General features: G+C 64.0%; 56 protein-coding genes (1 of these 56 only partly in view). 25 read left to right on the forward strand and 31 right to left on the reverse strand.

Annotation, left to right across the window (positions count from 1 at the left end):
• Positions 1–190: 190 nt before the first annotated feature.
• The 8 genes from AC6R19_RS14725 to AC6R19_RS14760 form a co-directional block, all read right to left on the reverse strand.
• Entirely contained in the window at positions 191–553 is a 363-nt protein-coding gene (locus AC6R19_RS14725; RefSeq protein ID WP_500580596.1) for a VOC family protein, read from the reverse strand.
• Positions 554–672: 119 nt separating this feature from the next.
• On the reverse strand, positions 673–1,674 hold the full coding sequence (locus AC6R19_RS14730) for a S41 family peptidase (protein WP_500580597.1): 1,002 nt from the start codon (positions 1,672–1,674) through the stop codon (positions 673–675).
• A gap of 107 nt (positions 1,675–1,781) precedes the next feature.
• Positions 1,782–2,573: a CPBP family intramembrane glutamic endopeptidase gene (locus tag AC6R19_RS14735; protein ID WP_500580598.1), complete on the reverse strand. Its 792-nt coding sequence runs from the start codon at positions 2,571–2,573 to the stop codon at positions 1,782–1,784.
• 23 nt (positions 2,574–2,596) lie between these two features.
• On the reverse strand, positions 2,597–3,259 hold the full coding sequence (locus tag AC6R19_RS14740) for an SCO family protein (RefSeq protein WP_500580599.1): 663 nt from the start codon (positions 3,257–3,259) through the stop codon (positions 2,597–2,599).
• 3 nt (positions 3,260–3,262) lie between these two features.
• Positions 3,263–4,156, reverse strand: a complete 894-nt coding sequence (gene cyoE / locus AC6R19_RS14745) for a heme o synthase (protein ID WP_500580600.1) — start codon at positions 4,154–4,156, stop codon at positions 3,263–3,265.
• 64 nt (positions 4,157–4,220) lie between these two features.
• Positions 4,221–5,330 carry a COX15/CtaA family protein gene (locus AC6R19_RS14750; protein ID WP_500580601.1) on the reverse strand — a complete coding sequence of 370 codons (1,110 nt, stop codon included), beginning with the start codon at positions 5,328–5,330 and terminating at the stop codon, positions 4,221–4,223.
• Between the two features lie 11 nt (positions 5,331–5,341).
• Entirely contained in the window at positions 5,342–5,980 is a 639-nt protein-coding gene (locus tag AC6R19_RS14755; RefSeq protein WP_500580602.1) for a redox-active disulfide-containing membrane protein, read from the reverse strand.
• Between the two features lie 6 nt (positions 5,981–5,986).
• Entirely contained in the window at positions 5,987–6,655 is a 669-nt protein-coding gene (locus AC6R19_RS14760; RefSeq protein ID WP_500580603.1) for an SURF1 family protein, read from the reverse strand.
• A 139-nt stretch (positions 6,656–6,794) separates the two neighbouring features.
• Between AC6R19_RS14760 and AC6R19_RS14765 the strand changes: the two genes are divergently transcribed.
• On the forward strand, positions 6,795–7,019 hold the full coding sequence (locus AC6R19_RS14765; protein WP_500580604.1) for a DUF2909 domain-containing protein: 225 nt from the start codon (positions 6,795–6,797) through the stop codon (positions 7,017–7,019).
• Positions 7,020–7,065: 46 nt separating this feature from the next.
• Here the strand turns inward: AC6R19_RS14765 and AC6R19_RS14770 are convergent, their stop codons facing one another.
• The 5 genes from AC6R19_RS14770 to AC6R19_RS14790 form a co-directional block, all read right to left on the reverse strand.
• Complete coding sequence (locus AC6R19_RS14770; protein ID WP_500580605.1) at positions 7,066–7,956, reverse strand: cytochrome c oxidase subunit 3; 891 nt, start codon at positions 7,954–7,956, stop codon at positions 7,066–7,068.
• A gap of 42 nt (positions 7,957–7,998) precedes the next feature.
• Positions 7,999–8,538 carry a cytochrome c oxidase assembly protein gene (locus AC6R19_RS14775; RefSeq protein ID WP_500580606.1) on the reverse strand — a complete coding sequence of 180 codons (540 nt, stop codon included), beginning with the start codon at positions 8,536–8,538 and terminating at the stop codon, positions 7,999–8,001.
• A gap of 12 nt (positions 8,539–8,550) precedes the next feature.
• Positions 8,551–10,101, reverse strand: coding sequence for a cytochrome c oxidase subunit I (ctaD, locus tag AC6R19_RS14780; RefSeq protein WP_500580607.1), 1,551 nt, complete (start codon positions 10,099–10,101; stop codon positions 8,551–8,553).
• 11 nt (positions 10,102–10,112) lie between these two features.
• The gene (gene coxB, locus AC6R19_RS14785; RefSeq protein WP_500580608.1) at positions 10,113–11,258 is read right to left on the reverse strand and encodes a cytochrome c oxidase subunit II; all 1,146 of its coding nucleotides are present in this window, start codon (positions 11,256–11,258) and stop codon (positions 10,113–10,115) included.
• A gap of 387 nt (positions 11,259–11,645) precedes the next feature.
• On the reverse strand, positions 11,646–12,551 hold the full coding sequence (locus tag AC6R19_RS14790) for an alcohol dehydrogenase catalytic domain-containing protein (RefSeq protein WP_500580609.1): 906 nt from the start codon (positions 12,549–12,551) through the stop codon (positions 11,646–11,648).
• 206 nt (positions 12,552–12,757) lie between these two features.
• On the opposite strand from AC6R19_RS14790, the gene AC6R19_RS14795 reads away from it, so the two are divergent.
• From AC6R19_RS14795 to AC6R19_RS14810, 4 genes are all read left to right on the forward strand, one after another.
• Positions 12,758–13,114, forward strand: a complete 357-nt coding sequence (locus AC6R19_RS14795; RefSeq protein ID WP_500580610.1) for a winged helix-turn-helix transcriptional regulator — start codon at positions 12,758–12,760, stop codon at positions 13,112–13,114.
• Positions 13,115–13,264: 150 nt separating this feature from the next.
• Positions 13,265–14,671 (forward strand): NAD(P)/FAD-dependent oxidoreductase, encoded by a 1,407-nt coding sequence (locus tag AC6R19_RS14800; RefSeq protein WP_500580611.1) that lies wholly within the window; start codon positions 13,265–13,267, stop codon positions 14,669–14,671.
• Between the two features lie 151 nt (positions 14,672–14,822).
• Positions 14,823–16,169 (forward strand): MATE family efflux transporter, encoded by a 1,347-nt coding sequence (locus AC6R19_RS14805; RefSeq protein WP_500580612.1) that lies wholly within the window; start codon positions 14,823–14,825, stop codon positions 16,167–16,169.
• Positions 16,170–16,277: 108 nt separating this feature from the next.
• Positions 16,278–16,937 (forward strand): hypothetical protein, encoded by a 660-nt coding sequence (locus AC6R19_RS14810; protein WP_500580613.1) that lies wholly within the window; start codon positions 16,278–16,280, stop codon positions 16,935–16,937.
• A gap of 98 nt (positions 16,938–17,035) precedes the next feature.
• On the opposite strand, the gene AC6R19_RS14815 is transcribed toward AC6R19_RS14810, so the two are convergent.
• From AC6R19_RS14815 to AC6R19_RS14840, 6 genes are all read right to left on the reverse strand, one after another.
• The gene (locus AC6R19_RS14815; protein ID WP_500580614.1) at positions 17,036–17,863 is read right to left on the reverse strand and encodes a hypothetical protein; all 828 of its coding nucleotides are present in this window, start codon (positions 17,861–17,863) and stop codon (positions 17,036–17,038) included.
• Between the two features lie 5 nt (positions 17,864–17,868).
• A complete protein-coding gene (locus AC6R19_RS14820; protein WP_500580615.1) occupies positions 17,869–18,126 on the reverse strand; it encodes a YheV family putative zinc ribbon protein in 258 nt (85 codons plus the stop codon).
• Positions 18,127–18,201: 75 nt separating this feature from the next.
• A complete protein-coding gene (gene ku, locus AC6R19_RS14825) occupies positions 18,202–19,284 on the reverse strand; it encodes a non-homologous end joining protein Ku (protein ID WP_500580616.1) in 1,083 nt (360 codons plus the stop codon).
• Positions 19,277–20,053: a non-homologous end joining protein Ku gene (gene ku / locus AC6R19_RS14830; protein ID WP_500580617.1), complete on the reverse strand. Its 777-nt coding sequence runs from the start codon at positions 20,051–20,053 to the stop codon at positions 19,277–19,279. Before ku (AC6R19_RS14830) ends, ku (AC6R19_RS14825) begins: the two co-directional genes overlap by 8 nt.
• On the reverse strand, positions 20,050–22,614 hold the full coding sequence (gene ligD / locus AC6R19_RS14835) for a DNA ligase D (protein WP_500580618.1): 2,565 nt from the start codon (positions 22,612–22,614) through the stop codon (positions 20,050–20,052). The genes ku (AC6R19_RS14830) and ligD overlap by 4 nt, the downstream gene beginning before the upstream one ends.
• Before the next feature lie 111 nt (positions 22,615–22,725).
• Positions 22,726–24,789: a M3 family metallopeptidase gene (locus AC6R19_RS14840; protein ID WP_500580619.1), complete on the reverse strand. Its 2,064-nt coding sequence runs from the start codon at positions 24,787–24,789 to the stop codon at positions 22,726–22,728.
• Positions 24,790–24,854: 65 nt separating this feature from the next.
• Here AC6R19_RS14840 and AC6R19_RS14845 point away from each other — a divergent pair, with 65 nt between their 5' ends.
• On the forward strand, positions 24,855–25,412 hold the full coding sequence (locus tag AC6R19_RS14845) for a gamma carbonic anhydrase family protein (protein ID WP_500580620.1): 558 nt from the start codon (positions 24,855–24,857) through the stop codon (positions 25,410–25,412).
• Positions 25,413–25,606: 194 nt separating this feature from the next.
• On the opposite strand, the gene AC6R19_RS14850 is transcribed toward AC6R19_RS14845, so the two are convergent.
• Positions 25,607–25,819 carry a ChaB family protein gene (locus tag AC6R19_RS14850; RefSeq protein WP_500580621.1) on the reverse strand — a complete coding sequence of 71 codons (213 nt, stop codon included), beginning with the start codon at positions 25,817–25,819 and terminating at the stop codon, positions 25,607–25,609.
• Between the two features lie 251 nt (positions 25,820–26,070).
• Here AC6R19_RS14850 and AC6R19_RS14855 point away from each other — a divergent pair, with 251 nt between their 5' ends.
• The 3 genes from AC6R19_RS14855 (at position 26,071) to AC6R19_RS14865 (ending at position 28,086) form a co-directional block, all read left to right on the forward strand.
• Positions 26,071–26,985, forward strand: coding sequence for a LysR family transcriptional regulator (locus tag AC6R19_RS14855; RefSeq protein WP_500580622.1), 915 nt, complete (start codon positions 26,071–26,073; stop codon positions 26,983–26,985).
• A 62-nt stretch (positions 26,986–27,047) separates the two neighbouring features.
• Positions 27,048–27,545 (forward strand): DUF2938 domain-containing protein, encoded by a 498-nt coding sequence (locus AC6R19_RS14860; protein WP_500580623.1) that lies wholly within the window; start codon positions 27,048–27,050, stop codon positions 27,543–27,545.
• A 22-nt stretch (positions 27,546–27,567) separates the two neighbouring features.
• Positions 27,568–28,086, forward strand: coding sequence for a hypothetical protein (locus AC6R19_RS14865; protein ID WP_500580624.1), 519 nt, complete (start codon positions 27,568–27,570; stop codon positions 28,084–28,086).
• Positions 28,087–28,103: 17 nt separating this feature from the next.
• Here the strand turns inward: AC6R19_RS14865 and AC6R19_RS14870 are convergent, their stop codons facing one another.
• Positions 28,104–28,991, reverse strand: coding sequence for a LysR family transcriptional regulator ArgP (locus tag AC6R19_RS14870; RefSeq protein WP_500580625.1), 888 nt, complete (start codon positions 28,989–28,991; stop codon positions 28,104–28,106).
• Between the two features lie 100 nt (positions 28,992–29,091).
• On the opposite strand from AC6R19_RS14870, the gene AC6R19_RS14875 reads away from it, so the two are divergent.
• Positions 29,092–29,694 (forward strand): LysE/ArgO family amino acid transporter, encoded by a 603-nt coding sequence (locus AC6R19_RS14875; protein ID WP_500580626.1) that lies wholly within the window; start codon positions 29,092–29,094, stop codon positions 29,692–29,694.
• A 143-nt stretch (positions 29,695–29,837) separates the two neighbouring features.
• Entirely contained in the window at positions 29,838–31,274 is a 1,437-nt protein-coding gene (locus AC6R19_RS14880) for an MATE family efflux transporter (protein ID WP_500580627.1), read from the forward strand.
• Between the two features lie 201 nt (positions 31,275–31,475).
• Here the strand turns inward: AC6R19_RS14880 and AC6R19_RS14885 are convergent, their stop codons facing one another.
• The 9 genes from AC6R19_RS14885 to AC6R19_RS14925 all read right to left on the reverse strand — a co-directional run bounded on the left by AC6R19_RS14885 (position 31,476) and on the right by AC6R19_RS14925 (position 39,533).
• Positions 31,476–31,877 carry a hypothetical protein gene (locus tag AC6R19_RS14885; RefSeq protein ID WP_500580628.1) on the reverse strand — a complete coding sequence of 134 codons (402 nt, stop codon included), beginning with the start codon at positions 31,875–31,877 and terminating at the stop codon, positions 31,476–31,478.
• 257 nt (positions 31,878–32,134) lie between these two features.
• Entirely contained in the window at positions 32,135–33,247 is a 1,113-nt protein-coding gene (locus AC6R19_RS14890) for a 5-(carboxyamino)imidazole ribonucleotide synthase (protein WP_500580629.1), read from the reverse strand.
• A 46-nt stretch (positions 33,248–33,293) separates the two neighbouring features.
• Entirely contained in the window at positions 33,294–33,785 is a 492-nt protein-coding gene (gene purE / locus AC6R19_RS14895) for a 5-(carboxyamino)imidazole ribonucleotide mutase (RefSeq protein WP_500580630.1), read from the reverse strand.
• A gap of 261 nt (positions 33,786–34,046) precedes the next feature.
• A complete protein-coding gene (aroE, locus tag AC6R19_RS14900; protein ID WP_500580631.1) occupies positions 34,047–34,889 on the reverse strand; it encodes a shikimate dehydrogenase in 843 nt (280 codons plus the stop codon).
• Entirely contained in the window at positions 34,886–35,383 is a 498-nt protein-coding gene (locus AC6R19_RS14905; protein ID WP_500580632.1) for a DUF6841 family protein, read from the reverse strand. The genes aroE and AC6R19_RS14905 overlap by 4 nt, the downstream gene beginning before the upstream one ends.
• A 14-nt stretch (positions 35,384–35,397) precedes the next feature.
• Positions 35,398–36,318, reverse strand: a complete 921-nt coding sequence (gene hemF / locus AC6R19_RS14910) for an oxygen-dependent coproporphyrinogen oxidase (RefSeq protein ID WP_500580633.1) — start codon at positions 36,316–36,318, stop codon at positions 35,398–35,400.
• A gap of 57 nt (positions 36,319–36,375) precedes the next feature.
• Positions 36,376–36,963, reverse strand: coding sequence for an L-threonylcarbamoyladenylate synthase (locus AC6R19_RS14915; protein WP_500580634.1), 588 nt, complete (start codon positions 36,961–36,963; stop codon positions 36,376–36,378).
• A 212-nt stretch (positions 36,964–37,175) separates the two neighbouring features.
• Positions 37,176–38,309 (reverse strand): DNA-processing protein DprA, encoded by a 1,134-nt coding sequence (gene dprA, locus AC6R19_RS14920; protein ID WP_500580635.1) that lies wholly within the window; start codon positions 38,307–38,309, stop codon positions 37,176–37,178.
• Positions 38,310–38,468: 159 nt separating this feature from the next.
• Positions 38,469–39,533 carry a LysM peptidoglycan-binding domain-containing protein gene (locus tag AC6R19_RS14925; RefSeq protein ID WP_500580636.1) on the reverse strand — a complete coding sequence of 355 codons (1,065 nt, stop codon included), beginning with the start codon at positions 39,531–39,533 and terminating at the stop codon, positions 38,469–38,471.
• Between the two features lie 149 nt (positions 39,534–39,682).
• Between AC6R19_RS14925 and def the strand changes: the two genes are divergently transcribed.
• From def to AC6R19_RS14980, 11 genes are all read left to right on the forward strand, one after another.
• Positions 39,683–40,189, forward strand: coding sequence for a peptide deformylase (def, locus tag AC6R19_RS14930; RefSeq protein ID WP_500580637.1), 507 nt, complete (start codon positions 39,683–39,685; stop codon positions 40,187–40,189).
• A gap of 63 nt (positions 40,190–40,252) precedes the next feature.
• Positions 40,253–41,215 carry a methionyl-tRNA formyltransferase gene (gene fmt / locus AC6R19_RS14935; protein WP_500580638.1) on the forward strand — a complete coding sequence of 321 codons (963 nt, stop codon included), beginning with the start codon at positions 40,253–40,255 and terminating at the stop codon, positions 41,213–41,215.
• Positions 41,216–42,523, forward strand: a complete 1,308-nt coding sequence (rsmB, locus tag AC6R19_RS14940; protein WP_500580639.1) for a 16S rRNA (cytosine(967)-C(5))-methyltransferase RsmB — start codon at positions 41,216–41,218, stop codon at positions 42,521–42,523.
• A gap of 31 nt (positions 42,524–42,554) precedes the next feature.
• Entirely contained in the window at positions 42,555–43,940 is a 1,386-nt protein-coding gene (trkA, locus tag AC6R19_RS14945; RefSeq protein WP_500580640.1) for a Trk system potassium transporter TrkA, read from the forward strand.
• 128 nt (positions 43,941–44,068) lie between these two features.
• A complete protein-coding gene (locus AC6R19_RS14950; RefSeq protein ID WP_500580641.1) occupies positions 44,069–45,520 on the forward strand; it encodes a TrkH family potassium uptake protein in 1,452 nt (483 codons plus the stop codon).
• Positions 45,521–45,621: 101 nt separating this feature from the next.
• Entirely contained in the window at positions 45,622–46,650 is a 1,029-nt protein-coding gene (locus tag AC6R19_RS14955; RefSeq protein ID WP_500580642.1) for an efflux RND transporter periplasmic adaptor subunit, read from the forward strand.
• 56 nt (positions 46,651–46,706) lie between these two features.
• Positions 46,707–47,402 (forward strand): ABC transporter ATP-binding protein, encoded by a 696-nt coding sequence (locus tag AC6R19_RS14960; protein WP_500580643.1) that lies wholly within the window; start codon positions 46,707–46,709, stop codon positions 47,400–47,402.
• The gene (locus tag AC6R19_RS14965; RefSeq protein ID WP_500580644.1) at positions 47,399–48,559 is read left to right on the forward strand and encodes an ABC transporter permease; all 1,161 of its coding nucleotides are present in this window, start codon (positions 47,399–47,401) and stop codon (positions 48,557–48,559) included. The genes AC6R19_RS14960 and AC6R19_RS14965 overlap by 4 nt, the downstream gene beginning before the upstream one ends.
• A 58-nt stretch (positions 48,560–48,617) precedes the next feature.
• Positions 48,618–49,766 carry an ABC transporter permease gene (locus tag AC6R19_RS14970; RefSeq protein WP_500580645.1) on the forward strand — a complete coding sequence of 383 codons (1,149 nt, stop codon included), beginning with the start codon at positions 48,618–48,620 and terminating at the stop codon, positions 49,764–49,766.
• 31 nt (positions 49,767–49,797) lie between these two features.
• Positions 49,798–50,529 carry a hypothetical protein gene (locus tag AC6R19_RS14975; protein ID WP_500580646.1) on the forward strand — a complete coding sequence of 244 codons (732 nt, stop codon included), beginning with the start codon at positions 49,798–49,800 and terminating at the stop codon, positions 50,527–50,529.
• A 58-nt stretch (positions 50,530–50,587) separates the two neighbouring features.
• Positions 50,588–51,217, forward strand: a complete 630-nt coding sequence (locus AC6R19_RS14980; protein WP_500580647.1) for a glutathione S-transferase family protein — start codon at positions 50,588–50,590, stop codon at positions 51,215–51,217.
• Here AC6R19_RS14980 and AC6R19_RS14985 read toward each other — a convergent pair whose 3' ends face one another.
• Positions 51,218–52,108 carry a lysophospholipid acyltransferase family protein gene (locus AC6R19_RS14985; RefSeq protein ID WP_500580648.1) on the reverse strand — a complete coding sequence of 297 codons (891 nt, stop codon included), beginning with the start codon at positions 52,106–52,108 and terminating at the stop codon, positions 51,218–51,220. It lies immediately after the preceding gene.
• Positions 52,109–52,275: 167 nt separating this feature from the next.
• On the opposite strand from AC6R19_RS14985, the gene glyQ reads away from it, so the two are divergent.
• The 3 genes from glyQ to gmhB all read left to right on the forward strand — a co-directional run.
• Positions 52,276–53,256, forward strand: coding sequence for a glycine--tRNA ligase subunit alpha (gene glyQ, locus AC6R19_RS14990; RefSeq protein ID WP_500580649.1), 981 nt, complete (start codon positions 52,276–52,278; stop codon positions 53,254–53,256).
• Positions 53,256–55,337, forward strand: a complete 2,082-nt coding sequence (gene glyS, locus AC6R19_RS14995; protein WP_500580650.1) for a glycine--tRNA ligase subunit beta — start codon at positions 53,256–53,258, stop codon at positions 55,335–55,337. Before glyQ ends, glyS begins: the two co-directional genes overlap by 1 nt.
• A 70-nt stretch (positions 55,338–55,407) precedes the next feature.
• Positions 55,408–55,866 carry the 5' portion of a D-glycero-beta-D-manno-heptose 1,7-bisphosphate 7-phosphatase gene (gmhB, locus tag AC6R19_RS15000; RefSeq protein WP_500580651.1) on the forward strand. It continues 96 nt past the right edge of the window, so only the first 459 of its 555 coding nucleotides appear in the window; the start codon lies at positions 55,408–55,410; its stop codon lies off the right edge, out of view.

Raw genomic sequence — 55,866 nt, forward strand, 5'->3', positions numbered from 1 at the left:
CCGCAACTGGAAGCCAGCGCTAAACCGTTTTATGATCGAATTTGGTGATCGCTTGGTCGATCACCAGTAACCAGCGGCATGGGCGGTTACACAGAATTATTTACAGCCTCCGGGCCGATAAATATCACTCCTTTCATGCTCGCTCCAATTTAGCGAAAGACAGAACCCCGATTTCCTACTATTGTTCCAGCTAATCCGCTTCTTTATCAGACCAGACTGCAAACTCATTGCCGCACGGCTCGGTAAAATGAAAGCGCCTGCCGCCGGGAAAGGGGAATATCGGCTTAATAACCGTCCCGCAGGCTTTTGTCACTTTTTCCTGCGTGCCTTCCAGGTCATCGCTATAGAAAACCAGCAGGGCGGCGCCATTTTCCGTCGATGAATTCAAGTCCGCCTGGAAGAAGCCGCCATCGAGCCCCTGATCCGAGAAAGCCGTGTACTCCGGACCGTAGTCCACGAATGACCAGCCAAAAGCCTTTTCAAAAAAGGCCTTGGTTTCCGGGAGGTTCCTCGATGGAAATTCCACGTAATTGAGTTTTTCGTTTTCGTTCATCAATCACTCTATGGTTGGTGTGTAACTACGGCGCAGACCCTCTACCTAAAAATGGCCCTGATACCGCCTATCCCCGTATTTTGCGGCCACTTATTCCGGCTGCCAGGTTCCGTCCACGCCTAATTTAACGTCTTTATCTTTTCTTTTATTTCTGCTTTTTGCTCTCGGCTTATCGCCCTTCCCAGCAACCCTTCGAGAGACATCTTGTAGGCCACATTTAGCGCCTCACCCTCAGTAACAACTACATCCGGTTGAACGCCAATCCCCTCCCAATTCTTCTTTGTAATGGGATTGATCGCCTTTGCAATCGGGATCGCCACCTGGAATCCATATTCCAGTTCAAAAAACTGCCACGGATTCGCTCCTCCCCTTGTCACCTCTCCTAGAATCGTGGCCCGCTTAAGAGCTTGGAGGTTATATGCAAACTCTTCGGCGGCCGAAAAGGTGCCTGGTCCGGTCAAAATATAGACAGGAGCGTCAGGCCGTTTCTTTCCCTTTACTTCATCAAGAGTCCAAAATTCAGAGGTAGTGTTGGAAGACTTCCAGTAGATACTGTTTAGATGGACACGCTCGTCAAACAAATAACTGCTTAACAGGCGAACCATATCCACACTACCTCCACCGTTCTTCCTGAGATCGAAGATGATAGCGTCGGTATCCGCAATCAACGCCATTGCGGCTTCCGCCCGCTTCCGGGATCTCTCATTGACATTATCGAAACCCCAAAGTTCGATATAACCGACATTACCCTCCAGAACTTCCACTCGTTTAAAGCCAGAGTTTTTACGATCCAGCTTTGAAAACCAACCTTCTTGCGCCTGGATGGGCTTAGTAGTCTTGGGGTCTTTCCATCTAACACCAAAGTGTTGATCGTGGTCGCGCAGAACGGATGTAAGTATTTCTGCAACAGTGATACGGGTACCGGCCGCCTTCAGATTTTCAGAGTTAATGGCTTTATTTAATGAATTGAGAATATCTGGCAGTTCGTCTTCCATTACATAGCGATCGGAAATTTCATTGATCAAAGAATTGACCAATTGGCTTTTCTGCTGGGCAGTAAATTCTTGAGAGAATGCTGTTGACGAAATTGCTACTAAAAAGATGGCTATAAATTTATTCATTTCTTCCTCAACAGCATGGATGCACTAATTGTATATTTTTCATGTGGTACGCAATCTTCCCGAGCGAGCACTAGAGGGCGCCGGAACATTGATCCTTTAGCAACTTCTTACGCCGGCACAGGATAAGGCAACAATAAAAGATGCAAGAGATTCACGCCCCAATGCGCCAGCACGCAGGCCCAGAAGTTGCGGCGCAGGTACCAGAGCAGCGAGTAGCAGAAGCCGGCGACGGTAACCAGGCCCAGGGCTGTTGGCGAAGCCGCCCAGCCGGTATGCAACAGGGTGAAGATCGCCGCGGCCAGCAGCACTGCTATCCAACGCCAGCGCCCCAGCAGCTCCTCCGTGCCCCGCTGCAGTATCCAGCGGAAGAAACCCTCCTCGCTGATACACACCACCAGCAGATTGACGACTGCGGCAACCGCGATGGCGGTGCCGAACTTGGGCGACAGGCCGGTCAGCGCCAGCCCGCACAGAAAAGGCAGGGCAGCTGTGGCGGCGATATAAGGAAGGTCGCCGCGCTTTAGCCAGCAGCCTTGTCGCACCATAAATGCAACTACCGCAATGGCAATCACCGCTTTGCCCGGATTGAAAGCGGCATAGATTGAGTTTCCAGCAGTATCGCTATAGGGCGGCAGCAGTTCGATGCGCTCACTGCCGGGAAGGATACCCAGTGCAGTTACCAGCATCAGCAGGGCGGTAGCCGGGTAGGCAACGGCACGCGTCCAGCCGCTTTGGCTTTCGATGGCGCAGAGGGAGAGCCAGATTACTGGTGCGGCGACACCGGTGAGGCCGAAGGGAATGGCACAGAGAGACAGTATTGCCGCCGGCAGCAGATAGCTGTGGCCGAGATACTTCAGGTCGAGCTCCCCTACCTGCTCGGTCCCCTGGTTGGTGCGCATTGCGTCCTGCCTTTCGGTTGGAATCAGCCGTTAAAGGTAGCGCGCATGGACCTGTATGTCAGCTTCATTTTCGCCGGATCCAGCGGAGCCTTGAAAAACGCGTGGTAGTGGCCACGCGGGTTGATCAGCACCACCTGGGAGCCGTGATCGACAGTGTAGTTGCCCTCTTCCAGCGGCACCTTGTTGAAGGGCACATTGAGTTGGTTGGCGAAGCGCTTCAGGCTGAGGAATTCGCCGGTGACGCCGCGGAAGTCCGGATTGAAGTAGCGCACGTAGTCGCGCAGTTGCTCGGGTTTGTCCCGCTTGGGGTCCACCGACACCAACAGGATATCGGTGTCTGCACGGGTCTCAGCGTCCAGGGTCTGGTAGAAGCTGTTCAGCGTAGCCAGGGTGGTCGGGCAGATATCCGGGCAGTGGGTGAAGCCGAAGAAGACCAGGGTCCAGCGGCCGGCGAGACTTTCCGTGTGGAAGGCTTCACCGCTGTCGGCCAGCAGCTCGAAGCTGTCCAGTATGCGCGGTCGCTCCAGTTTTACCGCGCCGTTCAGTCGCAGTTCGGAATCGGTGATCACCCGCGGCTGGCTCAGCTTGTACAGGAAGCCCGCGAGTACCGCCGCCATAAACAGCACCAGTACCGCGACGGTGAGCCATATTCCGCGCTTCTGTTTTGCTGTAAGTTCGTTAGCCATGATTTACACCGCAATCAGGTAGTGGTCCAGCAACATGATGCAGAAGAGCGCCATCAGGTAGATGATGGAGTATTTGAAGGTCTCCATGCCCGCGTCGGGATTTTTATCCCGCAGCATTTCCACCGCCCAGTAGACGAAGCCGAGGCCCAGCACCACCGCACCGAGCAGGTAGAGCCAGCCGAGCATGGCAGTGGCAAAGGGTAGCAGGCTGACTGCAAACAGGATAAAGGTGTACAGCAGTATATGCAGCTTGGTGTAGGCGACGCCGTGGGTCACCGGCAGCATGGGGATATCGGCTTTCGCGTAGTCCTCGCGCCTGTGCACCGCCAGGGCCCAGAAGTGCGGCGGCGTCCAGGCGAAGATGATCAGCACCAGCAGCAGGCCGTGACCGTGCATCTCGCCGGTAACCGCCGTCCAGCCCAGCAGCGGCGGCGCGGCGCCGGCGATGCCGCCGATCACGATATTCTGCGGCGTGGCGCGCTTTAGGAACATCGTGTAGACGACGGCGTAACCGAGCAGGGAAACCAGGGTCAGCCAGGCGGTGAGCGCATTGACGAACACCAGCAGGAGGGACATGCCGGTGCAGCCGAGCAGCAGCGCGAAGGCCAGCGCCTTGTGCGGCTCGACCCGGCCGCGCGCCACCGGGCGATTGGCGGTGCGCGCCATCTTGATATCGATCTGGCGGTCCACCAGGTGATTGACCGCGGCGGCGCTGCCGGCACAGAGGGCGATGCCCAGGTTGCCCAATACCAGGATATCCAGCGGCACCATGCCCGGCACGGCCAGTAGCATGCCGATCACCGAGGTAAGGATCATCAGCATCACCACCCGCGGTTTGGTGAGCTCGTAGTAGTCACGCCAGCTGGCGCGGCTCTGGGTAGCGGTTTGTGTGGCCATGAGTTCACCTCGTTATTATCTTTATCGTCTTCGCTGCGATTCGCCCGGCTACTGTTTGGTTTTCCTATAGCTCTCCGGCCAAAACCGAATCGTCAGTATCCACCTTGTCCCGTGAGTTCTCCCTTCCTGCCGCCGGCTGCGCCGTCTGTATCCGGTAGCAGAAGGTCAGCAGGCCGAGCAGCAGCAGCGCCGCGCCGGCGTTGTGGGCCACGGCGATCGGCAGCGGCAGGAACATCACCACGTTGGCGATGCCCAGGCAGACCTGCAGGCCGAGTGCGCCGGCCAGGCCGACCGCCCAGCGGCGCGAGCCGGCGCGCCAGGCGAGTAGCGACAGGGCGAGTACCAGCAGGCTGACCACCAGGGCGCCGATCCTGTGAGTCAGGTGTATTGCAGTACGCGCGTCGCTCTCCAGGGCGCCGCCCAGGTAGTTGGGGCCTATCTGCTGGGCGATATTGAAACCCTGGCTGAAATCCGCCTCCGGCCACCACTGGCCGTGGCAGGTGGGGAAGTCCGCACAGGCCAGCGCGGCGTAGTTGGAGCTGGTCCAGCCGCCCAGGGCTATCTGCAGCACCACCGCGGCGACAGCGGCGAAAGCCAGCGGACGGATTTTCTGCAGTGCGCGGAATTCGTGCGCGGGAATAAAACGCCCTTCGTTCGGGGGAGAGTTGCGCAGTCGCTCGACGATCAGCCACAGCATCGACAGGGTCGCCATGCCGCCGAGCAGGTGGGCCGTGACCACCTGCGGCCAGAGTTTCAGGGTCACCGTCCACATGCCGAAGGCGGCCTGCAGCACAATCAGGGCCAATAGAATATGCGTCTGCTTGAAGGCGCGCTGGCCGCGGCGGCGCCAAGCCAGTACCGTCAGGCCACCCACCAGTAACAACAATGCGCCGGCGAAGTAGCGGTGCACCATCTCCGGCCAGGTCTTGTCGGCTTCCACCGGCGCGTGGGGGAATGCGGCGTTGGCATTTTCGATTTCGTGGTGTTCGTCGGGCCAGGTCAGGTGGCCGTAGCAACCGGGCCAGTCCGGACAGCCGAGACCGGCATCCACCAGGCGGGTGAAGGCGCCGAGCACGACGACCACTACCGCCAGGATACAGCCGGCCAGGGCCAGGCGCAGGCGCCAGTCGGTGTGCGGTCTGCCGTCGGTGGGATCTATTTCGTAATTATCCATGTCTCTCCCGCTTACTGCTCATAGGAGTACTTCAGTAGACGCTTGATATCTTTCAGCAGCTGGTTGCCGCTGTGGTGGTTGTCATAGGCCATCATCGCATAGCCCTGTTGGTCCACCAGCAGGGCCCTGGGGTCGGCGATAGCCTTGTGGGCCGTCTGCTGCTGCAGCTGTTGCAGCGTGCCCGCTCCCAGCTGCAGCAGACGCAGGCGCGGGTGTTCCTGTTGCAGTTTCTGCCGCTGTTCCTCCGTCAGTGGTGAGGCAGTCACCAGCAGCCGCTCCACCCGATCCGCCTTCTCGCCGAGGCGGATATGCACCTGGCGGCTGGTGTAGAGGAGTTTTTCGCAGTCGGCGGTGCAGTCTCCCTCGGGTACTATCAGGTAGCGCCACTTCGCCTTTTCCGCACCCAGCTGCAGCGGTACCCCGCCCCGCTCGGTGAACGGCAGCTGGTTGATATTCACCGGCGGCTGCAGCAGCTCGCCCTCGTTGACTGTGCCATCGGGCATGCCCAGCCCGGTGTAGAAGACGACATAGGCAGCCGCGATCGGTAGCAGGACCGAGGCGATCACGGAAATGCCCTGGAAACGGCCAAGGCCGGATGGCTTTGTGCCGGCGGCTTCTGTGTTGGTAGTGGTCTGGGTACTTTGATTCACGGCGTGTTACCTCGCAGTACTTCTCGTTATTTTCTTCACAACAGCTGCGGCGCTGGTTGCGGCGAGCAACCACAGGATCACCAGCGCAGCGGCCATCGCAAACCACTGGGCGGCATAGGCGCGGTGGCGCTCGGGCGGGCTGTTGATCAGCTGCCAGTCGGTTACCAGCGCCGTGTCCGAGTCGGCGCTCAGGCGGATGGACCACTGGGGCCGGGCCAAGTCCAGACTACCAGCAAATGCGCTGTCTAGCTGCTGAATTCTTTGGCCGCTCGCGACTCGTGGTTCTTCGCCGGTTTCCTCCACCGGGTAGAGAAAGCCGGTGACCACCTTCGCCGCCCGGGGCCAGGCGATTTCCGGCAGCCGATCCCGTTCGGGAGGCGCTTCGACCCAGCCGCGATTGACCAGCCAGCGCTGCTCGGCGGAGACGAACACCTGCAGCACCTCGTAGCCCACGCGACCGCCCCGCGTGCGGTTGTCCAGCAGGTGGTATTCGTCGGTGTAGCGGCCGAGCAGACGCACCGGCATGTAGGGCTGCAGCTTTTCCGCTTCGGCGGCGCTGTCGGTCAGGGGGCGCGGCTGCGATGACAGGCGGGCGTCTATGGCGGCGTTGAGTGCGGCCTTCTCATCGGCGCGGTTCAGCTGCCAGACACCGAGGGACAGCAGCAACGGGAGCAACAGGCCGCTCAGGACGGTAAGGGGCCAGTTGCAAATCAGTGCTACACTGGGCTCCCTCTCTGGGGCTGAGGGCTCTTTCGCTGGCACTGATGAACTTTGTACTGTCATGCCCTGCTACAACAAAAATGGCGAATAAAATATGTGGCTGAAGATCGTTATTGTATTTCTGTTTCTCGCGGTGCTGGCCAGCCTGTCCAGCGCGCTGTTTTTCCTGCTGCGCGATATGGGCGCGCCGGAATCGAAGCGCACCCTCTATGCCCTCGGCATCCGCATTTCCCTGGCGGCGCTGTTGCTGATTGCCATCTGGTATGGCTTTGACAGTGGGGTGCTGTCCAATACGGCGCCCTGGGCGGACAAGTACTGATTACCTCTTTTTGTTGGGGTTGGCGGAGCTCGCCCCAACGGATTCGTCAGGAACCGAGTACGTAGACGAAGATAAACAGCCCCACCCAAACCACGTCCACGAAGTGCCAGTACCAGCTGGCCGCCTCGAAACCGAAGTGATCGTCCGGTTTGAAGTGGTGCGCGATCACCGAGCGCAGCAGCATGATCAGCAGCATAATGGTGCCGAGGGTCACGTGGGCGCCGTGGAAGCCGGTCAGCATAAAGAAGGTGGTGCCGTATATTCCGGATTCCAGGGTCAGGCCCAGGTGCTGGTAGGCCTCGTAGTATTCCTCCACCTGGAAGAACAGGAAGAGCGCGCCCAGGGCCACGGTCACCCCCAGCCAGATATTAAAGGCTTGGCGCTGGCCCTTCTTCAGGAACACGTGGGCGAAATGCACGGTGACGCTGGAGGCGAGAAGGATGATGGTGTTCCACAGCGGCAGGTGCCAGGGATCGATGATTTCCCTGGGACCGACGAATTTGGCCGCATCCCCGTTCACCGCTGCGTCCGGCGTCACCATCAGCGGCCAGGTGTTCTCGAAGCCCTGCCACAGCATATTGGACGTGCCGCGGTCCCCCTCGCCACCGAGCCAGGGCAGCGCAAAGGTGCGGATATAATAAAGGGCGCCGAAGAAGGCGGCGAAGAACATCACCTCGGAAAAAATAAACCAGCCCATGCCCCAGACGTAGGAGCGCTTCAACTGATCGCTGTTGAGGCCGGCCATATTTTCCCGGATCACGGCGGCAAACCAGAACCAGAGTACCGTCGCCATGGCCAAGGCGCCGGCGAAGAAAATGTACGAGCTGCCGCCGTTGATCCAGCTGGCGGCGCCGAAGGCGGTCAGGAACAGACCGACCGTGGCAAAAATAGGCAGCCGGGACTGCTCGGGCACGTAGTAGCTGCTTTCAGTGGCCATAGTATTTATCCCTCCCGGAAAATCGCCGGCGATTTCCGTAATTTAACTTTTGGTTTTTATTCTGTCCGTTACATCAAACAGCGTATAGGAAAGGGTGATGGTGTTGACGCCGGGGGGCAGCTCCGGGTCGATGATAAAACGCAGCGGCAGCTCCGCGCTCTCCCCCGCCTTCAGGCTCTGCTGGTTGAAGCAGAAGCACTCCGTCTTGTGAAAATATTCCGCCGCCTTGAAGGGCACCAGGCTGGGGATGGCCTGGCCGACCATGTCGCGGTCGGTCGGGTTGGCGGCCAGGAAAACCGTGTCCATCGCCTCGCCCGGATGCACCTTCAGCGAAACCACACCGGGCTTGAAACGCCAGGGCATGTTCTCGTTGTTGCTGGCGACGAACTGCACCGTGACCAGCCTGTCAGTGTCCACCGCCGCCGGCACCGCCTCGTACCTGCCGCCGGTCTTGCCGTTCAGGCCGGTGATTTCACAGAAGGCGTCGTAGAGCGGCGGCATCACGAAAATCGCGAACACCAGCATGCCGGCGGCGAGCGCCAGCAGCTTGGTGGTCAATATTGCATTTTCGCTCAACCGCATTTCCGGACCTGCTTACTGCACCGCGGGCGGCGTGCTGAAGGTGTGGTAGGGAGCCGGCGAGGGCACCGTCCACTCCAGCCCCTCCGGGTTGTCCCACACTTTGTCGGTGGCCTTCCTGCCGCCCTGCACGGTGCGGATCACATTGAACAGGAAGACGATCTGCGCGGCGCCGAACAGGAAGGCGCCCATGCTGGCGATCTGGTTGAAGTCGGCAAACTGCAGCGCATAGTCGGGAATGCGGCGCGGCATGCCCGCCAGGCCGACGAAGTGCATCGGGAAGAAGGTCACGTTGAGGCCGATGAACGCCAGCCAGAAGTGCACCTTGCCCATGGTCTCGTTGTACATGTTGCCGGTCCACTTGGGCAGCCAGTAGTAGACGCCGGCGGTGATCGAGAAGATGGCCCCCGGCACCAGCACATAGTGGAAGTGGGCCACCACGAAGTAGGTGTCATGGTACTGGAAGTCCGCCGGGGCTATGGCCAGCATCAGACCGGAGAAGCCGCCGATGGTGAACAGGATCACGAAGGCCACCGCGAACAGCATCGGCGTCTCGAAGGTCATGGAGCCGCGGAACATGGTGCTGACCCAGTTGAACACCTTCACCCCGGTGGGCACCGCGATCAGCATGGTGGCGTACATGAAGAAGAGCTCGCCGGCGATGGGCATGCCCACGGTGAACATATGGTGCGCCCAGACGATAAAGCTCAGGAAGGCGATGGAGGCCGTCGCGTACACCATGGAGCTGTAGCCGAACAGCGGCTTGCGCGCGAAGGTGGGGATGATCGCCGACACTATGCCGAAGGCCGGCAGGATCATGATGTACACCTCCGGGTGGCCGAAGAACCAGAACACGTGCTGGAAGAGCACCGGGTCCCCGCCGCCGGCGGCGCTGAAGAAGCTGGTGCCGAAGTGGATATCCATCAGCATCATGGTCACCACGCCCGCCAGTACCGGCATCACCGCGATCAGCAGGTAGGCGGTGATCAGCCAGGTCCACACGAACAGCGGCATCTTCATCAGGGTCATGCCCGGCGCGCGCATGTTGAGGATGGTGGCGATGATATTGATCGCCCCCATGATCGAGCTGGCGCCCATGATATGGATGGAGAAGATGAAGAAGGTCACGCTCGGCGGCGCGTACTCGGTGGACAGGGGAGCGTAGAAGGTCCAGCCGAAGTTGGGCGCACCGCCCTCCATGAACAGGGTGGAGGCCAGCATCGCGAAGGCGAAGGGCAGTATCCAGAAGCTCCAGTTGTTCATGCGCGGCAGCGCCATGTCCGGGGCGCCTATCATCATCGGGATCATCCAGTTGGCGAGGCCGACGAAGGCCGGCATCACCGCGCCGAAGACCATGATCAGGCCGTGCATGGTGGTCATCTGGTTGAAGAATTCCGGCTGCACGATTTGCAGGCCGGGCTCGAACAGCTCGGCGCGGATCACCAGCGCCATGCAGCCGCCGAGCAGGAACATCGCGAAGCTGAACCACAGGTACATGCTGCCGATGTCTTTGTGGTTGGTGGTGTAGAGCCACCGCTTGAATCCGGGTTGCGGACCGTGTGCCATGACCAGTTCCTCTACTGCTTATTCTTGAAATTGAGAATGTCGATGGGCTGCACGGTGTCGCCCATGTCGTTGCCGAAGGCATTGCGCTGGTAGGTGATCACCGCGGCCAGGTCCACCTCGGGCAGCTGAGGGCCGAAGGCCTGCATGGCCGGGTTGGTCTGCGAGCCGTTGATCACCATGCCCAGGTGCCCCTCCAGCGGTCCGGTGGCCACCGCGGAACCGGCGATGGCCGGGAAGACACCGGGAACCCCCTGGCCGTTCGGCTGGTGGCAGGCGGCGCAGGTGCGGTTGTAGACCTTCTCGCCCTGGGCGAAGAGTTCGTCGAAGGTGAAGGTCTTCTCGGTGAGTTCGCGCATCCTGGCCGCGGCCGCGGCGCGCTCGCCCAGCCAGGCGTCGTACTCGGCTTCCGGCACCGCCTTGACCACGATCGGCATGAAGCCGTGGTCCTTGCCACACAGCTCGGCGCACTGGCCGCGGTAGAGGCCCGGTTCGTCGATGCGGGTCCAGGATTCGTTGATAAAGCCGGGGATGGCATCCTTCTTCACCGCCAGTTCCGGCACCCACCAGGCGTGGATGACGTCGTTGGCGGTGATCAGGAAGCGGATCTTCTTGCCCACCGGCACCACCAGAGGCTCGTCCACTTCCAGCAGGTAGTTTTCCGTCTTGGGCTGCTGGTTGTCGATCTGTGCGCGGGGGGTGGAGAGGTTGGAGAAGAAGGAGACATCGGCACCCAGGTAGTCGTATTTCCACTTCCACTGGTAGCCGGTGATCATGATGTCGAGATCGGCTTCCTCTGTGTCGTAGATATCGTAGAGGGTCTTGGTGGCGGGGACCGCCATGGCGATCAGGATCAGGGTGGGGATAATGGTCCACACCAGTTCCACCGCGGTGCTCTCGTGGAACTGTGCCGCCTTGTACCCCTTGCTCTTGCGGTGGCGCCACATGCTGTAGAACATCACCCCGAACACCAGCACGCCGATGACCACGCAGATCCAGAAGATCAGCATGTGCAGGTCGTAGGTGGTCCGGGCAACCTCCGTCACCCCCTGGGTCATATTGACCCCCCAGCGCTCGACTCCCTGTTCTTCCGCCAGCGCGGAATGGGCAAGCACCGAAGTGGCCGACAAGGCGAACAGCCGATTGAAGCCTCTCAACATCGCCTACAGATCTCCGTGTCTTGCGAGTTCCCCTGCGGAAACCCGTAATTATTATTTTCGGCCGCCGGCCGCCACGGATAACTGGAGTCCCCCGCCGCCGGAAACCGGCCGCAGGCAATCCCACACAAAAATTGTGGACATGCTGTAGTAACACAAGACTACATACACTGGGCGGAGAGAAACCTCCGCGATACTGCCGTCAGTGCAACTTGTTATTCTTAGTAAAAGATTTTTACTTCAGATGTCGTCGTCCGGAAGGTACAACCAACAACCTGTGTCTTTTTGTCGCATCTACTGCACGGTTAAAAGGAACATATCGCCGGCGAAAAGTCAATTAGCCCGCCAGCCCAAAATCCGCTCCACCCTCCCGGAAACACGAACAGCAACTTACATCACCACGACCGCCCGGAAGCGGACCTTGCCCTCCAGCAGACGCTCGCGGGCACGATCCACTTCCGCGAGCCTGTAGGGTTCCACAATCGCCTTTACCCGGCCGCGCGCGGCGAGATCCAGAGCCTGGTAGAGATATTCGCGGTCGTTGTGCTGGCTGCCGATGATCTGCGCACATTTGGCCACCAGGGCGCCGGTGGAAACCTCCAGGGGTTTTGATCCCAGCCCCATCACCACCAGTCGGCCCATGGGGCGCAACCCCTGTATCGCGTCGGCCTGGGCAGCCGAGGAACTGCCGGTCGCCAGTACTATGTCCGCACCGCCGGCGGAGGCCAGTTCCGCACCGGAACGCACGATTTCATCGGCGCCCAGCTTCCGGATCAAGGGGTCCTTATCGGGTGAGCGACTGAGGGCGATGGTGTGCAAACCCGCTTCCCGGGCATACTGCACCGCCATATGCCCCAGGCCACCGATTCCCACCACCGCCACCCGATCCCCCGGCTTGGGTGCTGCCGCCCGCAACCCGGCGTAGGCAGTGTAGCCGGCGCAGAATACCGGCGCCGCCTGCTCGAATGAGAGTCCATTGGGAATCAGTACTGCTGACTGCGCATAGGCGAGCATAAATTCCGCGTGACAGCCGGGCAGTTGCATACTGGTACCCAGCTTGTCGGCGCAAAACAACGGCCGCCCCCGCTGGCACCATTCACAGCGCCCACAGGCGCCCTGCCACAACAACACCCCCACCCGGTCCCCAATTTTCCGCTCGCGTACTCCCGGCCCCACAGCGACAATCTCACCAGCGGCCTCGTGCCCCGGGGTCCCGCACTGCTGGTGCAAGTCGTTGTAGCAGAGGCCGCTGGCGCGAATGCGGATCAAAACCTGGTTGGCCGCGGGAGCCGGCATTGGCAGATTTCGGATATTCCAGGATCTATCCCGGGGAGAAATAACGACGGACTGCATTGCTAATACCTCGTTTCAAATTGAGAATAGAGCCGACCCGCGAACCGTACAGTTGCACAGCGGAAACGACGCCCTTGCCGCGAGCGCCAAGATTGACAAAAACCCTGTAAATATCAATTACTTACAAGTTTGTAAGTACCAATGGAAAAGTGGGTAATCTGCAGGTGGAACAGGAACGGAGTGGCTGTGGCCTCGGCGCCGCCTTGAAGGTTATCCACGGCAAGTGGAAGCCCACCATTATCTGGGAGCTGCACGTCCGGCCATTGCGCTTCGGCGAATTGCGACGCCGGGTGTCGGGGATCAGCGAGAAGGTGCTGTTCGAACAGCTGCGCGACCTGGAGCACAGCGGCGTTGTCCACCGCCAGGTCTTCGACGAGAAGCCAGCCAGGGTCGAATACTCCCTGACTGCCGCGGGGAGCGAGCTCAACCGTGCAGTGCACGCCCTGGCCGAATGGGGTAGAGCCTATGCGCGCGGAGGCGAGCCCGTAGCGCCCTTCATGCAGTGAGCTTCGCCGCAACCGGCGGTATACCCAGCTCGCCCCCATAGTGCGATGGATGAACGCTCGCGAGATCGCCCCAAAGGGCGATCAGCCCCCGCTGTATTTGCCCACCCTTTCTGCTAGTGTCCGCAGCCCGCCCGCTGCAACAGAGTTTTAATGAACCGCGATTACAGGAATATCAGTTTTTGGTTTGCCGGCCAGGAGCTGCAGGCGCGACCTCAACTGACCCGGGATCTGCAGGTGGATGTCGCCATCGCCGGGGCCGGCTTCACCGGCCTGTGGACGGCCTACTACCTGAAGCAACTGGCCCCGGAGCTCTCCATCGCGATTGTCGAGGCCGAGACCGCCGGCTTCGGTGCCTCGGGGCGCAACGGCGGCTGGCTGATGGGGTCCGTGGAGGGAATGGGACGGCTGCTGGAAGGACTGTCCCCGGCGCGGGCCGGATCGCTGCGCGAGGCGGTCCGGGGCATTGTCCCGGAAGTACACCGGGTACTCGAAACCGAACAGATAGGCTGCGACTTCAACTGGGGCGGCGGCCTCTTCGCCGCGGCCCGCTTCGAAGAACAGCTGCCCCGGGCGCGGGCGCAGCTCGCCGGCCTGCGCGAACAGGGATTCGGTGAGGACGACTACCGCTGGCTGGACGCCGCCGAGGCCGCGGCGCTGGTGAATGTGCGCAACTGCCGGGGCGGTGTCTTTACGCCCCACCTGGCCACCGTCCACCCGCTCAAGCTGGTGCGCGGCCTGGCCCGCCGCCTCGAGGAGCGCGGGGTCACAATTTTCGAGCAGAGCCCGGTAACCGCCGTGGAATCGCGGCGCCTGCAGACGGCGACGGCCAGCGTCGGCGCCCACATAGTGGTCAGCGCGCTGGAGGCCTGGTCGGCGACACCCCGCTCGCCCTTCCCCAGACACACGATACCCGTCGCCAGCAAGATACTGGTCACCGAGCCGCTGCCACCGGTTCTGTGGCAAGAGATCGGCTTCGACCGGCGCCCGGCCTTCAGCGACCAGAGCCGGCTGATCTCCTACGCCCAGCGCACCGCCGACGACCGGCTGCTGTTCGGCGCCCGCGGCAGCTACCAATTGGGCGCGAAGATTCGCCGCAGCGCCGCCCTCAGCAGCGAGGAAATACAGTGGCAGCGGCGCTACATGCTGGATTTCTTCCCCGCGCTGGAGAAGGTGGACATCACCCACGCCTGGGCCGCCTCCCTGGGTATGGCCCGCGGCTTCCGCCCCCACGCACTGCTGGATCGCGAGCGGGGGCTGGCGCTCGGCGGCGGTTACACCGGCGAGGGCGTGGGCGCGTCCAACCTGATCGCGCGCACACTCGCCGACCTGATCCTCGGGCGGGACTCGGCGCTGGCACAGATGCCCTGGGCGCATATCGGTCCGATCGAGCGCGCCCTCCCCTCCTGGGAGCCGGAGCCCCTGCGCTGGCTGGGTTACAGGACCGTGCAGTCGATCTTTGCCTGGGAGGAGCGACTGTGCCTGGATGCCGGCGCGGCGCGCTGGAAAAAGAACCTGGCCGGCCATCTCGCCGACCGGGCGGAAAAATTGATGCACTGAAATATCGAGGGCACAGAAAGCAGCCGTTTAACCCGATACGAGGCCCTGCCGCTGGTGGCCGTCTGGCAAATGTTTACCGATGAGGTTTTTTGCCGGACGGCCACCAGCGGCAGGGCCGGTCGAAGCCTCTTGGGACAAGCCCCCGAAAAGTATGCAGCAACCACAACCCACAACCCACGCCCGCGTCTGGAGCCTGGCCTGGCCGCTGATCCTGAGCAATATCTCGGTACCATTGCTCGGCGCCGTGGACACGGCGATTCTCGGCCACCTGCCCTCGCCGGAATACCTGTCCGGCGTCGCCATAGGCGCGAGCGTCGTATCGATGCTGCTCTGGGCCTTCGGCTTCCTGCGCATGGGCACCACCGGCCTGGTGGCGCGGAGCCCTGGCGATAGCGGTGAAACTGACAGCGGCGAGGCCTGGCTGCTGCGCGCGCTGCTGCTGGCGCTGATTCTGGGGCTCGCGCTCCTGCTGCTGGTGTCGCCGCTGCTCGGCGCTGTCGTGCAGTGGATGAACGCCAGCCCGCAGGCCGCGCCCCACGCCCAGGCCTACCTGCAGATCCGCCTGCTGAGCGCGCCCCTGGCGCTGGCCAACTTCGCCCTGCTGGGCTTCTTTATCGGCCGCCAGAACAGCCGCGCGCCGCTGCTGATACTGCTCACCGCCAACCTGCTGAATATCGCCCTCGACTTTGTGCTTATCGTCGGCCTGAACCTGGGAGCCAGGGGCGCGGCCATGGCCACCGTCTGCGCCGATATCTGCGCTTTTGTGCTCGGCCTGCGCCTGCTGGGGCGACTGGACACGGATATCCGGAAAAATATTTCCCGGCAACTGCGCCGCGCGGACTTCTTTCCCTGGCGCGCCGCGGCGCCCTGGCTGGAGCTGCTGCGCATCAACGGCGACCTGTTCGTGCGCACCTGCCTGCTGCTGCTCACTTTCACCTTCTTTACCGCCCAGGGCGCGGCCCAGGGCGACGCGGTGCTCGCGGCCAACGCGATACTGCTGCAGCTGCTGATGATGACCTCCTACGCACTGGACGGCTTCGCCCACGCGACCGAGGCACTGGTGGGCGAGTCGGTGGCAAAGAGATCACTGCGGCTTTTCCACGCCACCGTGCGCACCGCCGGAACCTGGGCGCTGGCCAGCGCGACCGCGATCACCCTGCTGCTGGTTTCCGGCCGCCCGCTGATACTGCCGCTGTTTACCGATATCGATGCCGTGATCGAGCAGGCGGGCCGGGTTTACTGGTGGCTCTGCGCCCTCCCGCTGATCGCGGTGTGGAGTTACCAGCTGGACGGTGTCTTTATCGGTGCGGGGAAAAGCCGGCAGATGCGCGATACCATGTTCGTGGCAACCGTGCTGATTTTCTTCCCCGCCTGGTGGCTGACACGGGGCTGGGGCAACCATGGCGTCTGGCTCAGCCTGTTTTTGTGGTTTAGTGCGCGCTCCCTGGGATTGCTGATCTATTATCGCTACTACACTTTAGGCAAATCGTGGATCTAACTGGAGCGACGGTACCAACCCATCTTCTTTTATCGTTAAGCAGTATTGCCACTTCGCAAATCAACGGAAAAGGGGATACCGCCGTTGACACAATAAAAAGTGGTAGCGATGTACGACGACTATCAAATAATTCAGCAGTGCATTGACCGCGCGGTTACCCTCGAGCGCCACAAGGGGCGTTTCCATCGAGCGATGCGGCGCTCCCTCCCCAGGCTGCACCGCAGCATCCAGCTGCCGCAGCAGGATATTCCCCGGCACATCACCTGTTTTGTAATCCGCTATATCCAGGCGGTCCCCGAGTGGCTGCGGCAACTGGAGACACTCTGCGAGGCCGCAGGAATCCGATTCGCCCCGGTGCGCGAAGTGATAGGGCGCAGTTTCGCCGAACCTCCGGAAAGGCATCCCGATCAGGTGGGCCTGGCGGCCCTGCTCGACGACGCCTACCTGGCCCACCGCACCCTGGAGGAGATCAACGAACAACTGCAGCCGGCCTGCGGCATGCCGCTATTGCCGATGGACCCCATGGTGGCGAACCTGGTGGTGCGGGAACTGCTCGGCGAGCAGTATGCGGGCGAGCTGGACGAGGTCTGCATTGCACTGGGGCACAGCTTCCGCGGCCAACGGCTGGCTCCTGACAGCCTGGTGGCGATGATTCTGTGCAGGCAGCGCTTTATCGCAACCCCGGGGACCTGGCCGGATTTCGCGGCGGAGCTGGATATTGCACTGCGGCCACCCGTGGCCGAGTACGAAAGTCACACGCTGCACTGAGCGGAGAAGGACCGGAACAATAATAAAATCAGGATGGGTAGGATTGGGCGGACACTGTTATCGCTTGCCTGGTAATAACATCGTACGCCCATTATTTTTTATTCCCCTGCCGTCAGTTGCTGCCTCTGTACTATCTGTTTCCAGTTGCCGAAGAATTCGCTCTCTCCCTGCAGAATCGCGCTGTTCAGGTTGTCGACCTCGCGGCGCAGATTGCCGTCGTGGAAATACAGGCTTCCGGCGCGCAGGCTGTATCCGCGGGGACTGTCCGCCAGCAGCCGGTAGAAGCGCTCCACCCGCTGCAGATGTGCATCCACCTGGCGCCTGGAGAAATTTCCCTTGCGGTAGAAATCCAGTACCTGCGCGTCGATCTCCTGCAGGGCGCGATCGCGGCTCTGCGGCGACAGGTCGCTGCCCGCCAGCTGGCTGTGGATATCCGTGCGCAGATCCTGCAGATAGCGGTCCGCCGCCTGGGCGGAAACCTTCAGCCGGTCGATGGTGCGCTGGCGCCTCCTGAGCGAGTCGCGGTTCTTCAGGGTGCGGCTGTCGGACATTTCCCGCGCGGCGAAATCCCCCAGGGGGCGGAAGATGGTCTCGTGCTGCAGCTTGCTGTGACGGGTCAGCTTTTCGCAGATGGCGATGGCCTCCTGCCACTCGGCATAGGGCTGGCCATCGAGCTGCTGCTGCGGCAGCTGTGCCACCGCCTCGTCCAGTTTCCGCCCCTGCTCCCGGTAGAAGTCCGGCTGCGCGCGCCAGTCATTGGCCTGCAGGCGGAACAGCGACAGCAGCCCCTGGTTGATGCAGCTGGCCAGCAGGTGCGCCGTCTGTTCCCGCTGCTGCGCGCGCAGTTTGCGGTAGTAATCCAGGCCGTAGAGGCCGGCTATGGCGACCACCAGCAGGAATGCCAACAGTGGGTAGAGTTTCTTCATTATTTTTATTTTTTCGGTGGCTGGATGATTTTTACCGGCGCCTCGATTTCTTTGCCTTCATCGCGCTTGTTCACCCGCGTCACCAGCTCCTGCGGTGACGACTGCAGGCGTATCTCATCCTTGAATCCGCAGGCGACGCACTCGCGATAATTCCTGCCGCCCTGGCGGTAGTTGACGATCCTGTCCATCTCGCTGCAGCGCGGGCAGACTGCACCGGCGATAAATCTTTTTTTCAGCGGCTTGTCGCCGTCGTCTTTCGTCATAGGGGTACTGCTCAATCTACTGATACCGTTGTCTTGAAGCTCCGACCTGCCCTGCCGCCAGTGGACACCGCACCGTCAGCGCTGGGCGGCGATCGCCTCAACCAGTTCGGCTTTGTTCATACGGCTGCGACCCGGGATATCGAGTTCCTGGGCACGCTCGTAGAGTTGGTCCCGCGAGAGCGCTTTCAGCTCGGTGCGCCGGCTTTTCCCCCGGCGGGCCGTCTTGCCGTTACCGCCTCCCTTCGGGGGCCGGACGCTCGCGCGCGCCGGCTGCTGCGGGGGACGACCCTCGGCGAGGCTCTGCTTGAGCACCTGCATCAGGTCGATCACCTCGCCGCTCTTTGCCGGCGCGACCGCGGGTTCCTCCCCGGCCAGCTCGACCACATCCTCGCCCCGCGCCAGCTTCTCCTCGGCGCGTTCGACGATACGCTGGCTCTGCGGGTCCTGCAGTGTCTCGCGCTCGAACGTCTCGTGGCTGAGCGCAGCAATGGCTTTTTCCATGGCTTTCACGCGCCGCTTGTCGGGAGCCTCCTTCTCCGGCAGTTCCATCTCCTCCGGCGAGCGTATTTCCTCGGCGAAACGCAGGGTCTCGGCACGCAGGATACCCTTTTCGGCGATGATCGCCACCAGGTACTCCTTGTCGCGCATGACGAAAGTGGCGATGCCGGCGCGCCCCGACGCCTCCATGCTCTCGGCCAGCAGGCGGTAGGCCTTGGTGATGCCCTGGTCGGGGGTCATCAGGTAGGCCCGCTGGAAGTACATCGGATCTATCTCGTCGACGTCGACGAACCGCTTGAGATCGATCTCCTGAGATTTCTCCGGCGCCAGCGACGCGAGTTCGCGGTCCTCGATCACCACGAATTCGTTCTTCGCCACCTCGTAGCCACGCACCAGCTCGTCGTTGTCGAGCGCGCGCTCGTCCTTCTCGCAGAAGTAACGCCGTGTCAGCGGCGTGCCATCGCGGTCGACCATGCGCAGCGACACCGGCCTGGAACGGTTGGCCGGGTAGAGGTTCACCGGCAGGCTGACCAGGCCGAAGCTGATGGTACCCGACCACAGGGGGCGGGGGCCGCTGGGGTGGAAGCGCTTCTTCTCCTTTTTTTCTTCACGCTTCTTTTCCCTTGGCTCCGCGGTCTTGCGCTTTCGTTGGCTAGGCACGCTTTCTCTCCTTCTTCAGGCTGGCCTCGAGCGCCCTGGACAGGTCCTCGGAGGGCTCGCGGCGGCGCAGGGGGACTACCTTGACGCTCTTGCCCTGCCGCTTGGCTTCGATCAGCTCCAGCACTCGGGCGCGATATTCGTCGTGGTACTGGTCGGGGTCGAACTCGGCCTCGAGCATGCCGATCAGCTGGCGGGCCATGTCCAGCTCCCTGGCATCGAGCGGTTTGCCCTTGGGCGGCTCCAGGGAGTCGATCGGGATCACCTCCTCCTCGTGACGCAGCGACACCAGTATCGGCACGCCGCGATGCAGGCGCAGGGCGCCGACGTAGGATTTCTTGCGCATGACCCAGCGCGCCAGGCCCTCCCGGCCGCTGTGCTCGAGCGCCTCGGCGAGGGCGAAATAGGTCGATTCACTGCCGTCGGGACCCAGGTAGTAGGGGCGGTCGTACCAGCGGTGGTCGATCGCTTCTGGCGGCATGAAACGGAGGATCTCGATATCGCGCCCCGCCTCCGGCTCCAGCGCGTCCAGTTCCTCCTGGCCGAACATCACCAGGGTGCCCTCGCCAATGGGGTAGGCGCGATGGATCTCGTCGTAGGGAACTATCTCGTCGGTCTCGGGGTTGACCATGGCCTGCTTCACCGGCAGGCGGTCCCTGGCGTGCAACAGCCTGAAATGAACGCTGCGGTCCTCTACCGCCGAGTAGAGCTTGACCGGAACCTTCACTTCACCGAAGCGGATCACCCCCTTCCATATCGCCTGTGCGCTCATCGTGGTATCTCCCGATCCAGTGACTTTACCCCCACCGATTCGAGCAGCTCGGCATCCAGTGGGCGCGCCGCGTCGGAGAAGCCGGCCCAGGGATCGCCGCGCAGGGCCGCGAGCCGGCGGCGCAGGTTGCCAACGTTGTAGCGGTCGGGGCGCAGCGCCGCGCCGAGTTCGTCCCAGCGGACCGGCACCGCCGCCGGGGCCCTCTCGCGGGCGCGCACCGTGTAGGAGGCCACCGCCGTGGCGCCGCGGCCGTTGCGCAGGTAGTCGATGAAGATGCGCCCCTCGCGCCTGGCCTTCGATGGATTGATCGTCAGCCGCTTGGGGTCCTCCCTGGCGTGCTGGCCGGCGACGGCGCGGGCGAAGGCCTTGGCCCGGTCCCAATCGGCCTCGGGTACCAGGGGCACCACCAGGTGCAAGCCCTTGCCACCGGTGGTGCGCGGGAAGGGCGTTAGCCCGAGGGCTTCGATGCGCTCGCGCAGGGTGCCGGCGACGCGCAGCACCTCCTTCCAGGCCACGCCCTCCCCCGGGTCCAGGTCGAAGACCAGGATATCCGGCTGCTCGAGGTGATCGATGCGGCTGCCCCAGGGGTGGATCTCCAGCGCACCGGCCTGTACCAGGCCGACCAGATCCGCGGCGGACTCGACGTAGAGGTATTCCTCACTGCCCTCCTTCTCCGGCACCTCGACCCGCGGCACACGCTCGGGAATGGCGCTGCGCGGATGCTTCTGGAAGAAGCATTCCCCGTTGCGGCCCTCGGGACAGCGCAGCAGCGCCAGCGGCCGCCGCACCAGCTGCGGCAGCACCCAGTCCTGGATTCGCTCGTAGAAACGCGCCAGGTCGAGCTTGGTCAGCCCCAGTTCGGGAAACAGCACCCGCTCGGGGTGCGTCAGGCGCACGCCGAGCAGCGATGTCTCGCCCTTGCGACGGCCGACGCCGGCCCTGCGCCGGGGGGCGGAGTGGTCGGCAGTCTCTTCCCTGGCGGGCGTCATGCGGATTTCCCCGGGGTCGCGGTCCTCGCGCAATCCGCGAAATACCGGATGGCGGGGACGGCCGTCCCGGGTGCGCTCGCTGAACTCCACCTCGACCACCAGTTCGGGGCGTACCCAGTGCGCCGAGCGGCTGTCCGGCACGGCGGCGTGGAAGGGCGAGTGGTCGATCTCCAGGGACGTCAGGGTCTCGCCCAGGTCCTCCAACTGGCGCTGGCTGAAGCCGGTACCGACGCGCCCGGCGTAGACCAGCCCCTCACCGCCATAGGCACCGATCAGCAGCGCGCCGAAGCCGGTGCGCGCACCGCCGGGCTCGGTATAGCCGCCGACCACAAACTCCTCCTGGGTGACGCACTTGACCTTGAGCCAGTCGCGGCTGCGCCTCTGCCGGTAGTGGCTATCGGCGCGCTTGCAGAGGATGCCCTCGAGCCCCATCTGGCAGGCGCGCTCGTAGAAGGCCTCTCCTTTCCCCTCGAGATGGTCGGAGTAGCGGACGGTGCCGCCCTCGATGCCGGCGGCGTCGAGCAGTGCCCGGAGGCTACGCTTGCGTTCCAGCAGTGCCACGCCGGTAAGGTCGTAGCCGTCCAGGTAGGGCAGGTCGAAGACCTGGTAGATCAGATCGGTCGTGCGGCCGCTGGCGAGCGCCTCCTGCAGCAGGCCGAAACGGCTGATGCCGTCTTTGCCCATGGCCACCACCTCGCCGTCGAGCAGCGCCGATTCCGCCGGCAGCGCCTGCAGGGTCTCGGCCAGTTCGGGGAAGCGTTCGGTCCAATCCTTGCCGTTGCGGGTGATCAGTCGAACCCCGCCGCGCTCCACCCGGGCCAGCAGGCGGTAGCCGTCGAGTTTGATCTCGTAGATCCAGTCGCCCCGGGACGGGACCTCGGCGGCCGCGGTGGCCAGTTGCGGCTTCATTCCCCGCGGCGGCTTCGCGCGCCGGACGCCGTCGAGCTGCGACGGGTCGGGCGGCGTCCGGGGGGAGGGAATAATGCGGTGGTTCGAAGACCAGACGGCGTCGCGATCCCCGGCGATCTGCGCCATGCTGCGCCCGCTGGCGATGCTGCTGTCCTCGTCGACACTGAGGGAGGCGGCCATGCGCGGCTCGTCGTCGTGGCGCTTGATCATCAGCCAGTTGCGCCCGCGCTTGTCCTGGCTTTTGCCGCTCATGCGGGTCAGGGTCCAGCGCCCCTTGAGCCGCTCGCCGTCGAGCTCGATATCGATATGGTCCTTTTTTGGGCGTCCCCTGACCCGCCAGGTGCCGCGATCCCAGAGCATCACGGTGCCGCCGCCGTAGGCCTTGGCGGGTATTACGCCCTCGAAATCGCCGTAGTCGAGCGGGTGGTCCTCGACCTCCACGGCCAGGCGCTTCTCACCGGGTTCCAGGCTCGGCCCCTTGGGCAGTGCCCAGCTCTTGAGCACGCCGTCCCGCTCCAGGCGCAGGTCAAAGTGGTCGTGGCTCGCCGCGTGCTTGTGCATGACGTAGAGGTCCCCCGAACCCGAGGCGCCGGGCGCCTCGCCGGCGGGTTCCGGGGTGCGTGTGAAGTCGCGCTTGCGGCGATACTCCTCGAGTCTCTGCATCCACTCCGTCCGCCGAACTGCTCTTTACGGGCCTCCTTTCAGACTAGTTCCGCGGGGTTGGAGCGCCAAGCTGCCGCGCGCAGGCGCAGCGGGTCCCGGGCGGGTCTCCTGTCACTCGTGGGCGGTCTCGTCGCATTCCACGATGCCGCTGTGGCGCAGCAGGGCATCTATGTTGGGCTCGCGGCCGCGAAATTCCGTGAACAGCTCCAGCGCGTCGCGGCTGCCGCCCTGCTCGAGGATGCAGTGCAGGAAGCTGTCGCCGGTGGCGCGGTCGAAGATGCCGTTTTCCTCGAACAGGGAGAAGGCGTCGGAAGACAGCACCTCGGCCCACTTGTAGCTGTAGTAGCCCGCCGCATAGCCGCCGGCGAAGATATGGCTGAAGCCGTGCTGGAAGCGGTTCTCCTCCGCCACCGGCACCACCGCCACCTGCGCGCGCACCCGATCCAGCAGTTGCTGCATTTCGGCGGCGCTGGCGCCCCGCTCCAGGCAGTGCAGCTTGAAATCGAACAGGGCGAATTCCAGCTGGCGCACGGTGAACATGGCCGACTGGAAATTCTTCGCCGCCAGCATCTTGTCCAGCAGCGCCTGCGGCAGCGGCTCGCCGGTCTCGAAATGGCCGGAGATCATCGCGATCGCTTGTGGCTGCCAGCACCAGTTCTCCAGGAACTGGCTCGGCAGTTCCACCGCATCCCATGCCACGCCATTGATGCCGGACACGGCCGCCACATCCACCCTGGTCAGCATATGGTGCAGGCCGTGACCGAACTCGTGGAACAGGGTGGTGACCTCGTAGTGGGTCAGCAGCGACGGCTTGCCTGCAGCGGGCGGAGAGAAGTTGCACACCAGGTAGGCCACCGGCAGCTGCAGGCCGTCGGGCGTCTGCCGGCGCACGCAGACGCTGTCCATCCAGGCGCCGCCGCGCTTCTTCTCCCTGGCGAAGGGATCCAGGTAGAAGCCGGCAAAGCGCTCGCCTTCTTGATTTCCTTTACCAGGCCGCTTGAGCCAGAAGAACTGCACATCCCCGTGCCAGCAGGGCACGCCCGGGTCCTCCTCCACGGTAACGCCGAACAACTTTTCCACCACCGCGAAGAGGCCGGTGAGCACTTTCGGGTAGGGAAAATAGGGGCGCAGCTCCTCCTGGCTGATCGCGTAGCGCTCCTGCTTCAGCTTCTCCGCCGCCCAGGCCATATCCCAGGGCTGCAGCTGTTCCACGTTGAGCTTTTCCGCGGCGAATTCCCGCAGTTCAGCAACCTCCTGCAGGGCCGCGGGCCTGGCCCGCGCGGCCAGGTCGCCGAGGAATTCCAGCACCCTGTCGGGGTCCGGCGCCATCTTGCTGGCCAGGGACAGTTCGGCGTAGTTGGCCATGCCGAGCAGCCCGGCCTGCTCGGCGCGCAGCGCCAGTATCTCCTCCATTACCGCCGAGTTGTCGAACTCGCCGCCGTTGGGGCCGGTTTCCGAGGCGCGGCTGACAAAGGCCTTGTGCACCTTCTCGCGCAGTGCGCGGTTGTCGGCGTGGGTCATCACCGCCAGGTAACTGGGGCCCTCGAGGGTGATCAGCCAGCCGCCGAGGTCCCTGGCCTCCGCGGCCGCCTTTGCCGCGGCCAGGGCCGTCTGCGGCAGGCCGGACAGCTCGGCCTCATTTTCCGTGTGGTGGGTCCAGGCGTTGGTGGCGTCCAGCACATTGTTGGCGAAGCGGCTCGACAGTTCCGCCAGGCGGCGGCTGTTGGCGGCAAATTTCTCCCGCGCCTCGCCCTCGAGGCCGACGCCGCTCAAGACGAAATCCCGAAGTCCCAGCTCGACGGCCTTCTTGCGCGGCTGCGGCCAGGCGGCGAAGTCGGGCGAATCCGCCAGCTGCTGGTAGACGCCGTAGAGATCGCGGTTCTGGCCCAGCTCGGTCCAGTAGGCGGTCACCTGCGCCAGCGCAGCCTCGTAGGGTTCGCGCCAGGGACCGCTCAGCACGCTGTTCAGGTGGCTGACCGGGGAGAAGGCGCGGTTGAGCCTGTCCTGGGCCTCCTCCAGCGGGGCCAGGGTGCTGTCCCAGCCGGGGTTTTCCAGTCCTTCCTCGAGCTGTGCCCGGCAGTAGTCGATCAACTCGGCGATCGCCGGCTCCACCTGGTCCGGTTGCAAGCGGTCGAAGGGAGGTAGCAGCGGCAAATTCAATAACGGATTGGACATACAACACCCTGTGCACGGAAAACGATAGAGCTATCATAGAAGACCGATTGTACAGGAGGTTGAACATGTCCCCGCTGCGCACCCACGGCAATGGCGAAACTGAAAAATCCCCCCAGCTCGGCAACGGTGTCTACGTAGACCCGCAGTCCGCCGTGATCGGCGACGTGACCCTGGGCGACGACAGCTCCGTGTGGCCCATGGCGGTGGTGCGCGGCGATATGCACCGTATTCAGATAGGCGCGCGCACCAGCGTGCAGGACGGCGCCGTGCTGCATATCACCCACGCCGGTCCCTTCAATCCGGACGGCTGGCCGCTGATCATCGGCGACGACGTGACCATAGGCCACAAGGCCTGCCTCCACGGCTGCACCGTCGGCAGCCGGGTGCTGATCGGCATAGGCGCCATAGTGCTGGACGGCGCGGTGATCGAGGACGAGGTGGTGCTGGCCGCCGGCGCCCTGGTGCCGCCGGGGAAAAAACTGGAGAGCGGCCACCTGTACGTGGGTGCCCCCTGCAAGCAGGCGCGGCCGCTGTCGGACAAGGAAAAGCAGTTCTTCCGCTACTCTGCCGAAAACTATGTGAAACTGAAGAACCAGTACCTGACCGAACACGAGCAGCCCTGAGGCACTGACCCAGCCAGGGAATCCTTTCTACTTCCAGAGGGCGAACCCGGGGTTCGCCCCTACCCGACGGCACTCCCGCTCCCAACCACCCAGGGTTACTTGGCGTCGATTTTTAAGCCTGTCTTCCGATATTTCCGTCGTCAAAAAAATATGGAAGCACTGCGAATCACGATTCTTCGACTCAGTGAGCGACTTCAATCTTTCCTGTGCCACTTGTCATCGTCGCCTTTTTCATATTTTTCCTTGACGGCGCTCCAGGCGATCTTCGCCGCGCGCTCGTCCCGGTCGTCTTTGTCCTTATGCTGCCCGTAGGCGCTGTTGTAGGCCTCCTTGTAGATTTCCTGGGCGTGCTTGGGCAGGGGATTTGTGACATTCTTGGGAAGATCATCAATGGATTTGTACGGCATAAATACCTCGGTGGAAGAGAGTGTTACCGGATGGAAGCTGCGACGGGGAGTAGCGCGCAGTGCCTACACTATAGTGTGCCGCCCGGCGGCTGCGGTGGATGCAACCGCCGGAGACCGGGCGGGATTCCGCCTTTCGCGTCTGAAGGCCATTCCTTGACTTCGCACCTCCCGGGGGCGGTAATACAGATCCCGACGGAAGGTCCTGTCCCCATTCCCCGGACAGGGGCGAGTTCAAAATCAAACCCCGACATATGATCAACCTGAATCTGGACCAGCTGCGCACCTTTGTCGCCGCCTGCGAGAAGGGCTCCTTCTCCGCGGTGGCGCGGGAGATGGGCCGCGCCCAGTCGGCGGTCAGCGCACAGATCCAGAACCTGGAGCTGGACCTGGGGCTGGACCTGTTCGACCGCAGCGGCAAATACCCGCTGCCGACGCCGGCGGCCCAGGCGCTGCTGCCGCTGGCGCGCCAGGCCATAGGCCAGCTGGTGCGCTTCCAGCAGGCGGCGGATTCCTACCAGCGCGGCGAGGAGCCGCAGCTGCATATCGTGTTCGAGGAGCTGGTGATGCCGGACAAGCTGAACGATATGCTGGCCGCCTTCAGCGAACGCTTTCCCCACACCCAGATCCACTCCAGCACCGCCACCGACGAATCCGCCATAGGCCTGATCGCCGGGGGCGACGCCGACTTCGCCTTCGTCACCGCCCGCGACCAGTACCCGGATGCGCTGGATTTCAACAACCTGGGGCAGCAGCGCATACTGACCCTCGCCAGCCCCGAGCACCCGCTGGCATTGAGCCCCGGCGCTTCCCTGAACGACGCCGCCCGGTACCGGCAGATAGTCACCGCCTCGCCAGCCAGCAGTCGCCGCTGGCAGCTGTCGCCACAGTCCTGGCGCAGCGATTCGCTGCTGCAGGCCCTGGACCTGGCCTGCAAGGGCGTCGGCTGGGTCAATGCCCCCTACGAGTTGGCGCGCCCCTTCCTGAAGAGCGGCAAGCTGGTGGAGCTGAACCTGACCAGTGCACTCAGCGCCTGGAGCCTCGGCGTCGACCTGCTGTGGTCCGCGAAGACGCCCCAGGGCACGGCGGCGCGCTGGTTTGCGCGGGAGGCGCGGCGCCTCTACGGCAACTATTACAGCCCACCTATCGAAACTGCCGATAGAAACTAACTTTCATCCATCTCCACCGTCGCCGAAACTGGTACTTCCATCGGCTTGGGGAGGTATTGCAGATGAGCGACCGGCTGGAGTTTGTTCTCTTTTCCATGGTGATCGGCGCCGGCGCCACCGCCGTCATGGACCTCTGGGCCCTGCTGCGGCAGCGCCTCTCCGGTGCACCATCGCTGGACTGGGCCATGGTCGGGCGCTGGCTCGGCAATATTCCCCGCGGGCACTTGGTCCACGACCGCATCGCCGCCGCCCCGCCGGTCCTGGGCGAGCGCATGATCGGCTGGTGTGCCCACTACGGGATCGGCATAGCGTTTGCGGCGATGCTGCTGGCGATATGCGGCGTCAGTTGGGCCCGCCAACCGACGCCGCTGCCGGCCCTGCTTTTCGGCCTGGCCACCGTGGCCGCACCCTTTCTCATCATGCAACCGGCACTCGGCGCCGGCATAGCCGCCAGCAGGGCGCCGAATCCAAACCGGGCCCGCGTCAACAGCCTGCTCACCCACGGCGTATTCGGGCTGGGCCTCTACCTGTCGGCGCTGCCGATCCAGAAACTGATTTGATCCACTACCGAGGAGTTATCCCATGACTGTAGAACAGCACCTGTTGGAGATGGACGAGTTCTCGCGCCGCTATCGCTACGATATGGACTACCTGAAGGAATTTCTGCGGGCATCGCCGGAGGGCTTTGAGAAATTCGCCAATTTCCGCCCCCTGTCCTACCACCGGGAATTTCTGCCGCCGGAGACCTTCTGGGTCAGCAAGCTGGCCGCAATGCAGGTGGCCGACTGCGGCGAGTGCCTGCAACTGACGGTGCGCATGGCACTGGAAGCGGGCATAGAGAAGCCGCTGGTACAGGCCTGCCTGCAGGGCGGCAGCCGGCTGCCGGAGAACCTGAAGGATGTCTTCGATTTCGCCACTGCGGTGGCCAGCTACCGCAATATCGATCCGCTGCTGGAGGAGCGCATCGATGCGCAACTCACCAGGAGCCAGCGCATCGAACTGGGCGTCTGCGTCGCCACCGCTTCCGTGTATCCGACCATCAAGCGGGCCATGGGCCACACCCAGAGCTGCAGCCTTGTGGAAATCGAGTTCGCGGCCTGAGCGATTCGTTGTGGTGACTAGTGCACCAACAGCCGCTTCGCCGCCCGCACCAGCTGGCGGCTGAGTTCGGCGAGCAGTTCGCCGCCGTTGCGCCAGTGGTGCCAGTAGAGCGGCACGTCCAGCGGCCGCTCCGGCAGCAGCTCGACCAGCTCGCCGCGGGCCAGCGCATCGGCGGCCTGCAGCTCCGGCACCATCCCCCAGCCCAGGCCGCCCGAGGTGAGGTGGACGAAACCCTCCGAGGACGGGCACAGGTGGTAGGCGAAGTTGCCCGCGACGCCGAGGGATTCCAGGTAGCGGTGCTGGAGGAAATCGTCCGGCCCGAAGACGATGGCGGGGCTGCGCGCCAGCGCGGCGGGCGTCACCCGCTCGGGAAAATGCCGGGCGATAAACGCCGGGCTGGCCAGCGCCCGGTAGCGCATGGCCCCGAGCAGGACACTGCGCGCGCCGGCCACCGGGCGCTCGGCGGCGCAGACGCAGGCCGCCACCTCGCCGGCGCGCATGCGCTTGAGCCCCACCTCCTGGTCCTCCACCACCAGGTCCAGCAATACCCCCTGCCCGGCACAGAAATTGGCCACCGCCGGCGCCCACCAGGTCGCCAGGCTGTCGGCGTTGATCGCGACGCGCAGGCGCTCCGGCCCGCCGCCCTCGTCGAGTGCCGGGACCTGGCCCTGCAGGTCGCGCTCGAGCAGGCGCACCTGCTGCACATGGTTGAGCAGGCGCCGGCCCAGTTCGGTGGGCTGCGGCGGTGTCGCCCGCACCAGCACCGGCTGGCCGACCCGCGCCTCCAGCAGCTTGATCCGCTGCGACACCGCCGACTGCGACAGGCCCAGTAACAGCGCGGCCCGCTCGAACCCGCCCTGCTCCACCACAGCGGCGAGCGCGGACAGCAGCTTGTAGTCGAACATATCGATTTTTCTAATGGGTGATCAGTAGGATTCGTTTTTCTTATATCACCGTCCACTCCAGAATCGCCAGCAGTTCCGATATCCGAGGGGAGAAACAGCGATGTGGCAGAGCTATCTAAACGGACTGCTGGTGGCCGCCGGGCTTATCGTCGCCATAGGCGCGCAGAACGCCTTCGTCCTGGCACAGAGCCTGCGCCGCGAACACCACCTGCCGGTGGCCGCGCTCTGCGTATTGTGCGATGCGCTGCTGGTCTCCGCCGGCGTATTCGGCCTGGCCGCCCTGCTGCTGCAGAGTCCGGCGCTGCTGGCGCTGGCGCGCTGGGGCGGCGCAGCCTTCCTGCTCTGGTACGGGCTCCAGGCGCTGCTGCGCGCCCTGCGCCCGCAGGGACTCGAACAGGCCGCGGACGCCGGCCCGCGCTCGCGCCGCGCGGTACTGCTCGCCGCCCTGGCGGTGACCCTGCTGAACCCGCACGTCTACCTGGACACCGTATTGCTGATCGGCTCCCTCGGCGCCCAGCAGGCCGAACCGGGGGCCTATGCCCTGGGCGCCGCCAGCGCATCGCTGGTGTGGTTCTTCGGCCTCGCCCTGGGCGCCGCCTGGCTCTCGCCCTGGCTGGCACGCCCGGCGACCTGGCGCCTGCTCGACCTGGGCGTGGCTATCATGATGTTCAGCGTGGCCGCGCAGCTGCTGCTCGACCACTGAGGGAAAGCTCAGGGCTTGACCCAACGTACCCTCGGGGTTTTATCCTGCCCGCTGTCGATTGACGGCCGGTGAGATCGATCAGCTCCTACTCCCTCGGGAATCCGCCCGGAGGTGCAATCCGGAAACACAGTGGATAACCGATCGTGACCGAACTCAATACCGACACCGTCTCCACCAGTCCGACCCCCGCCCCCGCGCATTCCCTGTGGCGTGAACTGCTGAATGCCATCCGCGGCACACAAGCGGACTACACCCGCATCGGCATGCGCCGCGCGGTCTTCCTGCTGGCGGTGCCCATGGTGCTGGAGCTGGTGATGGAGGCCACCTTCGCGGTGGTGGACATCTACTTCGTGGGCAAGCTAGGGGCCTCGGCGGTGGCCACCGTGGGCCTGACCGAGACCTACCTGTTCCTGCTCTACGCCATCGGCATCGGGCTGGCCACGGCGGTCACCGCCATAGTCGCGCGGCGCATCGGCGAGAAAAAGAAGGACGAAGCTGGCCTCACCGCGGTGCAGGCCATCTTTGTCGCGCTGCTGGTTTCGCTGCCGTTCACCCTCGCGGGCATCTTCTACGCCCGGGAACTGCTGGTGCTGATGGGCGCGGACGCCTGGGCCCTGGAACAGGGCTACCGATACACCCAGTGGATGCTGGGCGGCAACGCGGTGATAGTGCTGTTGTTCGTGATCAACGCCGTCTACCGCGGCGCGGGGGACGCGGCCATCGCCATGCGCGTGCTGTGGATCGCCAACGGCATCAACATACTGCTCGACCCCATGCTGATTTTCGGCCTGGGGCCGATTCCGGCCCTGGGCATCGAGGGCGCGGCCATCGCCACCAATATCGGCCGCGGCGTGGGCGTATTCATGCAGCTGTGGATACTCTTCCGCGGCGGCAAGCATATCCGCGTCCTCGCCTCGCAGCTGGTGTGGGATACGAAAGTGGCGCTCAACGTGGTGCGCACCGCCCTCGGCGGCATCGGCCAGATGATCGTGGCCATGACCTCGTGGATATTCCTGATGCGCATCCTCGCCGAAGTGGGCAACGAGGCGGTGGCCGGCGCCACCATCGCCGTGCGCATCATGATGTTCACGCTGATGCCCGCCTGGGGCCTGTCCAACGCCGCCGCCACCCTGGTGGGCCAGAACCTGGGCGCCGGCCAGCCGGGCCGCGCCGAGTCCTCCGTGTGGCTGATCGGCCTGTACAACATGGTGTTCCTGCTCGGCGTGTCGGTGGTGTACTTCCTCTACTACGCGCAGTTGATGGAGATCTTCACCGGGGACCCCGCGGTGGTCGCCATCGGCGGCGAGTGGCTGCGGATTCTCTCCTACTCCTACTTTGTGTACGGCTGGTGGATGGTCTCGGTGCAGGCCTTCAACGGCGCCGGCGACACCGCCACCCCCACCCGGATCAACCTGGTGTTCTTCTGGCTGATCCAGATTCCGCTGTGCTGGTACCTGGCGGTGCCGCTGGACTGGCAGCACTCCGGGGTCTTCTGGGGGGTGTTCGTCACCGAGACCTCGGTGGGGCTGTTTACCCTGTGGCTCTTTTCCCGCGGCGGGTGGAAAACCCGCGAGGTCTAGGACGAGCAGCACTATTTTCAGGCCTGGGGCGGACCTGCTACCGGGGGTTCTTTGCGGGACACGGGCTAGGCGCCCCCCTCAATACATCCCTGTAGGCTTGTCCGCGAGGTCCCTCTCGCAGACAGTCCCGCAAAGAACCCCCGGTAGCAGGCCCTTCGCATCAAGCTTTATCGCTTAAGTTGGTGCCGTTGATGTATAGGGTTATTTGCCCTGGACGCGCAGCAGCCCGGAGGCGGCTATGCCGCCGATGGCGCAGGCGAGAATGATCACCAGCGGCGCCAGCATGCCCAGGGCGACGGCGCCGGGACCGTAACCGCGCATCGGCAACAGCAGCAGCAACAGGACGCCGGCCGGGATCAGCGACAGGAAAAAACCCCGCGCCAGCCAGGACCTGCGCCAGGGCAGCAGGAAGATCAGGCCGCAGACGCCGCCCCAGACGATGCGCTGGTAGAGGTAGGCGTTGGAGAGATAGGGGGCAATGTCGACCCCGAGCCAGCGGGTGAAGCCGTAGTGGCCCATGGCCCAGAGGCCCAGCGCATAGGCCAGTCCGGCAAGACTGCCGGCGGCGAAACAGACAGAAAGGTTTTTAATAAATTCTCGCACTGATACCTCCATTTACTGATCCCCGCAGGGCAATGACCCGGCGGGACAAACGGGCATCAGTATGCCAGATCTCGCGGTAGGGACCGCTGACGGGTTTCAAACTCAGGCGGGAATGGCACTAAGTTGAGCGGACAGCTGGCACACTGTAAGGCTCTGCCGCCGGTGGCCGCCCGGGAAATGTTTGCCGATGAGGCTTTTTCCCGGGCGGCTACCGGCGGCAGAGCCGGGTCGGAACCCCTAACTTAGCGGCATTCAAATCAGGCGGGTCTTTTGGACGGGCCGTAGAGTTCTTCCAACATGCCGTCGATACGGGCGGCCAGCGCTTCCTGGGAGTCGTCCAGCAGAATCACATGCCCCATCTTGCGCCCCGGGCGCAGTGCCTTGCCGTAGGACCAGACACCCTCGTTGGGCAGGGCCGGTTTCTTGTCGACGCCCAGCATATTGATCATCACCGCGGGGTGATCGCAGTGGGTCTCCCCCAGCGGCATGCCGAGAATCGCGCGCACATGGTTGGCAAACTGGCTGGTTTCCGCACCGGCGAGGGTCCAATGGCCGCTGTTGTGCACCCGCGGCGCCAGCTCGTTGATCAGCAGGCCGTCTTCGGTGACGAAGCACTCCATGGCCAGCACGCCCACATAGTCCCAGGCGTCCATCAGTTTCGCCAGGTATTCCTCGGCGGTGTGCTGCAGCTCTTCACTGACATGCGGCGCCGGTGCCGTGGAGACCAGCAGTGTGCCTCTGTAGTGGTCGTTCTCCGCCAGCGGGTAGGTCACCACTTTCCCGTCCGCGGTGCGGGCGCCGATCAGGGAGACTTCACGGGAGAAGTTCACACCCTGCTCCACCACGTATTCCTGTTCCGGCACCTCGGTTATGGCTGCGAGGTCTTCGTCGCTGTCGACCCGCCACTGGTTCTTGCCGTCATAGCCGTGTTCGCAGCTTTTGATAAACGCCGGATAACCGAGTTGCTGAACGGCCGCGCGGATCTCGGCGTAATTGTTGGCGGGCAGGAAAGGTGCCACCGGCAGCCCCACCGCGGTGATGGCAGTTTTTTCCCGCAGGCGGTGTTGGGTTGTCTCGAACGCATCCGGGCGCGGGTAGACGGGGCAGAATTTTTCCAGCGCCCGCAACAGTCCCACCGATACCTGTTCGCGCTCCGCGGTGATGACTTCGGGGCTGCCCATGGCGCGGTAGAGCGCCTCGGCATCGTCGCCCTCCCGCGCGTGTACTACGCTACCCAGCCCTTCCACACAGCCGGTGTTCTCGTCGCCCTCGGCGAGGAAACTGAATTCGATACCCAGCGGGCGCGCCTCCTGGGCCATCATCTGCGCCAACTGGCCGCAACCCACAATGCCAACTCGCCTGACTGTCATTTCTGCTACACCTCGACAATTGCCCACTGCGTTCAACCGGCAGACGTTATTCAACTTCGAACGGAACGCCTGCGCTCTGCTTCTCGCGCCACGCGATCAGGCGCTGCTGCAGTTCCGCGTCGGATATCGACAGCATCTGCGCCGCCATCAGTCCCGCGTTATAGGCCCCGGATGCACCCACCGCCTGGGTGGCGACGGCCACGCCCTTGGGCATCTGCACGATGGACAGCAGGCTGTCCATGCCGGTCATAAACTTGCTCGCCACCGGTACGCCGATCACCGGCAGCGGGGTCAGCGCCGCGATCATGCCCGGCAGGTGGGCGGAGCCACCGGCCCCGGCGATAATGACCTTGGTGCCGCGCTCGTGTGCTGTGGTGGCGAACTCCACCATGCGCTGGGGGGTGCGGTGGGCCGAGACGACCGCCGTGGCGAAGGGAACCCCCAACTCAGTCAGGGGCTTGGTCGCCATTTCCATGGTCGGCCAGTCGGACTGGGACCCCATCACGATGGTGACTTTCTCGAAGGGAAGCTGTTTCACTTGCGGTTAACTCCAGTGTTTCGCGCGCGCCGGAGAGGCGCTGTTCGCCGCCGGCAGCGGGGAGGAAACGGGTCTCGCCACGGGAAATGCCCGACCCGGCCCAAAATCAAGGGGCGAGAGGATACCAAAACTCCGGGGAAAAGTACGCCGCACGGCACTTTGCGGTGGTTTCCACCGGTTCCGCGGCCCCGGCGGGGTATTTGAACGATAGTCCGGCGGGATGGTCACGGCACCTTTCCGTGACCGGTCAGTGATGAAGCGTTATCTGGCGCTGGCGTCGCGTGTACTGCGCAGTTCCGCCCGCAGCATTTCCAGCACCGGCGCCACTGCCGGGCGCAGGCCCCGCCAGAGGTAAAAGGATTCCGCCGCCTGCCCGACCAGCATGCCCAACCCATCGGCGGTCTCCGCCCCCAACTGCGCCGCCCAGCGCATAAACGGCGTCGGCTCGGCGCCGTAGACCATATCGTAGGCCCTGCAGCCCGGGCCGATGATCGACGCCGGCAGCGCCGGCATTTCATTGCTCAGTCCGGCGGAGCTGGCATTGATCACCAGATCGAAGCTGCCGGGAAAATCCTCCAGGCCACCGGCGGTCACGTCGGCCCCAGTGGAAAAATCTTTCGCCAGCTGCTCGGCCTTCGCCGCCGTGCGGTTGGCGATATGTATCTGGGCCGGTTGTTCCGCCAGCAGCGGCAGCAGGGCACCGCGGGCGGCGCCGCCGGCGCCGAGCAGCAGGACGCGCTTGCCGCGAATCTCCCAACCCAGGTTGCGGCGGATATCGGCGGCCAGGCCGGCGCCGTCGGTATTGTCGCCGAGCACACTGCCATCGGGCTGTTTCGCCAGCGTATTGACGGCACCGGCGGCGCGGGCGCGTTCGGTGAGCGCATCGGCAAACTCGCAGGCATCCAGCTTGAAGGGCATAGTGACATTGAGGCCGCGACCGCCGGCGGCGAAGAATTCCCGCGCGAACTCCGCGAAGCCTCCCTTTTCCACCAGCCGTTTTTCGTAGCGGATATCCTCGCCGGTCTGGGCGGCGAAGGCGCCGTGGATGCGCGGCGACAGCGAGTGGGCTATGGGGTTGCCGACCACCGCGTACAAATCCGTCACCGTGCGCCCCCTTTACCGGAGGCACGTCCAGTCCCCAGTCCCCAGTCCCCAGTACCGGCGCGCTTGCGCGCCCTCACCGCACCGCGGATCTTCGCGGTCTCGTCCACCAGAATAAGCCCGTCTATCTTCAGGCCGCCTTCGATGTCGGTGACCAGGTAGCGGGTGGTGGAGCTGTAGAGCTCCGCGCTCTTGTCACCCCGGGGGGTCAGCAGTATCCAGTTCAGGGTGGCCAGGTCGCTGTTGTCGTTCAGTTCGATCACGTCGGTGACCGTGCCGACTATCTGGCTGACCTGCAGGCGGCGGTAGGCCTTCAGCAGCTTGTCCACCTGCTGCACGAATTCCCCCCTGGCCACCGCCTGCTTGCTGCCGTCCTCGCGGTAGTAGTGCAGCGGGAAGCGGTAAAAATCCGCGACCTGTTCGGCATCGCCGATCTCGAACTGGCGGCGGTAGTCCAGAAACAGCCTGTTGATATCTTCCAGTCGCGCCTTGTGCACAACAATCTCCCTGTTTACTTGAGCCAATCCCTGTGGGGCAGGAAATCCGTGTAGAGTTTTTCCTCCGCGGAGCCCGGCTCCGGGTGCCAGTTGTACTGCCAGCGCACCAGGGACGGCAGCGACATCAGGATCGACTCGGTGCGCCCGCCGCTCTGCAGCCCGAACAGGGTGCCGCGGTCGTAGACCAGGTTGAACTCCACATAGCGGCCGCGGCGGTACAGCTGGAAGTCGCGCTCGCGCTCGCCGTACTGGATATCCTTGCGCCTTTTCAGGATCGGCAGGTAGGCGTCGAGGTAGCTGTCGCCCACCGAGCACATAAACGCGAAGGCGTTGTCGAAGCCGCCCTCGTTGAAATCGTCGAAGAAGAGACCGCCCACACCGCGGGCCTCGCTGCGATGTTTGAGATAAAAATACTCGTCGCACCATTGTTTGAAACGCGGATAGATCTCCTCGCCGAAGGGCGCGCAGGCGTTTTTCGCGGTCTGGTGCCAGTGCACCACGTCTTCCTCGAAGCCGTAATAGGGGGTGAGGTCGTAGCCGCCGCCGAACCACCACACCGGGTCCGCGCCCGGCTTCTCGGCGACGAACAGGCGCACATTGGCGTGGCTGGTGGGTACATAGGGGTTGCGTGGGTGAATCACCAGGGACACCCCCATGGCCTCGAAGGATCGGCCGGCCAGTTCCGGGCGCGCCGCCGTGGCGGAGGGGGGCAGCCTGTCACCGTACACATGGGAGAAGTTGACCCCGCCCTTTTCTATCACATTGCCATTTTCCAGCACGCGGGTGCGGCCGCCACCGCCGCCCTCCCGGACCCAGGCATCTTCCACAAACGCCACGCCATCCACCGCCGCCAGCTCCGCACAGATGCGGTCCTGCAGGTCCAGCAGATAGTCTTTCACGGCCTGAACTGGAATTTCGGTCTTGGCATCGGTCATGGGCAGCTCTTGTATTACGGGAGAGGGGAAGCCCCGGGGGTTGAGCGACAGGCGCGCTCAGCCGGCGCGAATGACACGGCCACTGACGAGATCGCGGATCTCGCTGGGCGCGCTGCGCCCGCCGGTATTGCCGCCACCGACAAAGTCGAGGCGGTCGCCGAAGTAGCGCAGCACCTGGAACTTGTAGCGCGCGGGCTGGCAGCCGGCCGGATTGGCGGAGGTTGACACGATAGCACCGCCAAAGGCGCGCGTCAGTGCCGCGGTGAAACGGTGGTTGGTGTGCCGCAGGGCGACACTGTGGTGAATGCCTGAGACCCAGGGCGGCACCTGGTCAAAGTGCGGAACCAGCCAGGTCACGGGGCCGGGCCAGGTCTCGTCGATACGCGCGCGCTGGTCGCCGGTGAGTTTGTGCAACAACGCATCGAAGTGATGCTGGTCGCCGGATACCAGGATCAGGCCCTTTTCCAGGGGCCGGCCTTTCAGTTGGCACAGGCGGGCGACCGCCTCGGGATTGTTGGGATCGCAGGCCAGTCCCCACACCGATTCCGTGGGGTGGGCGATGACCCCCCCGGCAGCCAGTGCGCGCACGGCGCTGGCCAGGGAGAAGCCCGCGCTATGCAGGCTGTGACTGTTGCTTTCTGCCAAGGATCGGGACTCTTCGGGTCTTGCGGTGCTGCGGCTTTCGCTGCAGTTGCGCTTCTCAGGGAGCGCCGCAATTTAGCGGATAGTACCAGCCTAGACAAGGCTGGGCGGGCCTGCGCATCCACCAGGATGTGTCAACCACGCCGGCGGGAGCCCGAGCAGCCGGTGGGCGGAGCCACCGCGTATCCCAGCGGCTGGCGGCCGGAGGATTTCGTCTATTCGGCGAGTTGCAGTTGCGCGGCGCCGGCCGGAGTCAGCTGGTAGCCACCGGGCAGCTGCTCCACCAGGCCGGCCAGCTCCAGTTGCAGCAGCAGCGCCATCAGTTCGCCGGCGCCCTCGCGGGTATCCCGCGCCAGCTGCTCCATGCTGCGGGGGTCGCCGCCCAGGGCCTCTACCAGGCGCTGCTGCCGCGGTTCCAGTTGTCGCGCCTGCGGGGTCGCGACCGCGGAGGGCTGGGCCAGCAGGCCGCCCAGCTGCTCGACGATATCCGCACTGGTCTCCACCAGCGCGGCGCCGTCTTTGATCATCCTGTGGCAGCCGCGGGCCAGCGGGTTGTGGATGGAGCCGGGGATCGCGAACACTTCGCGGTTCTGCTCCAGCGCCAGGCGCGCGGTGATCAGGGAGCCGGAGCGCAGCGCCGCCTCCACCAGCAGCACGCCCATGGACAGGCCGCTGATGATGCGGTTGCGCTTGGGGAAATTGGCCGCGTCCGCCGGGCTGCCCAGGGGCAGTTCGCTGATGACGGCGCCGCCGGCCGCGATTATCTCCTCGGCCAGGGCCTGGTTGCGGCGCGGGTAGAGCCGGTCCGCGCCGCTGCCGAGCACCGCCAGGGTGGCGCCGCCGGCCTTGAGGGCGCCGCGGTGGGCGGCCGCATCCACCCCCAGGGCCAGGCCGGAGGTGATGGCGAAGCCGGCGCCGGCCAGTTCCGCGGCGAAGGCGTGGGCATTGTCGAGCCCGCCGTGGCTGGCGCGGCGCGCGCCGACCACCGCTATCTGCGGCAGGTGCAGGACCTCGACCGGGCCCCGCACATAGAGCACCGGCGGCGGGCGGGAGATCTCGGCCAGCAGGCGCGGGTAGTCGTCGTCGCCGTACGCCAGCAGCCGTACCCCGGCGGCGGCGCAGCGCTCGCGCTCCGCCCGCGCCCAGGCGGCCAGTTCGCTCTGCTCGCCGCGCCGGGAAAGATCGCGCCACTGCACCTGGGCGCGCTCGGGAAATTTGTCCAGAAGATTGTCGGGGAGGGACTGCAGCGCCCGCAGGGCGTCGCCGAAGTGTTCGATCAGCTGCCAGTAGCGGCCGGGGCCCATGCCCTCCAGCCGCAGCAAGGCCAGTGTGGCGGTCAGCGCATCCATGCGTCGGGCACCTCCAAAAATTGTCTTTTTGCACGAGCGCGGCGTCGGCTCCGTGCTCGAATCCTCACGTACTAAAGTACGCTCCGGTTCTGCGCGCGGTGCCTCCTTGCTCTCGCACAAAAATCCTAATTTTTTGAGGCACCCTTCTTCTTTGCTAAATCAGGGGTTGCGCACCAGGTCCAGCACCGCGAGGGGGCGATCCGCCTCCAGCACCAGGGCCAGGCTCATCTTCTCGAAGGTGCGGAACACCATCATCACGCCGGCGTATTCGTCCGGCAGCTTGACGCTGTCGCGCTCTATGCGGTCGCGCACGGTGGCGCCGCGCTTGTAGATGGACAGCACATGGCCCGGCTGCAGGCCCTCGCGCTCGCCGCGGTTGATCACCACCACGTCGTACTTGCCGATCTGGGTCACACCCTCGTCCACACCGAGGATGACGCCGTCCACCGGCACCGCCGGCGCGCCCGGCTGGAACAGGGCGGCGATGGCGCGCTCCTCCACCGGCAGCAGCCGGTCCTCCAGGCGTATCTCGCGGGCGGTGCGGGTGACTTCCAGGGTGGCCACGGCGAAGTCCTCGCGGCGGTCCGGGTCCAACTGGAACAGGTCCACGGAACCTACGTCCAGCGCCTGGCGGCCGAGTATCTCGCCGGTGACCGGGTCGGCGTAGACCGGGCCCGGGCGGTAGACGCCGTAGGAGGCCAGGGGCACGCGGAAGTCACCGCGAGCGTAGATCTTCTCGCCGGCGCCCATCAGGATGCGCTGGTCGGCGCCGGAAATCACATAGGGGGTGCCCTTGAAGGCATCCGGGGCGACGATGCGGGTGCGGGACAGGAAGGCGTTGATGGCGTCCAGCGGAATCGCCGGGATCGCCTCGCCCACCGGCTCGCGGCGCACCTGCGGGTGCAGGCTGTCGCCGGCGGGGGTCAGCTTGTAGGCGGTGGGGCCACGCTCCAGGTGCAGCTGCGGCTGACCCTCGACGTACACCAGGCGCAGGCGGTCACCGGGGTAGATCAGGTGCGGGTTCTCCACCTGGGGATTCACCTGCCAGATCTCCGGCCACTGCCAGGGCCGGGCGAGGAACCGGCCGGAGATATCCCACAGGGTGTCCCCCTTCTGCACCACGTAGACGTCCGGGTGGTCTGGATTGAGGCGCACCTGGTCCTGCGCCTGAATGCCGAAGGCCACCGCCAACAGCAGGGCAGCGGCCACAATAATTTTTCTCATTGAAGCATTCCTATGCTCTTTATCGCTATAATCTTACGGCGCCAGGCCACCGCCCCTGCGGTTTATGATGGTTTAGCGGCAAATATCGAGCGCGATCATTATGTTATCAGCGCAAGTTCCACGAATACTAGAAGTTTGTCACAGGTGTTATGGCCAAACTTGAGATCCTCGAATTCCCCGATCCGCGCCTGCGCCAGGTCGCAAAACCCGTCGAAAAGGTGACCGACGAGCTGCGCCAGCTGGTGGACGACATGTTCGAAACCATGTACGCCGCCCCCGGCGTCGGCCTCGCCGCGACCCAGGTGAATGTGCACCAGCGCATCGTCGTGATCGACGTGTCCGAAGACCAGAGCGAGCCGCTGGTGTTTATCAACCCGGAGATAGAAGTGCTGGACGAGGATATCCACCAGTACGACGAGGGTTGCCTGTCGGTGCCCGGTTTCTACGAGACGGTGGAGCGGCCACGCAAGGTGCGGGTCAAGGCACTGGACCGCGACGGCGAGGCCTTCGCGATAGAGGCCGAGGGGCTGCTGGCAGTGTGCATCCAGCACGAGGTGGACCACCTGAACGGCAAGCTGTTCGTGGACTATATCTCCCCGCTCAAACGCAACCGCATCCGCTCCAAACTGGAAAAGGCCCATCGCCAGCGCGCCTGACGGCCGCCAGTAAGTAAAGAGTTCCGCCGCCGGTCGCCCGGCGGCCCTTCCACACCAGAATCCATGACCCAGCCACTGAACATCATCTTCGCCGGCACGCCGGACTTTGCCGCCGTGCACCTGCAGGCCCTGCTCGACAGCCCGCACAAGGTCATCGCCGTCTACACCCAGCCGGACAGGCCCGCCGGGCGCGGCAAGAAGCTTCTGGCCAGCCCGGTCAAGCAGCTGGCCGAAAAACACGCCATTCCCGTCCACCAGCCGCAGAGCCTGCGCGACGAACAGGCGCAGGCGGAACTGGCGGCACTGGACGCCGACATCATGGTGGTGGTCGCCTACGGCCTGATACTGCCGCAGGCCGTGCTGGATACGCCGCGCCTGGGCTGCGTCAATGTGCACGCCTCCCTGCTGCCGCGCTGGCGCGGCGCCGCGCCGATACAGCGCGCCATTGAGGCCGGCGACGCCGAAAGTGGCGTGGCCATCATGCAGATGGAGGCGGGGCTGGACACAGGGCCGGTGCTGGTGGAGAGCCGCTGTACCATTTCCCCCAAAGACACCGGCGGCAGCCTGCACGACAAGCTGGCCGAACTCGGCGGCCTGGCGCTGCTGCGGGCATTGGCGCAGCTGGCTGCGGGCACCGCCGACCCGGTGGCCCAGGACGACTCAAAGGCCAACTATGCCGGCAAGATCACCAAGGAGGAGGCGCGCATCGACTGGACGCGCCCCGCCGAAGAGCTGGAACGGCAGATCCGCGCCTTCAATCCCTTCCCGATCTGCTGGACCACCTGCGCGGACAGGGGGGGGGAGCAGCGACTGCGTATCTACAGCGCACAGCTGGAGCGCGGCTGCCACGGCGATAAACCGGGCACCATTCTCGCCGCCGACGACGAGGGCATACTGGTGGCCTGCGGCCGCGAGGCGCTGCGCCTGCAGCTGTTGCAGCTGCCGGGCAAGAAGGCGCTGCCGGCGGCGGAAATCCTCAAGGGCCACCGGGAGCTGTTCGCCCCCGGCGTGCGGTTGGGGCAATAGATGAACAGTGACGTCCGCGCCGAGGCGGCGCGAATCCTCGCCTCCCTGCTCGAGGGCCGGGGCTCACTGGCGAGGCTGTTACCCCAAGCGCAAACGAAAGTGAGCGAGCGCGACCGCGCGCTGCTGCGCGAACTCTGCTACGGCGGCGCGCGCACCGCGCCGCGCCTGCAGCTGCTGGCCAACAAGCTGCTGCGCAAACGCCCGGCGGATATGGAGGTGGAAGCGCTGGTACTGCTCGGCCTCTACCAGCTGGAGTACACCCGCATCCCGGATCACGCCGCCATATCGGCGACGGTCAACGCCGCCCGAGCGCTGAAACTGGACCGCGCCACCGGCGTGATCAACGGCGTGCTGCGCGCTTACCAGCGCAGTCGCGAGCAGCTGCAGCGCAAGCTGTCCGGCGACCCGCAGTTCAGTTCCATGCACCCGACCTGGCTGCAGCAACGGATCAAGGCGGCCTGGCCCGACAGGGCCTCCGATATCTTTCGGGCCAACAACGCCAATCCGCCGATGACCCTGCGCGTCAACGGTGCAAAAGTTTCCCGCGACGACTATCTGCAGCAGCTGCAGGCGGCGGGCATCGCCGCAACACCCTGCGCCCTTTCACCGGTCGGCATCACTCTGGGGGAAGCCTGTGCAGTGAGCGAGCTGCCCGGCTTCGACGAGGGCCTGGTCAGCGTGCAGGACGAGTCGGCGCAGCTGGCGGCGCTGCTGCTGGCACCCGCGGCGGGCGAAAGGCTGCTGGACGCCTGCACCGCACCCGGCGGCAAGAGCTGCCACCTGTTGGAACAGCAGCCATCGATAGCGCTGAGCGCACTGGATATAGAGGAAGAGCGCCTGGACAGGGTGCGGGAGAACCTCGACAGAATCGGCCTGGAGGCGGAACTCATCTGCGCCGACGCCGCCGAGCCCGATGCCTGGTGGGACGGAAGGCCCTTCGACCGCATACTGCTGGACGCCCCCTGCTCCGCCACCGGCGTCATCCGCCGCAACCCGGATATCAAGCTGCTGCGCCGCGAGGCGGATATCGCCGAGCTGGCCCGGCTACAGGCAAAGATCCTGCGCGCCATGTGGAAGCTGCTCCGCCCGGGAGGCTCCCTGCTCTACGCCACCTGCTCGATACTGCCGGCGGAAAACGCCGAACTGGTGGCGCGCTTCGTTGCGGAGGCGGGGGATGCGCGCGACAATACGCCGCAATTGCTACAGGGTACGCCCTGGGGTGAGCCGCAGACGGCGGGCGTGCAACTGCTTCCGCAGCCCGATGGTGGCGACGGTTTCTACTACGCTCTGCTGAGCAAAGCCGAATAAGAGCGGTAATAAGCCGCGAGCCTTATCTGATATGAAAATTGTCATTCTCGGCGCCGGCCAGGTGGGCGGCTCACTGGCGGAGAGTCTCGCCTCCGAGCGCAACGACATCGTGCTGGTGGACAGCGACGAGAAGAAGCTGCGCGAACTGCGCGATCGCCTGGATATCGGCACAGTCGTCGGCCACGCCTCTCACCCTGACATGCTGCTGGAAGCCGGCATAGAGGACGCCGATATCCTGGTGGCGGTGACCAATAACGACGAAACCAATATGGTCGCCTGCCAGATAGCCCACTCCCTGTTCCGCGTGCCCACCAAGATAGCCCGTGTGCGTGCCGGCGCCTACCTGCAGTACCCGCAGCTGTTCGACACCCCGGCCATTCCCATCGACGTGCTGATCAGCCCGGAGCAGCTGGTGTCCGAGTATATTGCACGGCTGATGGAGCACCCGGGCGCACTGCAGGTGCTGGATTTCGCCGATGGCCTCGTGCAACTGGTGGCGGTGCGCGCGCGGCAGGGCGGCCCGCTGGTGGGCAACCAGCTGCGCTACCTGCGCGAGCATATGCCCAAGGTGGACACCCGCGTGGCCGCCATCTACCGCCGCAACAGCCCGATCATTCCCACCGGTGACACGGTGATCGAGGCCGGCGACGAGGTCTTCTTTATCGCCGCGCGCGCCGATATCCGCGCGGTCATGAGCGAGCTGCGCCGCTTGGAGCACGGCTACAAGCGCATCACCATCGCCGGCGGCGGCAATATCGGCCTGCGCCTGGCGCACAAGCTGGAGAACCGCTACTCGGTGAAGATCATCGAGCAGAGTCACGAGCGCTGTGTCTTCCTGTCCGAGGAACTCACCCACAGCATCGTGCTGCACGGCAGCGCCTCGGACCAGGACCTGTTGCTGGAGGAGAGTATCGACGATACCGATGTGTTCCTGGCGCTGACCAACGACGACGAGGCCAACATCATGTCGTCGCTGCTGGCCAAGCGCCTGGGCGCGCGCAAGGTGATGACCCTGATCAACAACCGCGCCTATGTGGACCTGGTGCAGGGGGGCGATATCGATATCGCCATATCACCGCAGCAGAACACCATCGGCAGCCTGCTGACCTATGTGCGCCGCGGCGACATGGTCAATGTGCACTCCCTGCGCCGCGGCGCCGCCGAGGCCATCGAGGTGATCGCCCACGGCGATCAGCGCACTTCCAAGGTGGTGGGCAGGAGGATCGAGGATATCGATCTGCCCGAGGGCGCCGCCATTGGCGCCATAGTGCGAGAGACGGATAACGGCAGCGAGGTGCTGATCGCCCACGACGACGTGGTGGTGCAGACAAACGACCATGTGATCGTCTTCCTGGTCGACCGCCGCCAGACGCGCCATGTGGAGCAGCTGTTCCAGGTGGGCTTCAGTTTCTTCTAAAGACGGGACTCGGGACTCGGGACTCGGGACTCGGGACTCGGGAAAAATTGTATGGCGGATCAGCGCCGCGAAATCCAAAAGAATAGCGCCCCTCTCCCGCTTGCGGGAGAGGGGCTGGGGGAGACGGTGTGCGAATAGCGGTAATAGCGCGAGTTTTCGGAATCCTCCTGACGGTGTTCAGCCTGACTCTGCTGCCGCCGATCGCCGTGTCCTTCTGGTACCACGATGGCACCCACACCGCCTTCATCGCCGCCTTCGCAATCACCCTGGTCACCGGCCTCCTTATGTGGCTACCGGTGCACGACCTGCGCCAGGAGCTGCGCACCCGCGACGGCTTCGTGGTGACCTCCCTCTTCTGGCTGGTACTGGGCAGCTTCGGCGCCCTGCCGTTGATCATCAGCCCGCAGCCGGCGCTGGGCATTACCGATTCCATTTTCGAGTCCATCTCCGGACTCACCACCACCGGCGCCACTACCATTACCGGCCTCGACAACCTGCCGCCGGCGATCCTCTACTACCGCCAGCAGCTGCAGTGGTTCGGCGGTATCGGCGTGATCGTGATTGCCCTGGCGATTCTGCCGATGCTGGGTATCGGTGGCATGCAGCTGTACAAGGCGGAGATTCCCGGGCCGGTGAAAGACACCAAACTGACACCGCGCATCGCCGAGACGGCGCGGGCACTGATGGTGATCTATATCACCCTGACCCTCCTGTGCACCCTGGGCTACTGGTGGGCGGGCATGACGGTGTTCGACGCCGTTGGCCACGCCTTTTCCACCGTGGCCAACGGCGGCTTTTCCACCCACGACGCCAGTATGGGCTTCTACGCCAACAACGGCGCCATCATGGCGATCTGCATCGTGTTCATGTTCACCGCGGCAATCAACTTCGGCCTGCACTTCTTCGCCTTCCGCAATCGTAGCCTGCGCCACTACTGGCGCGACTCCGAATTCCGTTTCTATGTGATACTGACTTTTTCCGCCGCCGTGCTGATCAGCTGCTATCTCTGGTACCTGGGTCTTTTCACCCCCAGCAGCAGTTTCCTGCACGGCTTCTTCCAGGTAGTGTCCATCGGCACCACCGCCGGCTTCTCCTCAGAAAGCTTTTACGTCTGGCCGGCCTTCCTGCCCTATGTGTTGTTGCTGATCGGCATTATGGGCGCCTGTGCCGGATCGACCTCCGGCGGCATCAAGGCGGTGCGGGTGATGCTGATCATGAAATCCGGCCTGCGCGAGCTGAACCGCCTGGTGCACGCCAATGCGGTGGTGCCGATCAAGGTGAACCGCAAGATAGTGCCCGAGCGGGTCACCGACGCGGTGTGGGGATTCTTCGCCGTCTATATCCTGTCCTTCTTCGTACTGACGGTAGTGGTGATGGCCACCGGCGAGGATTTCGTTACCTCCTTTTCCACCGTCGCATCCTGCCTCAGCAACATCGGCCCCGCCCTGGGCGAAGCCGCCGCCCACTACGGTTCGGTCAATGAGGTCGCCAAGTGGTTCCTGATCCTGGCGATGCTGATGGGGCGCCTGGAGATCTTCACCCTGCTGGTACTGCTGACCCCCGCCTTCTGGCGCCACTGAGCCTGCAATTCATCGCAAACGGTACCTCCGTGCGATAGTCAATTTTGTTTTTTTCTGCCAAAGTAGCCGTTTACAGGAAGTAACTATAAGAAGCAGGCGGTATGGGCAGAAATACCAGCGAGCTGCTCGGTCAGTTGAAGATCGATCGCGATGCAGCTCCAGAATCCAGTTCCTCCTCCCGGCACACGCTGATCGCTGCGGCCATCGGTGCCGCCGCCGGCCTGCTGCTGGGTGCCCTCGCCGTATCGCTGTTCAGCGGCGGGGAGCCGGCACCGCAACCAATTCCCACGGCCACTGCGCAAACCCCGGCGGCCCCCAAGATCCAACCTGCCCCTGTCATCGAGCGCGAGACGGTGCTCAACGCCTCCGGTTATATCACTGCGCGACGCATGGCCACGGTATCCGCCGAGGTAATGGGCCTGATCACCAGCGTGGACGTCGAGGAGGGCATGAGCGTGACCGAGGGCCAGGTGCTGGCGCGGCTGGACGATGCCAAGGCGAAGGTCAACCTGGACTTCGCCCTGGCCCAGGTCGAGGTACTGCAGGCGCGCCAGGCCAGCATTATCGCCAACCTGGAGGAGGCCCGGCGCCAGCGCATTCGCTACGCGGGCCTGAGTGACAAGCACTACTCCAGCCGGGCCGAGTTGACACAGAGCGAGGCCACCGTCGAGAGCCTGCAGGCGGAGCTCGCCAGCGCGCGCGCGGACATCGAGGTGGCAAAAATCGAGGTGCAGCGGCAACAGGAGCGGCTTGAGGATCACACCATACGCGCGCCCTTCGCCGGCGTGGTTACACAGAAAAATGCCCAGCCCGGCGAAATCGTCGCGCCCAGCTCCGCCGGCGGCGGCTTCACCCGCACCGGTATCTGCACCATCGTCGATATGGATTCCCTGGAAATCGAGGTGGATGTGAACGAGGCCTTTATCGGCCGCGTGTCTCCCGGGCAGAAGGTAAATGCCAACCTGGATGCCTATCCGGACTGGGATATTCCGGCCACCGTGGTGGCCATCATTCCCACTGCCGACCGCGCCAAGGCCACGGTGCGAGTGCGCATCGGCATAGACGCAGAGGATGCACGCATACTGCCGGATATGGGTGTGAAGGTGGCCTTTCTGGGCGACGGCGAATAGAGCGGCAAATTATTTGTAGGAAATAAAAACCCAATAAACGATTGAGGGATCAGGCGATGTCACAGGACGTATTGTTTCAATTAAACGGAGTCAACAAGAGTTTCGTCAAGGGCAAGGAGGTGATTTCCATCTTTGACGACCTCAATCTGACCATAGACCGCGGCGACTTCGTCGCCATCATGGGCCCGTCCGGTTCCGGCAAGACCACACTGCTGAATATGCTCGGTGGCGTGGACCAGCCGAGCGGTGGTGAGATCTGGTTCGACGGCTCGCGAGTGGACAGCCTGAACGAGAGCGCCCTGACCCGTTGGCGCGCGCACAATATCGGTTTCATTTTCCAATTTTACAATCTGATGCCGATGCTGAACGCGGCACGCAATGTGGAGCTGCCGCTGCTGTTGACCAAACTGTCCAAGGCCCAGCGCAGGAAAAATGTGGAGACGGCCCTGGCACTGGTGGGCCTCTCCGACCGCGCCAAGCATATGCCCAGCGAGATGTCCGGCGGCCAGCAGCAGCGGGTGGCCATCGCCCGCGCCATTGTCTCGGATCCGAAACTGCTACTGTGCGACGAACCCACCGGCGACCTGGACCGCACCACCGCCGATGAAATCCTCGAGATGCTGCAGCTGCTGAACCGCGAGCACGGCAAGACCATCGTCATGGTCACCCACGACCCGGCCGCGGCCAAGTACGCGAACCAGACACTGCATCTGGACAAGGGAAAATTCGTGCAGAGGGAACTGGTGGCATGAGCGATCTCTATCTGATTTACAAGAACATGACGAGGAAGCCGCTCAGGCTCTTCCTCACCTGTTTTGCGATCTTTATCGCCTTCCTGATTTTCGGCGCGGTGACCACCCTCAAGAGCGCGCTGGACGCCGGCATCGACCTGGCGGCGGACAACCGCCTGGTGGTGGTCAACAAGATCAACTTCACCCAGCCGCTGCCGATTGCCTACGCGCAGAAGGTGGCGGCAGTGGACGGCGTGGAGAATGTCACCTACGCCAACTGGTTCGGCGGCTACTACCAGGAGGCGCGCAACCAGATAGTCGCCATGGCCGTGGAGCCGGAGAGCTTGCTGCAGGTGTACGAGCGGGAAATCGTGTTGTCGCCGGAGCAGCGCGCCGCCTGGCTCGGCAACCGCCAGGGCCTGATCGCCGGCAAGAACCTGGCGCAGCGCCTGGGCTGGAAGGTCGGCGACCGGGTGCCGGTCTCCTCCAATATTTTTTCCCACAAGGACGGCGGCCACACCTGGGACTTCGTCGTGGAGGGTATTTTTACCGGTAGCGACCCGCAGCACGACACCAACAGCATGTACTTTCACTACAAGTACTTTATGGAGACCCAGAGCTTCGGCGGCGACTGGATCGGCTGGATCACCCTCACCACTGTGGACCCGGCGCAGAACCAGCGCATCGCCGACGAAATCGACAATGGCTTCGCCAATTCCCAGGCGGAGACGGATACCAGTACCGAAGCGGCCTTCAGCAAGGCGTTTATCGAACAGATCGGCAATATCGGCCTGATCATCTTCGGCGTGGTGTTCATGGCCTTCTTCACCATATTGATCCTGGTCGGTAACACCATGGCACTGGCGGTGCGCGAGCGCACCGGCGAAATCGCCGTGCTGAAAACCCTGGGCTTCGCCGCCCCGCGCATTTTCAAAATGGTGTTGGCGGAATCCCTGATGATTGCGCTGATCGGCGGCCTCGCCGGCCTCGGCGTTGCCTGGCTGATTGTCGAAGGCGCCAAGGCCACCATGGCCCAGTTCCTGCCCAACCTGGTGCTGGATTCCGGCATAGCCCTGCAGGCGCTGGCATTCATGCTGCTGCTGGGGCTGGTTACCGGCCTGCTGCCGGCGCTCAACGCGCTGCGCCTCAACATCGTCACAGCTTTCAACCGGGGATAAACCAATGGGATCACTGTTTTCACGCTCTTTGTTTACACAGACGGCTGCGGTCACACTGATGAATATCCGCAGCCTGCCCCGGCGCCTGTGGATGTCCCTGGCCATGGTGCTGGCCAGCGCCGTGGTGGTGGCCATACTGCTGGCCTTCCTGGCCATGGCCAAGGGCTTCGAGGCCACCATGAGCGGCGCCGGTTCGGACGACGTGGCGCTGATGATGCGCGAGGGTTCCCAGGCGGAGCTGAACAGTGTGATCGGCCGCGACCAGGTCAACCTGATCGAGGAGGCGCCCGGCATAGCGCGGGACGCCGAGGGCCCACTGGTGTCCCCCGAACTCTATGTGATCGTCGACGGCATCAAGAAGGGCACCGGCACCAAGGCCAATATTCCCCTGCGCGGCCTGGATGCGCGCGGCATGGCCATGCGCGGCAATATGCAGTTGCTGGAGGGCCGCATGTTCACCCCCGGCACCAACGAGATGATCGCGGGCGCCGGAATCCTGCGCGAGTTCGACGGCTTCCAGCTCGGCAACGAGATACGCTTCGGCAAAAACGTGTGGACGGTGGTGGGCGTCTTCTCCACCGGCGGCAATGTGTTCGAGAGCGAACTCTGGGCGGATGCCAAGATGATCCAGAGCCACTACAACCGCGGCAGCAGCTACCAGACCATCCGCGCGCAACTGCAAAATCCCGGCGACCTGGAGCCACTCAAGGCGTATATCGATGCCGAGCCGCAGCTCAACCTGGAGCTCAAGACCGAGGCGGCCTACTTCGCCGAACAGGGCAAGCAGCTGCAGTACATGGCCATCTTCGGCCGGGTGATCAGCTTTATCATGGCCCTGGGTGCTTTAGCGGGAGCGCTAAATACCATGTACACCTCGGTGGCGGACAGGGCGAAGGAAATCGCCACCCTGCGCGCCCTGGGCTTCGGCAACTTCTCCGCCTTCTGCGGCACCATCGCGGAGGCACTGGTACTGGCTGCCGTCGGCGGCCTGCTCGGCTCCCTGGCCGCCTTTGTATTCTTCGACGGCCTCAACGCGTCCACCCTGGGCGGCAGCTTTACCCAGGTGGTGTTCAGCTTCGAGATGTCGCCGGATCTGTTTGTGCAGGGCGCGGTGCTGGCACTGCTGATCGGCTTCGTCAGCGGCTTTTTTCCGGCCTGGCGCGCGGCGCGGATGCCGGTGGTAGTGGCATTTCGCAACGCAGTTTGACTTACAGTTGACACAGCAGGGAGCTCGTGTAATGAAAAAAATCGTCTGTCTCGGATTGCTGGCATTCAATCTCGCTTCCTGCGACGGAAACTCAGGCAGCAATCCCCCACAGGAAATTCCCAGCAAGACCATTTCCTTCGCTATGGATACGGCCGAGCACGGCTGGGACGTGGGCTTCGCCGACTACGACATTGTAAATATGGCGGATGGCGACCTGACCTATGGTTTCGAGCAACAGCTGCCCGCGCCACTGGAAGATCTGAGTGGCCTCAGGGTCACAGGGAACAACCACAGCGATGATCTGTATATGTTTATCAAAAAGCGCTTTTCCGGTTTCGAAGCCAATACGCGCTATCAGTTGCAAATGGAGATCACCTTCGCCACCAACTCCCCGGCGAACTGTGTTGGCGCCGGAGGGGCACCGGGCGAAGCTGTTGCAATCAAAGGCGGTGCTACCGCCTTCGAGCCCATGGCGATAAATGACGGCACCGGCTATATCCTAATGAACCTCGACAAGGGCGGTCAGGGCGACGGCGGCAGCGACGCAATCACTCTCGGGGATTTTGCCAACTCCAAAGACTGCGATGATGGCCCCGACTATTCCTACGAACTGAAAACACTCCAGAGCGAGGAATACTCCTTCTTTGTCGAAACCGATTCCAGTGGGGATTTGTGGCTGATGTTCGGAACCGATTCAGGCTACGAGGGGATAACCACCATTTACTTTATCTCCGGCGAAGTTGTCGCGACGGAAGCCCTGTAAACTACTTCGGGAAATTCGCCTGAAGTACCCAGAAGGCTGGCTGCGTTAAGGAGGTTCTATGCGCGAACTCGTTTTGTACGCCGCAAGAGCCGGCGGCTCGACCATCGTCGAGGCGCTCTTCGCGCTGGCGGGACTGGACTGCGAGATCCGCTATTTCTCCTGGGATGAACTCCCCAACGAGGAGCTGCTGGCGGTTAACCCGCTGGGGGAGATCCCCGCCCTGCGCCTGGAGAACGGCGAGATACTCACCGAGACAGCGGCGATTACCCTGTGGCTGGGGGACCACTTTCCGTCCAGGGGCCTGGTGCCGCCGGCGGCCGACCCGCGTCGCGCGCAGTTCCTGCGCCGGCTGGTGTGGCTGGTGTCCGCCGTATATCCCACCTTCACCTACGGCGATCACCCGGAGCGCTTCGTCCCCGGCAAAAAGGGCGCGGCGCAGCTGCATGAGGCGACCGAACAGCGCCGCCAGAGGCTGTGGCGCCAGCTGGAAGCGGAGCTCGACGGCCCCTGGGCCTGCGGCGCGGAGATGACGGCGCTGGATGTCTTCGTCGCGGTGATGACCTGCTGGCGCCCGCGGCGGCAGTGGTTCGCGCGGGAGTGCCCGAAGCTATCCGCTATTGCACAGCGGGTCGATCAGCTGGAGCCGCTGCGAGACATATGGCACCGCAACGGCCTGCCCCGCGCCTGATCAGCGCCCTTTTTTCTGGTAGATACGGCTCTTACCCTCCGGCTGCTTCCTGAACCGCTTGTACTCCCACTGGTACTGTTCCGGCGCTTCGGCGATACAGGCCTCCACACCGCGGTTCATCGCCGCCAGGGACACCTTCTGCTCGTCGCTGTAGATGGCCTGTTCGGCGGGCAGGAACACCAGCTCGAAGCCGCCCTCCACCCGCTTGCCAAAGCCGAACACACAGCGGCAGCCGGTGCGCTGCAGCAGGTTGTGAGCCAGGGTCATAGTCAGTGCCGGCTTGCCAAAGAAAGGCGCGAAATCGCCGCCCATATCCGGCTCCTGGTCCGGCAGCACCATGACAATATTGCCGGCCTTCAGCGCCTTCAACAGCGAGCGCACGCCGTGCACATTGGTGGGCACCATCTGCGCGCCGGTGGTCTCGCGGCCGTTGCGGATGATCGGGTCCAGGGCGGCGATTTTCGGTGGCGCGTAGAGGGCGGTGGACGGGCCCAGGGTGGCCAGGTACATGCCGAAGATCTCCCAGTTGCCGGTGTGGGGCATCAGTACCAGCACGCCGCGGCCGGCCTCCACGCCCTCGCACAGCAGCTGCTGGTTGCGCACCCGCACTATCTGGTCCTCGCTGCGGCTCCAGGGCTGGTGCCAGAGGGTGGCCACCTCGCAGCCGGTCATCGCGGTGTGGACGACGCTCTCCCGCGCCAGCCTCTCCCGCCGCGCCGGTTCCATGGCCGGGTAGCAGAGTTCCAGGTTGATGCGGCTGATGCGCAGGCTGTCGCCGCGGCCCAGCACCGCGATGCGGCCGAACAGCCGGCCGAGGCGGCGCGACCAGCGCAGTGGCAGCTTGCCCACCAGTTTCAGTGCGGTGACCGCCAGGCGACCTTTGATATCCAATGCGACTACTTCCCAATCCAGATTCGAGTGCGGCAGCTCCAAGTATGGCCATTCAATCGGCCCCGAGCGGCCGCAGCGCCTTTAGTGCGCCACCCGCTGCCGCTATAATTGCGTCCCTTTGCCCCCCAGTCAGCAAAACACAAGCACTTACTGATCCGGAGATAGCGGTGTCCCAGCCCCAACAACAGCAATACGACCTCAGCACCTTCCAGGGCCTGATCTTTGCCCTGCAGGACTACTGGGCGCGCCAAGGGTGCGTCATTCTACAGCCTCTGGATATGGAAGTGGGCGCCGGCACCTTTCACCCGGCCACCTTCCTGCGCGCCGTGGGTCCCGAGACCTGGAACGCGGCCTATGTACAGCCCTGCCGCCGCCCCACCGACGGCCGCTACGGTGAGAACCCCAACCGCCTGCAGCACTACTACCAGTACCAGGTGGTGATGAAGCCGTCCCCGGACAATATCCAGGAACTCTACCTGGACAGCCTGCGCGCCATGGGCGTGGACCCGGCGATTCACGATATCCGCTTCGTCGAGGACAACTGGGAGTCCCCGACCCTGGGCGCCTGGGGCCTGGGCTGGGAGGTGTGGCTGAACGGCATGGAGGTGACCCAGTTCACCTACTTCCAGCAGGTGGGCGGCCTGGAGTGCTACCCGGTCACCGGCGAGATCACCTACGGCCTGGAGCGCATCGCCATGTACCTGCAGGGGGTGGAGTCGATCTACGACCTGGTGTGGACCCGCAACCCGGACGGCAGCCCGGTCACCTACGGTGACGTCTTCCACCAGAACGAAGTGGAGATGTCCCGCTACAACTTCGAGCACGCGGACGTGGAATTCCTGTTCGCCACCTTCGATCACTGCGAGCGCGAGAGCGGGCGCCTGATCGAGCTGGGCCTGCCGCTGCCGGCCTACGAGCAGGTGATGAAAGCCTCCCACGCCTTCAACCTGCTGGATGCGCGCCACGCCATCTCGGTCACCGAGCGCCAGCGCTATATCCTGCGCGTGCGCACCCTGGCGCGCCAGGTAGCCCAGGCCTACTACGATGCGCGCCGCGCCCTCGGCTTCCCGCTGGCGGCAGAGAGCATACGCAAAGAGATACTGGCGGAAGAAGTTGCACCCGCAGCCGAACAACAGGAGAAGCAGTAATGGCGCAGGATTTTCTGGTAGAGCTGGGCACCGAAGAACTGCCGCCGAAAGCGCTGCACAGGCTGATGGACGCCTTCGCCGACGGCATAACCCAGGGCCTGAAGGCCGCCGAACTGGAATTCGGGGAGGTGAAGTCCTACGCCGCACCGCGCCGCCTGGCGGTGGCGGTATCCGGCCTGGCCGAGAAGCAGCAGGACAAGCAGATTGAGAAGCTGGGCCCGGCTGTGGCCGCGGCCTTCGACAAGGAGGGTAAACCGAGCAAGGCCGCCGAGGGTTTCGCGCGCAGCAACGGCGTCACCGTCGACCAACTGGGCCGCGTCGACACCGACAAGGGCGAGCGCCTCGTCTTCGTCAGCGAACAGAAGGGTGCCGCCACCGAGACGCTTCTTGCCGAAATCGTGGAGAAATCCCTGGCCCAGCTGCCGATCCCCAAACGCATGCGCTGGGGCGCGCGCCGCGAGGAATTCGTGCGCCCGGTGCACTGGCTGCTGATGCTGTTCGGCAACAAAGTGGTGGACGGCGAAGTACTGGGCCAGAAGGCCGGCAACACCAGCCGCGGGCACCGCTTCCACTGCAACCGTGAGCTGGAGATCCATTCCGCCAACGACTATGTGCAACAGCTGCGCGACCCCGGCTTCGTAATCGCCGATTTCGCCGAGCGCCGCGAGATCATCCGCGAACAGGTGATGGCCGAGGCGAACAACGTCAACGGCGAGGCGGTGATAGACCCGGATCTGCTCGACGAGGTCACCGCACTGGTGGAGTGGCCGGTGGCCCTGACCGGCCGCTTCGAGGAGCGCTTCCTGGAAGTGCCGGCGGAGGCACTGATCTCGTCGATGAAGGAACACCAGAAGTATTTCCACGTGGTGGACGAGGACGGCCAACTGCTGCCCTTCTTCATCACCGTGTCCAATATCGAGAGCCGGGACGCGGCCCAGGTGATCCACGGCAACGAGCGGGTCATACGCCCGCGCCTGGCCGACGCCGCCTTTTTCTTCGACACCGACAAGAAGACCAGCCTGGAGGCACGGCGCGAGAAGCTCAAACAGATCATCTTCCAGCAGCACCTGGGCACCGTCTACGACAAGACCGAACGCCTCGCGGTGCTGGCGGCAAAGATCGCCGACAGGATAGATGCCAATCCCGAGTGGGCCTCCCGCGCCGCGCGCCTGTGCAAGTCCGACCTGGTCACCGAGATGGTGTTCGAGTTCCCGGACCTGCAGGGCATCGCCGGCTACTACTATGCGGAGAACGACGGCGAGCCGCTGGACGTGGCCAAGGCCATGTACGAGCAGTACATGCCCAAGTTCGCCGGCGACGAACTGCCGCAGAGCGAGACCGGCACCGTCATCGCGCTGGCGGACCGCCTCGATACCCTGGTGGGCATCTTCGGCATAGGCCAGCCACCCAGCGGTTCCCGCGATCCCTTCGCGCTGCGCCGCGCCAGCCTCGGCGTTATCCGCCTGCTGGTGGAGAAGAAACTCGACCTGGACCTGCGCGAACTGCTGGAGCTCGCCCGCGAAAACTTCCCGCGCACCGCGCTGGGCGAGTACAACAGCGTGGTCGAGCAGACGCTGCACTATATCCTGGAGCGCTTCCGCGCCCGCTACGAGGATCAGGGCATAGCCGCCGAGGTCTTCATGTCCGTGGCCGCGCGCAAACTGTCGCGGCCGCTGGATATCGACAACCGGGTACACGCGGTGCACGCTTTCAGCCAGCTGCCGGAGGCCGAGGCCCTGGCCGCGGCCAACAAGCGGGTGTCCAATATCCTGGCCAAGTTCGAGGGAGCCGTGCCGGGCAAGGTGGACGAGAGCCTGCTGCAGGAGGAGGCGGAGAAGGCCCTCTACGCGGCCGTGCAGGTGGCGCGCACCGAAGTGGAGCCGCTGTATAAGGAAGCGATGTTCGCCGAGGGCCTCGCCGGCCTCGCCGGACTGCGCGAAACGGTGGACAACTTCTTCGACCACGTGATGGTGATGACGGACGACGAGAAGCTGCGCGGCAACCGCCTGGCACTGCTGGCGCAGCTGCGTGCGCTCTTCCTGGAAGTTGCGGATATCTCGCTGCTGGTGCCGGCCAAGTAAATCGAGCAGTCAATTTAGCGGGAGCCTGGCAAACAGGCTTCCGCAATTTTCAGAGCCCGGAAAAATATTCATGGCAATCATCGTGCTGGACCGGGACGGAGTCATCAACTACGACTCCGACGCCTACGTCAAATCCGCCGACGAGTGGAACCCCCTGCCCGGCAGCATCGAGGCCATGGCCAAGCTGAGCCGCGCCGGCTACCAGCTGGTGATCGCCACCAACCAGAGCGGCCTGGCCCTGGGCCTGTTCGACCTGGACGACCTGGAAGCCATGCACGCAAAAATGCGTGCGCTGGTGGAGGACGCCGGCGGCGAGATAGCGGCCGTCTTCTACTGCCCCCACAGCGATGACGACAACTGCCGCTGCCGCAAGCCCAAGGCCGGACTGCTGGATGCGATAGAGGCGGAATTCGATACCAGCCTGCACGATTGCTATATGGTCGGCGACAAGCTCAAGGACCTGCAGGCGGCACTGGAGAAGGGCTGCAAGCCGGTTCTGGTAAAGACCGGCGCGGGGAAGCAGACGCTG

This window comes from Microbulbifer sp. SE14 (assembly GCF_059834885.1).

Excerpts from the sequence above, each read along its gene's own strand:
- dprA (WP_500580635.1), bottom strand. The coding sequence starts at position 38,309 with ATGGATGCGCTGACCGCCACACTGGCCTTGCTGCGGCTGGAGGGCATG.
- AC6R19_RS14765 (WP_500580604.1), top strand. The coding sequence starts at position 6,795 with ATGTGGCTGAAGATCGTTATTGTATTTCTGTTTCTCGCGGTGCTGGCC.
- AC6R19_RS14770 (WP_500580605.1), bottom strand. The coding sequence starts at position 7,956 with ATGGCCACTGAAAGCAGCTACTACGTGCCCGAGCAGTCCCGGCTGCCT.
- AC6R19_RS14790 (WP_500580609.1), bottom strand. The coding sequence starts at position 12,551 with ATGCCGGCTCCCGCGGCCAACCAGGTTTTGATCCGCATTCGCGCCAGC.
- AC6R19_RS14810 (WP_500580613.1), top strand. The coding sequence starts at position 16,278 with ATGTACGACGACTATCAAATAATTCAGCAGTGCATTGACCGCGCGGTT.
- AC6R19_RS14870 (WP_500580625.1), bottom strand. The coding sequence starts at position 28,991 with ATGTTCGACTACAAGCTGCTGTCCGCGCTCGCCGCTGTGGTGGAGCAG.
- AC6R19_RS14850 (WP_500580621.1), bottom strand. The coding sequence starts at position 25,819 with ATGCCGTACAAATCCATTGATGATCTTCCCAAGAATGTCACAAATCCC.
- def (WP_500580637.1), top strand. The coding sequence starts at position 39,683 with ATGGCCAAACTTGAGATCCTCGAATTCCCCGATCCGCGCCTGCGCCAG.
- AC6R19_RS14815 (WP_500580614.1), bottom strand. The coding sequence starts at position 17,863 with ATGAAGAAACTCTACCCACTGTTGGCATTCCTGCTGGTGGTCGCCATA.
- AC6R19_RS14890 (WP_500580629.1), bottom strand. The coding sequence starts at position 33,247 with ATGACAGTCAGGCGAGTTGGCATTGTGGGTTGCGGCCAGTTGGCGCAG.
- glyS (WP_500580650.1), top strand. The coding sequence starts at position 53,256 with ATGGCGCAGGATTTTCTGGTAGAGCTGGGCACCGAAGAACTGCCGCCG.
- AC6R19_RS14975 (WP_500580646.1), top strand. The coding sequence starts at position 49,798 with ATGAAAAAAATCGTCTGTCTCGGATTGCTGGCATTCAATCTCGCTTCC.
- AC6R19_RS14980 (WP_500580647.1), top strand. The coding sequence starts at position 50,588 with ATGCGCGAACTCGTTTTGTACGCCGCAAGAGCCGGCGGCTCGACCATC.
- ligD (WP_500580618.1), bottom strand. The coding sequence starts at position 22,614 with ATGCAGAGACTCGAGGAGTATCGCCGCAAGCGCGACTTCACACGCACC.
- AC6R19_RS14820 (WP_500580615.1), bottom strand. The coding sequence starts at position 18,126 with ATGACGAAAGACGACGGCGACAAGCCGCTGAAAAAAAGATTTATCGCC.
- AC6R19_RS14725 (WP_500580596.1), bottom strand. The coding sequence starts at position 553 with ATGAACGAAAACGAAAAACTCAATTACGTGGAATTTCCATCGAGGAAC.
- AC6R19_RS14875 (WP_500580626.1), top strand. The coding sequence starts at position 29,092 with ATGTGGCAGAGCTATCTAAACGGACTGCTGGTGGCCGCCGGGCTTATC.
- fmt (WP_500580638.1), top strand. The coding sequence starts at position 40,253 with ATGACCCAGCCACTGAACATCATCTTCGCCGGCACGCCGGACTTTGCC.
- AC6R19_RS14750 (WP_500580601.1), bottom strand. The coding sequence starts at position 5,330 with ATGGATAATTACGAAATAGATCCCACCGACGGCAGACCGCACACCGAC.
- ctaD (WP_500580607.1), bottom strand. The coding sequence starts at position 10,101 with ATGGCACACGGTCCGCAACCCGGATTCAAGCGGTGGCTCTACACCACC.
- ku (WP_500580617.1), bottom strand. The coding sequence starts at position 20,053 with ATGAGCGCACAGGCGATATGGAAGGGGGTGATCCGCTTCGGTGAAGTG.
- hemF (WP_500580633.1), bottom strand. The coding sequence starts at position 36,318 with ATGACCGATGCCAAGACCGAAATTCCAGTTCAGGCCGTGAAAGACTAT.
- AC6R19_RS14865 (WP_500580624.1), top strand. The coding sequence starts at position 27,568 with ATGACTGTAGAACAGCACCTGTTGGAGATGGACGAGTTCTCGCGCCGC.
- AC6R19_RS14855 (WP_500580622.1), top strand. The coding sequence starts at position 26,071 with ATGATCAACCTGAATCTGGACCAGCTGCGCACCTTTGTCGCCGCCTGC.
- AC6R19_RS14730 (WP_500580597.1), bottom strand. The coding sequence starts at position 1,674 with ATGAATAAATTTATAGCCATCTTTTTAGTAGCAATTTCGTCAACAGCA.
- rsmB (WP_500580639.1), top strand. The coding sequence starts at position 41,216 with ATGAACAGTGACGTCCGCGCCGAGGCGGCGCGAATCCTCGCCTCCCTG.
- AC6R19_RS14925 (WP_500580636.1), bottom strand. The coding sequence starts at position 39,533 with ATGAGAAAAATTATTGTGGCCGCTGCCCTGCTGTTGGCGGTGGCCTTC.
- AC6R19_RS14805 (WP_500580612.1), top strand. The coding sequence starts at position 14,823 with ATGCAGCAACCACAACCCACAACCCACGCCCGCGTCTGGAGCCTGGCC.
- AC6R19_RS14970 (WP_500580645.1), top strand. The coding sequence starts at position 48,618 with ATGAATATCCGCAGCCTGCCCCGGCGCCTGTGGATGTCCCTGGCCATG.
- AC6R19_RS14845 (WP_500580620.1), top strand. The coding sequence starts at position 24,855 with ATGTCCCCGCTGCGCACCCACGGCAATGGCGAAACTGAAAAATCCCCC.
- AC6R19_RS14965 (WP_500580644.1), top strand. The coding sequence starts at position 47,399 with ATGAGCGATCTCTATCTGATTTACAAGAACATGACGAGGAAGCCGCTC.
- trkA (WP_500580640.1), top strand. The coding sequence starts at position 42,555 with ATGAAAATTGTCATTCTCGGCGCCGGCCAGGTGGGCGGCTCACTGGCG.
- AC6R19_RS14740 (WP_500580599.1), bottom strand. The coding sequence starts at position 3,259 with ATGGCTAACGAACTTACAGCAAAACAGAAGCGCGGAATATGGCTCACC.
- AC6R19_RS14775 (WP_500580606.1), bottom strand. The coding sequence starts at position 8,538 with ATGCGGTTGAGCGAAAATGCAATATTGACCACCAAGCTGCTGGCGCTC.
- AC6R19_RS14735 (WP_500580598.1), bottom strand. The coding sequence starts at position 2,573 with ATGCGCACCAACCAGGGGACCGAGCAGGTAGGGGAGCTCGACCTGAAG.
- cyoE (WP_500580600.1), bottom strand. The coding sequence starts at position 4,156 with ATGGCCACACAAACCGCTACCCAGAGCCGCGCCAGCTGGCGTGACTAC.
- AC6R19_RS14860 (WP_500580623.1), top strand. The coding sequence starts at position 27,048 with ATGAGCGACCGGCTGGAGTTTGTTCTCTTTTCCATGGTGATCGGCGCC.
- AC6R19_RS14955 (WP_500580642.1), top strand. The coding sequence starts at position 45,622 with ATGGGCAGAAATACCAGCGAGCTGCTCGGTCAGTTGAAGATCGATCGC.
- AC6R19_RS14960 (WP_500580643.1), top strand. The coding sequence starts at position 46,707 with ATGTCACAGGACGTATTGTTTCAATTAAACGGAGTCAACAAGAGTTTC.
- coxB (WP_500580608.1), bottom strand. The coding sequence starts at position 11,258 with ATGTTGAGAGGCTTCAATCGGCTGTTCGCCTTGTCGGCCACTTCGGTG.
- AC6R19_RS14840 (WP_500580619.1), bottom strand. The coding sequence starts at position 24,789 with ATGTCCAATCCGTTATTGAATTTGCCGCTGCTACCTCCCTTCGACCGC.
- AC6R19_RS14800 (WP_500580611.1), top strand. The coding sequence starts at position 13,265 with ATGAACCGCGATTACAGGAATATCAGTTTTTGGTTTGCCGGCCAGGAG.